Here is a 53,450-nt window from a genome sequence, read left to right as displayed (position 1 = left end):
GTCCACGGTGTGGTGGTCCAGATCACGGCATAGGTGTTGTCCAGACCTTCGCCCGCATTCTGCAACGCGAACTTGACCCAGATCGCGTCGGTCTGACGGTCGTGGTATTCGACTTCGGCCTCTGCCAGCGCGGTTTTCTCGACCGGCGACCACATGACGGGCTTCGATCCCTGATAAAGAATGCCGCTCATCAGGAATTTCTGGAATTCTTCAGCGATGATCCGTTCGGCGCGGAAATCCATCGTCAGATAGGGATTGTCCCACGTGCCGGTGATGCCAAGGCGTTTGAATTCTTCGCGCTGGATGTCGATCCAGCCTTCGGCGAACTTGCGGCATTCCTGACGAAAGTCGACGACAGGCACGTCGTCCTTGTCTTTGCCTTTGGCGCGGTACTTTTCCTCGATCTTCCATTCAATCGGAAGGCCGTGGCAGTCCCAGCCGGGGATATAGCGCGCATCGCGGCCCATCATCTGCTGCGAGCGAACAACCATATCCTTCAGGATCTTGTTCAGCGCGTGGCCGATGTGCAGGTGACCGTTCGCATACGGAGGGCCATCGTGAAGGGTGAAAGGCTTGCGGTCAGACGATTTCGCCTTTTCGCGCAGTTGTTCATAGATGCCGATCTTGGCCCAACGGTCCAACCATGCGGGTTCGCGTTTGGGCAGGCCCGCGCGCATCGGGAAGTCGGTCTGCGGCAGGTTCAGGGTGTTTTTATAGTCCGGCGAGGTGGCTTCGGCGCACATCTTGAGTGTCCTTGACGTCAGTAAAATTCACAGATGATGGGGCGGCGCGGCAGTCCATACGCCTTTGTCCCGGCGGCTCGTGTCAGAGCGCCGGGCATGTAATTCGAATGATGATCGCAAACATCTTCGTCATGGGCGCGGTTATAGGCCTGTGGGCAAGGGGCGTCCAGTGGGATATCCGGCCTATATGGCAACAGTTTTGCCGCAGGCGGTTGTGCCTCATGGACAGTCGATGGGCGATGGGGTTTCTTCGGCCCGAATTGGTCAAAGGTTTTGAAATGCGTCCTCTGGATATCGCTGTTGCTGGCGCGGGTGTTGGTGGATTGGCCGTGGGCGCGCTGCTGCGTCGGGCAGGGCATGAGGTCACCGTTTTCGATAAATTCGCAGAACCCGCGCCCGTGGGTTCGGGGCTGGTTGTTCAGCCGGTCGGCCTGTCGGTTCTAAAGGCTTTGGGCGCAGACCAGCGGGCGCTTGAACTGGGCAATGCCATCACCGCCATGCGGGGCCACGAGGCGGATCAGGGCAAGCGGGTTCTTGAGGTGTCTTACGTCACTCCGAAGTCCAGCCGGTTTGGTCTGGCGATCCACCGCGCAGCATTGTTCGATGCGCTTTATGGCGCGGCCCAAGCGGCTGGAGTAGCTTTGGTGTCTGCGTCGCAGGTCACGGGCCGTAGTGGGGCGCATTTGCTGTTCACGGATCGCCGCGAAGGGCCTTTTGATCTGATCATCGATGCTTCGGGCGCAGGATCGGTCCTGTCGCCTTTGAAAGCCAATCCGCTGGGCTATGGCGCGCTTTGGGCGACGGTGGATTGGCCTTCTGACACGCCGCTTCCACGCGATGAGCTGCGGCAGATGTATCGCCGCGCCAACCGCATGATGGGCGTGCTGCCGATCGGGTCCTTGCCGGATGCGACGGGGTTCAAGGCGGCGATCTTCTGGTCTTTGCCTGCCGATGGCGTCGCGGCGTGGCGCAAGGCGGGGCTACAGGCATGGAAGGACGAGGCCGTTTCGCTATGGCCCGAATTCGCACCCTTCGTGGATCAGATCACCGATCCCGACCAGATGACTGCCGCCAGTTATACACACGGCACGCTGGTGCGCCCCTATGGCGACGGCATCGCCTATATCGGTGACGCAGCCCACCGCGCCAGCCCGCAACTGGGGCAGGGTGCGAACATGGCCTTGCTGGATGCCTGGGCGCTGTCGCAGGCGATTGCCGAGGCGAGGGACGATGTGCCGCTTGCACTGCTGTATTACGCGCGGTCGCGGCGGTGGCATGTGTGGTCCTACCAGACCATGAGCCGCCTGTTCACGCCGCAATATCAATCGGATAGCCGTGTGCTGCCAGTGCTGCGCGACAGTCTTCTGTTCCCGCTTAGTCAGGTTCAGCCGGTGCCGCGCATCCTGACGCGGCTGGTCTGTGGCGACATGCTGCCCCCGACAGGAAGCCTGCCGGACCCCGATTAATCCGCTTGGGGCTTTGCACTATCGCGCTTGAACAAACCGGCCATGGAACTGGCCACAATCGAGCGGACCGATGGCTTGGATTTCGGACCAAAGGGGATCGGGCGGCAGACCTCCATCGCGGCCACGCCCACGCGGGCCGTCAACGCGCCGTTCACCACACCTTCGCCAAAGCGGCGCGATACGCGGGATAGCACACCGCCGCCCAAAACGGGTTCGATCAGGTCGTCGCCCACGGCCACGGCGCCCGTTGCCACAAGGTGCGAAAACACCGCGCGGGTCAGTCGCCAGCTGCCCAATGTGCCTGACCGCCCGCCATAGATCGTGGCAATCCGCCGGATCATCCGCAGGTTCGATGTCAGCGCCGCGGCCACATCCGCCAGCGCCAAGGGCACCAGCGCGGTGACACCGGCCACCTGACGTGCCGCTGCCTCAACCTCGGCCCGTGCGGCGTGGTCCAGCGGCGTCAGCAATTCGCGTTCGGTCAGCGCCAGCAATGCCTCGGCGTCGAACACCTCTTCCTTGCGTTCATTCAGGCGCTCTAGCCCCCACTTTGTGTCCTCGCGCCCTTTATAAAGCGCCTCGACCGAGCCCACCAATTTGCGCGCCTCGGACAGATCGCCAGAGGCAAGGACATGCCCCGCCTGCCGGTGCAGATCGTCCAGCTTTTTCAGGCGTGAAAACGCGGCCAGCTCCTTGATCGCGATCAACGCCAGAACCGCGATGAACAGGGCAAAGAGGCCCGTCACCAGCCAGCCAAGGATCGCATTCTGTGCCACAAGACTGGCGGCAAAGTTCCATGCGGTGACAGACATCACCGTGACGATGATTGCCGACAGAAGCGACCAGAACCATTTCGCCAGTTTGGACGCCGGACCGGCGGCCAAGGTTGCCGCCGTTGTCATCGCGCGTCCCTGCGGCACTTCGACGTCCGGCACCGGCGGTGCGCGGTCGGGCGTGTCGTGCGGCGTGTCCGCATCCAGTTCGATCAGCACGGGGCCTTTGTTCTGGGTCATTGGGCTGTCCTTTCGGCGCGCCATTGGAAATGGATATCCGGCAGGCCTTCGTCGTTGTCGCCCTCGGTGCGGGCGACTTCGGTAAAGTTGTGGGATGTATAGAGCTTTCGGGCCGCTGCATTGGCCTGAAATGTCCAAAGCGTCAGCTGCTCGCAGGTTGATTTCGCAGTCTTCAATAGCGCAGAGGCTATCCCTGAACGACGCCAGTCGCGGGCCACAAACAGGCTGTGAATATAGCCGTCTTCCCTTGCCAGAAAGCCCGCGGTCTCGCCCTCGATCTCGGCCACCGTGACCCAACCTCGGTCGATCATCTGTCCGGCGTGGGCGATATCTTCGGCCCCGCTGTGCAGCGTTGGTTTCCACGGGGTGTCGTGAACCGCCTCGGTCATCATCGCGCCCAAGGCGCCGGCGTCCAGCGCGCGAGCAGGGCGCAGGGTGATTGCGGGGCTGCTCACAACTTATCCCCGAACAGAAACTCTGCCGCGCGGTCCAGCCGGATGTGCGGCGGGCCTTCGCCCGGACGCAGGCGCAGGACCGACGGGGCAAAGGCCATATTGCCGTAATCCCCATCCAGCCACGCCTCTGCACCCTGTCGAGCAGGGGCAAGAAGCCGCGCGGGATCTTCGGGCAGTTCGCCCGCATAAAACGCCGCTTCCTTGCCGGTCATCAGCGTGCCGCGCACACAGTCCAGTTCGCCGCCGTTGTGCGGCACTGTTGTCTCTGTCGTCGCCCGCAGCGATGCCAACGACAGCGCCTTGGTCTTGGCTCCGGCAAAGTTCGCGCGGTCTTCGGCATCCCGCAACAGTGCTTTGGTGATTTGCGTCAACTGACGGTGCTGGGTGTGGTGCAGATGATCAGCCTTCGTCGCGGCAAACAGGATGCGCTCCACCCGTTTGCCCAGCAAAAGCTTCGTCAGAAAGGCGTTCGGGCCCGGGCGGAAGGCGCCCATCACCTCGGACAACACGCGACGCATGTCCTCAACCGCTTTGGGCCCTTGGTGGATGGCATTCAGCACATCAACCAGCACGACCTGACGGTCGATCTTGGAAAAGTGGTCGCGGAAGAACGGTTTCACGACGCGGGACTTATAGGCCTCAAACCGCCGCTCCATTTCACGCCACAGGCTTTTGCGCAGGGCATTCGGTTGTTCAGGCAGGGGCGCAAACGTCAGCACAGGGCTACCCGCCAGATCGCCGGGCAACAGGAATCGCCCCGGCGTACAGTCGGAAAAGCCCGCCTTGCGCGCGGCGTTCAGGTAGTCGGTAAAGGCATCGGCCAATGCGCGTGCGCGGGGTTCGGCCAGATCGGCGGTGCCGTCTTCGGCGTTTGCGAGCGCCAGAAATTCGGAGCCTTCGGGGCGCTCGGACAGGCGGGCCAGCGTTTCCTGGCTCCATTCCACATAAGATTTGTCCAGCAACGCCAGATCCAGCAGCCATTCGCCGGGATAATCGACGATATCCAGATGCACTGTGCGCGGCCCTTGGATGCCGCCCAGAATGCCCGTCGGTTGCACCTTCAGCGACAGACGCAGTTCAGACACCGCGCGGGTGCTGTCGGGCCAATGCGGGCTGGTCGAGGTCAGCGCAGCAAGGTGTTCTTCGTAATCAAAGCGTGGCAGCGTGTCGTCGGGCTGGGGTTGCAGATAGGCGGCGACAATCCGGCCCTCTGCCTCGGCCAAAAGCTGCCCCATGCGGGCGCGGTCCATCAGGTTGGCGACCAGCGACGTGATGAAAACCGTCTTGCCCGCCCGCGCAAGGCCGGTCACGCCCAAGCGGATTGTGGTGTCCGTAAAGGGGCTTGCCAATGTGCTGGCCACATTTTCCACGCCGCGCGTGAGGTTGTCGGCGAGGCTTCCGATTACCAAGATGCTGTCCTTCCAACTCGTATCCAACCCCAAGATAAGGGCGCGCATGGGCAGTTGCCAGAGGGGACAAAGACTTGCCCGTTCCCATGCCATTCGCTAAGGCGCATTTTATGCCCAGATTTGCGCTACAGGTAGAATATGATGGCCGCCCCTTTGCGGGCTGGCAGCGTCAGGCGGATCAGCCCTCGGTTCAGGGGGCGATCGAGGATGCTTTGGCCAAACTGGAACCGGGCCCGCACACGATTGCGGCGGCGGGGCGGACGGATGCGGGCGTGCATGCGCGCGCGCAGGTCTGCCATTGCGATCTGCAAAAGCCGTGGGATGCGTTCAAGCTGATGTCGGCGTTGAACCACCACCTGAAGCCTTTGCCCGTCGCCATAGTCGGATCTTCCGAAGTGGACGAGGACTGGCACGCCCGTTTTTCGGCGCATGAGCGCCGGTATTTATTCCGTATACTCAACCGCCGATCCCGCCCGACTTTGGAAGAAGGTCAGGTCTGGCACGTGGCGCATCCTTTGGATGTCGAGGCGATGCGTGAAGGGGCCAAGCATCTGATTGGCCTGCATGACTTCACAACCTTCCGATCCACGATGTGTCAGGCCGCAAGTCCGGTTAAGACACTGGATGAGCTGAGCATTTCCGAGGTGCCGACGACAGCCGGTCTGGAAATCCAATTCTATCTGCGCGCGCGGTCGTTCCTGCACAATCAGGTGCGCAGCTTTGTCGGCACGCTGGAACGTGTGGGCGCGGGCGGGTGGCATCCGGACAAGGTGCGCGAGGCGCTGGAAGCCAAGGATCGCGCGGCCTGCGGGCCTGTGTGTCCGCCCCATGGGCTGTATCTGGTAGGTGTCGGCTATCCGGACGATCCTTTTGCTTGAAGCATGACGCGACCCGCCTAGGTCGCATCCCATGGAAAACGCACTCATCATCGGCGCGTCAGGCGGCATCGGGGCTGCCGTGGCGCAAGAACTGACCGCACGTGGCGTGCAAGTCACCGGCCTGTCGCGGTCTGTCGACGGTTTGGATGTGACCAATGAGGCATCGATCCAGGAACATCTGTCGCGGCTGGATGGCCCGTTCGATCTGATTTTTGTCGCGACGGGCGCGTTAGAGATCAACGGCGCTGCGCCTGAAAAGTCGATCAAGCGGTTGGACCCGCAGGCCATGATGGACCAGTTCCGTCTGAACACGATTGGCCCAGCGATGGTTCTGAAACACGCCATCGGGCTGGTTCCACGCAAGAAGCGCGCGGTCATGGCGCTTCTGTCAGCGCGGGTCGGGTCGATTGGCGACAACGGTCTGGGCGGCTGGTATTCCTATCGCACCGCCAAGGCGGCTGTGAACCAGATCGTGCATTCGGCCGCTATCGAATTCGCCCGAACGCACAAGGAACTTGCCTGCGTTGCTCTGCATCCCGGTACGGTCGAAACGAACTTCACCGCGAAATATGCCGACAGCCATCCAACCGTCACACCCGAGGTCGCGGCCAAGCGGCTCTGCGATGTGATGGCCAGCCTGACGCCCGAGGAGACGGGGCGCTTTTACGATTATGCCAAGAAGGAAATTCAGTGGTGAGCCGTCTTGTTCTGGTGCTTGGGGATCAACTGGCTGAAAATCTGTCTGCGCTGCAAAACGCGGATAAGGACAGCGATATCGTCGTGATGGCCGAGGTCGCGGATGAGGCGACTTATGTGCAGCATCACCCAAAGAAAATCGCCGTGATCTTTGCTGCCATGCGCAAGTTTGCGGCGCGGCTTCGGGGTGATGGTTGGGATGTCCGCTATACCGAACTGGACGACACCGACAATTGCGGTTCGATCCCCGGTGAATTGCTGCGCCGTGCGGACGAGATCGGCGCGAAAGAGGTGATCGCCACCCAATGCGGTGAATGGCGGCTGATCAACGCGCTTGAGGATATGCCGTTGAAGCTAACCATGCATCCGGACACGCGGTTTGTGGCGTCGTTGGATGAATTCAACGATTGGGCGGATGGGCGCAAATCGCTTCGGATGGAGTATTTCTATCGCGAGATGCGGCGCAAAACCGGTCTGTTGATGGAGGATGATGAACCTGCGGGCGGGAAGTGGAATTTCGACCATGACAACCGCAAACCCGCGCCGGATGCCGTCGATTTTAACGGCCCAATGGAGTTCACGCCGGACGACACAGTGGAAGAGGTGCTTGATCTGATCGAGGCGCGGTTTGGCAACAGTTTCGGCACCTTGCGCCCGTTCTGGTATGCCACCGATCAGGGGCAGGCGCGCCGCGCGCTGTCGCATTTTATCAAACACGCGCTGCCGAAGTTTGGAGATTTTCAGGATGCCATGCTGGACGACAATCGTTTTCTCTATCACTCGGTGATTTCGGCCTACATCAACATTGGTCTTCTGGACCCGCTTGAGGTGTGTCAGGCCGCCGAACAGGCGTGGAAAGATGGCGATGCGCCGATCAATGCGGTCGAGGGGTTCATCCGCCAGATCATCGGCTGGCGCGAATACGTGCGGGGCATCTATTTCCGCGAAGGTCCGGAGTATCCGCGCCGCAATGCGCTGAACCATCAGCGCAAACTGCCCGAGTTCTTCTGGACCGCCGACACGAAAATGCGCTGTGTTGCGAAGGCCGTTGAGCAAACGCGGGACGAGGCCTATGCCCACCACATCCAGCGGCTGATGGTGACGGGAAACTTCGCGCTGCTTGCGGGGATCAACCCGCATGAGGTTCATGAATGGTATCTGCGCGTTTACATTGACGCCTTCGAATGGGTCGAAGCGCCGAATGTCGTGGGGATGAGCCAGTTTGCCGATGACGGGATCATCGCCTCAAAACCCTATGTGTCGTCGGGCAGTTACATCGACAAGATGTCAGATCACTGCAAAGCCTGCGACTACAAGGTCAAAGACAAGACCGGCGAAAATGCCTGTCCGTTCAATCTGCTCTACTGGCATTTCATGGATCGCCACCGCGACAAATTCGGGGGCAATCCGCGCATGGGGCAGATGTATGCAACATGGGACAGGATGAAGGATGATCGCAAGGAAACCGTTCTGCGCGAGGCAGATCAGTTCCTTGATAAGCTGTCCAAAGGCGAGCGCGTCTAGCGCTTATTCGGTGGCTGCCGGTTCGTCGGCCGGTGCCTCTTCCGCGGGTTCTTCGGCGGTGGGGGCGTTCGGGCCTGTCAGGGCGCCGTTGATCCATGTGCCGCTGGCTTCCTCGCCCGTGGCATAGCGCATGGTGCCGTCGCCGCTGCGTTTGCCATCCTCGAAGTTGCCTTCATAGATGTCGCCGCTGGCGTAGGTGGCAATGCCGGTGCCGTGGATTTTGCCGTTCTGCCAGCCGCCTTCATAGGTAAAGCCGTCGGGCATCACGATTTTGCCGATGCCATCGCGTTTGCCGTCCTTGAACATGCCGGTATAGATCGTGCCATCGGGGTAGGTGGCGGTGCCTTCGCCTTCGCGACGGCCCTGCACCCAGTTGCCTTCATAGCGGTAGCCGTCGGGGTAGGTCATCATGCCGAAGCCATCGTTCTTGGCGTTCACAAAGCCGCCTTCATAGGTCAGGCCATTGGCGTAGGTCGCGATGCCCTTGCCCTGGATCACGCCATCAACCCAATCGCCTTCATAGGTCGCGCCATCGGGATAGGTGATTTTGCCCTGACCATTGGCCAGATCACCACGAAACTGGCCCTCATAGATCGACCCGTCGGGGTAGGTCACGCGGCCTGTGCCGTCGATCTGCCCTGCCACCCATTCGCCGGTGTAGGTATAGCCGTCCTGTCCACGGAAGGTGCCGATGCCCTGACGCTGGTCATTCTCAAACGCGCCTTCGTAGACGTCACCTGACTTATAAGTAACCTTGCCCTGACCTTCGCGACGGCCCGCCACGAATTCGCCTTCGTAGACATCGCCATTGGCCTGATAAAGCGTGCCGACGCCGTGGATCTGGTCGTCTTGCCACATGCCCTCATAGCGCAGGCCATCGGCCATCGTGATCTCGCCCTTGCCTTCGCGCGATCCGCCGGACACGCGGCCATCGTATTTCGATCCGTCGGCATAAGTGATCTTGGCGTTGCCTTCCTTGACGCCGTTCACCCAGTCACCTTCGTAGATATAGCCGGTGGGGGCGGTCATCGTGCCGCGCCCGTGATGCAGCGCGTTGCGGAACGATCCTTCGTAAACCATGCCGTTGGCGTATTTCATCACGCCCTGACCGGTGATCTTGCCGTCCAGCCATGTGCCTTCGTAGATCGAGCCATCGGCAAAGACGATTTTGCCTGTGCCTTCGGGTTTGCCCTTGGCAAAGCTGCCTTCATAGACCGATCCGTTGGGGAACCGCGCGACGCCTTGGCCACGGATTTCGCCTTCGACCCAGTCACCGCTGTATTCATAGCCGTTGGGCAGGCGATAGGTGCCCTGACCGTGCTGCAACCCGTTCTTAAAGCCGCCCTCATAGACGCCACCGTCATCGTATTGCTTGGTCTGGACGTTGCCGGATTGCGCAAGGGCCATCATCGGCAGGGTTGCCAGTGCACATCCCAGAACGACCGTTTTCACCTTGCCCATTTGCTTTGCTCCGCCCTTGCCGTCGTCACGGGGCATTTGGCCCCGACTGTTCAGGGGAAAACTAGTGGACGGGCCGCTTTGGCACAACGTCTTTTGCCGGTTGGACTTTTACTCCGGCGTGCTTCTGCTATGTGGATTGCGACGAAAGGTGAAAGGTACAACCCATGGCAGACCGTTTTCGCATCACGCTGGCCCAGCTGAACCCCACTGTGGGCGATTTGCAGGGCAATGCCGCCAAAGCGCGTGAGGCATGGGAGGCAGGCAAAGCCGCCGGTTCCGATCTGGTTGCCTTTCCCGAACTGTTCATCACCGGCTACAACGCGCAGGATCTGATGCGCAAACCTGCGTTCTACACCGAAGCGATCGAAGTGCTGCGCCAGTTGGCCAAGGATTGTGCCGATGGTCCTGCCGTTGCCATCGGTGCGCCGTGGATCGAAGGGACGGACCTGTATAACGCCTATCACGTGCTGCAAAACGGCGAGGTGACGGCGACGGTGCTGAAGCATCATTTGCCCAACAACAACGTCTTTGACGAAGTGCGCGTGTTCACGTCTGGTCCTGTCGCGGGTCCGTTTAGCGTGGGACCTGTGCGCATCGGCAGCCCGATCTGCGAAGATGCGTGGCACGAAGATGTGGCTGAAACGCTGGCCGAAACCGGCGCGGAAATCCTGCTGGTGCCGAACGGGTCGCCTTATTATCGCGATAAGATGGAAGTGCGCCTTAACCACATGGTCAGCCGTGTTGTCGAAACCGATCTGCCGCTGGTTTACCTGAATATGGTTGGCGGTCAGGATGATCAGGTGTTCGACGGTGGGTCGTTCGTGCTGAACCGCAAGGGCGAGATCGCGGTCAAGCTGGCGGTCTTTGATGAGGTGATTTCCCACGTCGATTTCGAACAAGGCCCCGAAGGCTGGGTCGCGCTGCCCGGTGAGTTCGTAGCGCATCCCGACAATATGGAGCAGGACTATCACGTGATGGTTCTGTCCTTGCGCGATTACATGCGCAAGACAGGGTTCAAAAAGGTGCTGCTGGGTCTGTCCGGTGGTGTGGACTCGGCGCTGGTGGCGACGATTGCGGCGGATGCGCTGGGCGCGGACAATGTGCGCTGTGTGATGCTGCCGTCGGAATATACGTCGGAACACAGCCTTGAGGACGCCAAGGAAATGGCGACCAATCTGGGCTGCTGCTATGACTTTGTGCCGATCAAGCAGGGCCGCGATGCGATAACCGCCACGCTGGCCCCATTGTTTGAAGGCACCCAACCGGACCTGACCGAAGAAAACATCCAGTCCCGCCTGCGCGGTCTGTTGTTGATGGCGCTGTCCAACAAGTTTGGCGAGATGCTGCTGACCACGGGCAATAAATCCGAGGTCGCGGTGGGCTATGCCACGATCTATGGTGACATGGCGGGTGGCTATAACCCGATCAAGGACCTGTACAAAACGCGGGTGTTCGACATCTGCCGCTGGCGGAACGAAAACCACCGCGACTGGATGATGGCGCCTGCCGGCGCTGTGATCCCTGACCGGATCATCACCAAACCGCCGTCGGCGGAGCTGCGTGAAGATCAGAAAGACAGCGATTCACTGCCCGACTATCCGGTGCTGGATGGCATCCTGAAAATCCTTGTGGATCAGGATGGCTCGATCACGGACTGTGTTGCAGCGGGCTATTCGCGCGAGGATGCCAAGCGGGTCGAACATCTGCTGTATATCAGCGAATACAAACGCTTCCAATCCGCGCCGGGTGCACGTCTGTCGCCACGCGCGTTCTGGCTGGATCGTCGCTATCCCATTGCCAACCGTTGGCGCGATAACGGCTAAGTCGCGGGGTAGGGCGTGTTTTCGGACTGAAGTTCGTAATCCTCAAGCGGGATGTAATACGCCCCCGTTTTGGTCAGCACGGATTCATAAAGCGTGAACTGGGTGGCGGGGATGTCCGGCAGGCTCATGGTGCCTTCGCGCTTCAGAAACTCGCCCAGCCGCGCCTGTTCGTCGCTGTTCATCTTGCCGGGCAGGCGGGCAAAGGTGACATGCGGGCGGAACCTGCGGCGTTCCAGAACCACACCGGCACCGTGAATGCGCGACAGGATTCTGTCGTGCAGTTGGGTCAGAGCCGCTCCGCCATCTGCGCCCAAGGCCAAGGCATGGCCGCCGTGCCCTCCGAGGCTTTCAATTCCGGACAGGGAAAAGCTGAACGCCTGTTGTTTGATCGTGCCCATGGCGTCGTGGATTTCAGACAGATCGGCTTTGGACATATCCCCCAGAAACGCCAGTGTCAGATGAATGTTTTCTTCGGCCACAGCGCGCCCCACGGGGCACCGGTCGCCCATAGCCGCGATCACCTCGGCGTCTGACGGGGGAAGGGGAAGGGCAAGAAAGGCGCGCATTGATTAGTCCTTGGGTCTTTGTCCCCAAGACTTGGCAAATGCAAAGGCGGGGAACAAGGGGAAGCCGCTAGTCCGATGTGTCGCCCATCAGATAGCGCGGGCCATCGCCCTTTTGGGCGGCACTGTCATCGCGATTGTAAAGCGCGCAGCGATCAAGGCTGAGGCAGCCGCACCCGATGCATCCATCAAGATCGTCGCGCAGTTTGGTCAGGGTCGCGATTTTCTGGTCCAGTTCCTGTTTGAAGCCTTCGCTGATAGCCCGCCAATCCTTGGCCGTCGGTGTGCGTGCCTCGGGCAGGTCCGCCAACAGTTCGGCGATGCGGGGCAGAGTAAAGCCGAACCCTTGGGCAATGCGCACGAAGCTAAGCCTGCGAATGTCCGCGCGTCGAAACCGACGGTTCCCACCGGGGGCGCGCATCGGGGTGATCAGGCCCATATCCTCGTAATAGCGGATTGCGGATACGGCGAGGCCGGTGCGGGTCGCGACCTGACCAATGCTGAGAATATCGTCCGCACGCATGAAAAATCCTCTTGATCTAAAGTTAACTTGAGATCGTAGAGTGCGATTCAGGCCGGATCAAGCCGGTGATTTTCGAAAAGGACGACGTAATGAAAATCGGATTGGAACATGTGAACGTGACTGTGGCCGACATTGATGCATCGGCTGCTTTGCTGGGGCGTTTGTTCGACTGGAAGGTGCGCTGGGAAGGTGCCAGCATTCATGGTGGCCGGTCTGTCCATGTGGGGACAGAAGACAGCTATGTGGCGCTTTATCAGCCGACCCATCAAGCCCGCGCCGAGGCGGAAACCTATTTCACCACCGGTGGTATGAACCACATCGGTGTGATGGTCGATGATCTGGATGCCGCCGAAAAGCGCGTCGCGTCAGAAGGGCTGATCCCGCACAGCCACGCCGATTACGAGCCGGGCAAACGGTTCTATTTCGACACCCCTGACGGGATCGAGATTGAGGTCGTCAGCTATGCCTGATTGTTCGGGCGGCGTTAAGCCGACCTAGACAATTTGACCAGTATATGGGAAGGGCACTGCGAACAGGAGACTCGCATGACAACCACCCGTTTCGCACCTTCCCCCACTGGCCACATTCATGTGGGCAATTTGCGCACCGCTTTGATGAACTGGCTGATCTCGCGCAAGGCGGGCGGCACGTTCATTCTGCGTATCGACGATACCGACCCTGAACGGTCGAAAGAAGAGTATGTCGACGGCATCAAACGCGATCTGGAATGGCTGGGTCTGCATTGGGACCGGACCGAGCGTCAGTCCGAACGTCTGGACCTTTACGCGGATGCCGCTGACAAGCTGCGCGGGATCGGTCGTTTCTATGAGGCGTTCGAAACGCCTACCGAACTGGACCTGAAACGCAAGAAGCAGCTGAACATGGGCAAGCCGCCGGTCTATGACCGTGCGGCGCTGGCGTTGTCCGACGATGAAAAGGCCGCATTGCGGGCTGAGCGCGGTGACGGCGTATGGCGGTTCAAGCTGGATCACGAGCGGATCGAGTGGACCGATGGTATCCTTGGCGATATCTCGATCGATGCTGCCTCTGTATCTGACCCTGTCCTGATCCGTGGCGACAAGCAGGTTCTGTATACATTGGCCTCTGTTGTTGATGACACCGATATGGGCGTAACCCATGTTGTGCGCGGCTCGGACCACGTGACGAATACAGCGACACAAATCCAGATCATGGCGGCACTTGGTTTTGACCATCCGTCCTTTGCGCACCATTCGCTGCTGACCGGCCCGCAAGGCGAAGGTCTGTCCAAGCGTCTTGGATCGCTGGCGCTGAAAGACCTGCGTGAAAGCGGGATCGAACCGGAGGCACTGCTGAGCATGATGGCGCGTCTGGGGTCGTCGCAGCCTGTTGAGCTGCGCATGACGCTGGATGAAATCGCGGAAGGGTTCGAACTGTCGCAATTCGGCGCATCGCCGACCAAGTTTGACGTAAACGACCTTTACCCGCTGACAGCACGCAAACTGCACGGTTTGTCTGCAGATGCGGTTTCCGCCGATCTGGACGCGCTGGGCATCCCTGCTGACAAACAAGAGGCGTTCTGGAACGTCGCGCGTGAAAACATCACCACACGCAAGGACATCGCCGGTTGGTGGGACCTGTTCACCAATGGTGCAGAGCCGCTTGTTGCGGACGAAGATCAGGACTTTATCGCAGAAGCGATGACCCTGCTGCCGGAACCGCCCTATGACGCCGAGACATGGAAGAACTGGACGCAGGCGGTCAAGGATCAGACAGGTCGTAAGGGCAAAGGTCTGTTCATGCCGCTGCGCAAGGCCGTCACAGGCATGGAGCGTGGCCCCGAGATGGGGGACGTGATGCCGCTGATGCAGGTGGTCAAGGCGCGCGGTCTGGCCAAGGCATAACTTTGCTATAGTCATTTTGAAAGCTATGGCGCAAAATGGCCTCGCAGACCCTGCGGGGCCATTTTCTTTTGGCATTTGCTAAGTGCGTTTTAGTATCAATTACAGGCGTTTATTTTACATCAATAAAGGGAGTTTAATATACATTTAATTTACAGGATATAGGAAGGTCGGCTCAGAGCTTGGTGTTTGTGCATTTCCTTGCGTGACCCGGGATACCTTTTGTCGAACCCATAAATACGACATTGGATCGATTGATTTCGCATTTTGATACTGTGATGCGATCGCAATTCCCTTTTTCGGTATCCAGCCATCTTTTTTAATTGGAGATGGCGTGAAGGGTGCGGCTTCGAAATAATGTATTTTAAATGAATATTAATCATTTCTGATTAAATGGCGCATTCATTTTTCAGTTTTACCCTGCGTTAATTATTTTAATTCGGCGTGATGCCAATTGTTCGTCAATCCAATCAGTTTCTTCCGCACTCAACTTTTGCGATCTTGGATAGAGCGGCGCGGAACGATCATTGATGATCGGAGCATGCCACCCTGTGGTTGACTCGAAGAACTTCAGCGCGCCTTCAACGCCGTAAACCTCAAGATAACCCTGCAAAACTACATCAAGGTAGGACAGGATGATGGGGTGATCATCGCTTGCGATGGTCGAATTGGCAGGGGGGATTGCGTAAATTGCGATATCAAGCGGCTCATTTACTGCGTGATCGGTGCAATCATTGGCATTTAGACGTTCATAGAATTCTTCACGCTCGTCGAGCGCCGCCCAATCCTGATTTGGGACCTCGGCAATTAGGCCTTCAATTTCGCTGCTTGAATCCGGAATTGCCGTTAGGAAAGCCAACTCTCTTCCGGGGACCCAGCGCCACTCTCTTCGCCATCCTTTTGCGCAAGCCTGAGTTGCACGCTTGTATAAATGCGTTTTCGTGTTTACTAGGGATCCATATCCAAAGAAAAACGATTTAGGCATAGCGGTTATTTTCCATTTCAACTAATAAGAGTAGCAAGCAGTCTATTCTTCAAGTTTATTGCTGAATTGAGGCGACGGTAATGCGGGTAACAAAGCGAACTGATATTGCGCTTAGGGTTTTGATGTTTTGTGCTATCAAGCGCGGCGAACGCATTACTAAGTCCTCCATTGCTCAGGTGTGCAATGTTTCCGAGCATCACCTTGGCCAGATCGTGAATCAACTTGCCCAGCTTGGGTACTTGCGAACCCAGCGGGGACGCAAGGGGGGGCTCGCTCTTGCCCTAGCGGAAGAGGATATCACTGTGGGTGCCGTGTTCCGGTCTTTCGAATCCAAAGTGCCGATTGTCGAATGTCATGACATGGTGACAAACACCTGTCCGCTGGCTACGGCCTGTCGTTTGCGCACCGCGCTCGATTCCGCCGAAGAAGAATTTTACAAAAGTCTGGATGACGTCAATCTTGCGTCCCTCGTCGGCGGAAACACCGAACTTTCGCGCATTTTTTCAGCAAGTTAACCCCTGCGACCTTCTTTCCGAATGGAACACTTGCCAGAGGCGGAAGCTTCGTCTAGCGTCTTGGCATCACAGTGGGAGAACCGACTTTAGTCGGTGCCGAAGGAGCAACCGCCCCGGAAACTCTCAGGCTCAAGGACCGCTGCGATATTATGCTCTGGAGAGTGGTTCGTTCATCGCGGACCCGCCGAAGGGATAACGATCTCAGGCGCGATGCAGGCCTTGGTCTGCTGCAAGGACAGAGGGGGCGTTCCAGGCACGGGGAGGGTCCGTGTCGTGAATGCCCGAGAGCAGCACGTGGCTATCCTATGTGCGACGCGACCCGGGCGGCTAAACAGACGGGGTGCCGCATGGCCAACGGGGACGACAATCGTTTCAAGGAATTTGAAACACAGGATATTTGCGGCTGTGGCGTGCCGCATGGTCCTGGCGAACATCATCGCCACCACCATCACGACCATAGTCACGTCGAAGAAACGGGGCCAAAGCGCACGCCGCTTTATGATCTGCACGTCGAATTGGGCGCAAAGATCGTCGAGTTCGCGGGCTACGACATGCCGGTCAGCTATCCGCTGGGGGTGATGAAAGAACATCTGCATACACGCGAAAAGGCCGGGTTCTTTGATGTGAGCCACATGGGGCAGGTCGTTCTGATCGGTCGCCGTCGAGATGCTGCCGAGGCGCTTGAGGCATTGGTGCCAGTGAATGTGCAGGGGTTGGCCGAAAACCGTCAGCGTTATGGCTTTTTCACCAATGACGCGGGCGGGATCGAAGATGACCTGATGATCGCCAATCGCGGGGATCATTTGTTTCTGGTCGTGAACGCGGCCTGCAAGGATGCTGATATTGCGCGTCTGCGGGACGGGCTTGAACCGGATGTCGTTGTCAAACACATCGAAAACCGCGCGCTGTTTGCTATTCAGGGGCCCGCGTCCGAAGCCGTCATGGCGGAACTGGCACCGGCCTTGAAAGACATGCGCTTTATGGATGTCGCGACCGTTGAAATCGAAGGCGTTGAATGCTGGGTGTCCCGTTCGGGCTATACCGGTGAAGACGGATACGAGATTTCGGTGCCCGAAGCCGCCGCTGTGATGCTAGCGCGCAAAATTCTGGACCATGACGATGTTGAACCCATCGGCCTTGGTGCGCGGGATTCCCTGCGCCTTGAGGCAGGTTTGTGTCTTTATGGGCATGACATCGGAACCGAAACTTCGCCGGTTGAGGCGGGGCTGACATGGGCCATTCAGAAAGTGCGCCGCAATGGTGGCGACCGCGCAGGTGGGTTCCCGGGGGCGGAGCGCATCTTGGAAGAACTCGACAACGGCGCAAGCTGCCGCCGCGTGGGCCTGTTGCCGGGGACACGCGCGCCGATGCGCGAGGGTGTCATGCTTTTTGCCGATGAAACCGCGACCGATCCGGTCGGGAAGGTCACATCGGGTGGTTTCGGGCCATCGGTCGAAGGGCCGGTTGCCATGGGATACGTGCCTGCCTCAATGGCCGAGACAGGGACGACTTTGTTCGGGGAAGTGCGTGGAAAACGGTTGCCGGTAACGGTGGCTGATCTTCCGTTCGTACCGGCCCGCTTTAAACGCTGACTTGTGTAGGGAGTATATACACATGAAATTCACAGAAGAGCACGAATGGCTGCGCGTAGAAGATGACGGCATCGTTGTAGTCGGTATCACCGAACACGCGGCTGAACAGCTTGGCGACGTTGTGTTTGTCGAACTGCCCGAGGTTGGCGCCACCATTTCCAAAGACGACGAAGTGGTCGTCATCGAAAGCGTCAAGGCGGCCTCGGATATTCTTGCCCCCGTCGATGGCGAGATCGTCGAAGTGAACGAAGCGATCGTGGATGAACCCGGCAAGGTCAACGAAGACGCCGAAGGTGAATCCTGGTTCTTCAAGGTCAAAGTCGAAGACATGTCGCAGTTGGACGACATGATGGACGAAGCCGCCTACAAGGCCTTCATTTCCTAATTTCCGACGGGTGGGCGCATCGATGCGCGGCCTGCCTGTCCTGAAAGACAAACGTAAAAACAAGATCCGTCGCGGCCATCCCGTCGCGGCAGGCAACTGATATATTCAAGCGCTAGGGCCTTGGTCCGACCCGCGTTAGCAAGGAGCCTGAGATGCCCTTTCAACCAACCGAATATCTGCCGTACGATTTTGCCAACCGTCGCCACATCGGCCCGTCGCCGTCTGAAATGGCCGACATGTTCAGCGCCCTCGGCGTGGCTGACCTTGATCAACTGATCGAGGAAACGGTTCCCGCCTCAATCCGCCAGAAAGCGCCGCTGGAATTCGGCAAGCCGATGTCCGAGCGCGAATTGCTGTGGCACATGCGGCAGGTGGCCAAGAAAAACAACGTGGTCACATCGCTGATCGGGCAGGGGTATCACGGCACCGTGACGCCGCCTGCGATCCAGCGGAACATTCTGGAAAATCCGGCATGGTACACGGCCTACACGCCCTACCAGCCCGAAATTTCGCAGGGCCGTCTTGAGGCGCTGCTGAACTACCAGACGATGATCACCGATCTGACCGGTCTGGAAATTGCCAACGCGTCCTTGCTGGATGAATCCACGGCCTGTGCCGAGGCGATGACCATGGCGCAGCGCGTGGCCAAGTCGAAGGCCACGGGCTTTTTCATCGATGAAAACTGCCACCCGCAGAACATCGCTGTCATGCGTACCCGCGCCGAGCCTTTGGGGATCGAAATCATCGTCGGCAAACCCGAGGATATGGACCCCGCACAGGTGTTCGGCGCGATCTTCCAGTATCCCGGCACCTATGGCGGCTTGCAGGATTTCTCGGCCCCGATCGAGGCGCTGCACGAGGCCAAGGCGCTGGGTATCATCGCCGCTGATCCGATGGCGCTGTGTCTGCTGAAAGAACCGGGCGCGATGGGGGCCGATATCGCAGTTGGCTCGACCCAGCGGTTTGGCGTGCCCATGGGCTTTGGTGGCCCGCACGCGGCCTATATGGCCTGTCGTGATGCCTACAAACGCGCCATGCCAGGCCGGATTGTTGGTGTGTCTATCGACGCCCACGGCAACCGTGCTTACCGTCTGTCGCTGCAAACCCGCGAACAGCACATCCGCCGCGAAAAGGCGACGTCGAACGTCTGTACGGCTCAGGCTCTGCTGGCTGTGATGGCGGGTTTCTACGCAGTCTTCCACGGCCCTGAAGGTTTGAAGGCCATCGCGCAACGCATCCACCGCAAAACCGTGCGTCTGGCCAAGGGTCTGGAAGAAGCAGGCTTTGCCATTGATCAGGCCGATTTCTTTGACACGATCACGGTTGATGTTGGTCTCTTCCAGAAAGGCGTGATGGAGGCGGGCATCCAGAACGGTGTGAACTTCCGTAAGGTGGGAAAAACCAAGATCGGGATCACGCTGGATGAAACCACACGTCCTGCCACAATCGAACGTATCTGGCGGGCCTTTGGCATCGAACGTCAGGATTTCGATCTGATGCCGACGTACCGTTTGCCGAACAACCTGATCCGCCAGAGCGCCTATCTTCAGCACGACGTGTTCCACATGAACCGCGCCGAAACCGAGATGATGCGCTATATGCGTCGTCTGGCCGACCGCGATCTGGCACTGGACCGTGCGATGATCCCGCTGGGGTCCTGTACGATGAAGCTGAACTCTGCCGCGGAAATGATGCCGATCAGCTGGCCCGAGTTTTCGAACCTGCATCCCTATTGCCCCGCCGATCAGGCGGAAGGCTATGAAGAGATGATCACCGATCTGAACGCCAAGCTGTGCCAGATCACAGGCTATGACGCGATTTCGATGCAGCCGAATTCGGGCGCGCAGGGTGAGTATGCGGGTCTTTTGACTATCGCGGCTTACCATCGTGCGAACGGGCAGGGGCACCGCAATGTTTGCCTGATTCCTGTGAACGCGCATGGTACCAACCCCGCGTCGGCGCAGATGGTGGGTTGGAAAGTGGTTGTCGTGAAATGCGATGATCAGGGGTCAATCGATCTGGACGACTTCCGCACCAAGGCCGAACAGCACGGTGATAACCTTGCAGGCTGCATGATCACGTACCCCTCGACCCACGGCGTGTTCGAAGAAACCGTGCAAGAGGTCTGCGAGATCACACATAAGTATGGCGGTCAGGTGTATATCGACGGTGCCAACATGAACGCGATGGTCGGTCTGTCCCGTCCCGGCGATCTGGGCGGCGATGTCAGCCACCTGAACCTGCACAAGACGTTCTGCATCCCGCATGGTGGTGGCGGCCCCGGCATGGGTCCGATTGGTGTGAAATCGCACCTGACGCCGCACCTGCCCTCGCATCCGCTGGATGTGACCGGTGCTGGTCCGGTGTCAGCCGCGCCCTTCGGGTCGCCGTCGCTGTTGCCGATCAGCTGGGCGTATTGCCTGATGATGGGTGGCGACGGTCTGACCCAAGCGACAAAGGCCGCGATCCTGAACGCGAACTACATCGCGACGCGTCTGTCCGGTGCGTATGACATTCTGTACCGTGGCAAGTCTGGCCGCGTGGCACATGAATGCATCGTCGACGTGCGCCCGTTCGAGAAATCGGCAGGTGTCACGGTTGAAGATATCGCAAAACGCCTGATCGACTGTGGTTTCCACGCCCCGACCATGAGCTGGCCGGTTGCAGGCACGTTGATGGTCGAGCCGACAGAGTCCGAGACCAAGGCCGAACTGGATCGTTTCTGCGATGCGATGCTGGCGATCCGCGAGGAAATTCGCGCGATTGAAGAGGGCAAGATCGATGCGGAAAACAACCCGCTGAAAAACGCGCCCCACACGACCGAAGACTTGGTCGGCGATTGGGACCGTCCCTATAGCCGCGAACAGGGCTGCTTCCCTCCGGGTGCGTTCCGCGTGGACAAATACTGGCCGCCGGTCAACCGCGTGGACAACGCCTATGGCGACCGCCATCTGATCTGCACATGTCCCCCGATGGAAGACTACGTAGACGCGGAATAAGCGTTCAAATCCAAACAAAAAGCCCCGTCTGAGCGATCAGGCGGGGCTTTTCTTTGTCGCGCGGGTAAGAGATCACTCGGCCGCGATTGCTTTTTCTTCGGGTGTCTCAAGCAGGAAGGCAAAGACATCGCGCAGCTTGTCCCACGTTTCCTTATTGGGCGCGCACAGCAGATAGCCTTCGGTCATGTCACCGCGATAGTCGCTGCCGTCCAGCATGGCCGCATAACCACCGGCCTGACGCAGAACCGCGACGCCCGCGGGCTGATCCCACGGGGTCATTTTGCCGAACAGGACAAAGTCGATGTTGCCCTGAACCAGCAGGCGGAATTCGTGGCAGGCGCAGCGGAACATGGTGCAGCGCTGGAATTTTGTCAGCGTAACAGCGGCCTGTTCACGCTTGTCTTCGGGCAGCAGGTACAGCGGCACGCTTCCGGTCAGATCGGCGATATCGCCACCGTCCGAGACTTTGACTTCGCGACGGATGCGGCGGGGCAGAACCATTTCGGCGGGGCTTGTGTGATCAGCCATGATCACATCGTTCATCACCGGATCATACAGCAGGCCGAACACAGGCTGACCATAGCGCAGGATCGCCACCATCACGCCAAAGACGGTCAGGCCATTGGCATAGTTCCACGTTCCGTCCACCGGATCGATGGTAAAGCACAGCTCGGCGCCCGCGATGTCCTTGATCACGTCAGGATTGTCCGAGGCATGTTCTTCGCCTACGATCAGGGCGTGGGGGAACATGATCTGAAGGCCGCGCGCGATCATCGCCTCGGCGGCTTTATCTGCCTCTGTCACCAAATCCTGTGGGCCGGATTTCTGGTCAATCTGATGGGTTCCCAGATTGCGGAACCGCGGCAGGATTTCGGCCTTGGCCGCACGGCGCACGAGGTTCAGGATCTGTGTCTTTTGCGCGTTGGACAGCGGCGCTGTGACAGTGGCGGGTAAAGTTTCACTCATCGAATCGTCTCCTGACGGGAAGTGCCTGTTGGGTAGGCCCCTCTGTCTTTGTGTTCAAGTTATTCGCGGGCACGCAAGACCTGCGCAGGCCGTGCGGCCAATGGACGCCACGCAAAGAACAGACCTGCCAACAAAGTGGTCAAAAGACCGCCCAGCACGATGCCAAAGGCGGATGGCCAGACGACGGCAAAGCTGGTTTCCATCAGGAAGGTCGACACAGCCCAGCCGCCCAGAACGCCTGCGACAATGGCCACGGCACCGGCCGCTGCGCCCAGCAGAGCAGAGCGCAAAGTGAAGCTGATCAGGATGCGTTTCCGGCTGGCCCCGAGGGTTTTCAGAATGGCGGCCTCATAGGTGCGGGCCTGTTCGCCTGCGGCTGCCGCCCCGATCAGAACAAGGAAACCGGTGAACAGCGTTGCCGCCGCGCCCCAGCGCACCGCGCCTGCGACACCGTCCAGAAGAACCGACACGCGGTCGATGGCATCGCGCACGCTGATCGCGGTGATGTTCGGGAAGGCGCTGGCCACTTCGCGCAGAACGCGGGCCTCTTCTGCTGGGTCTGCGTAGACGGTCGAGATGAAAGTATGCGGTGCAGCCTGAAGCGCGTTTGCGTTCAGCGTCATCACAAAGCCCATGCCCGCGTTGGAAAAGTCGACCTCGCGGAACGATGTGATCGTTGCTGTGATGTCGCGGCCAAGGATGTTGACGGTGATCTTGTCGCCCAGTTCCAGTCCGATCTCGGCGGCTTCTTCTGCGGCAAAGCTGACCTGCGGATCACCGGCGTAATCCAAGGGCCACCATTCGCCCGCGACGATGTCCGTGTTGTCGGGCAGTGCGTTGGCATAGGTCACGCCACGGTCACCGCGGATCACCCAGTGATCGCCAGCAACTTCGGTCGCGGGGATGCCGTTGATCTCGGTCACGACACCACGCAGCATGGGCGCGCTTTCGATGCGGGACACGGCGCTGTCGGCGTTCAGGATCGCCAGATAGTCATCCATCTGGTCTTTCTGGATATCCACAAAGAAATAGGACGGCGCGACATCCGGCAGATCGCGGTTGATCGCGGATCGCAGGTTGCCGTCGATCTGGCCGATGGCGGCCAGAACCGACAGGCCAAGACCCAGTGACAGTACAACCGATGCGGCCTCTTCCCGTGGGCCGCCGATTGATCCCATCGCCCACCGCCACGCGGGGCGGCCGCGCATGGCCTTGACCGATTTGCGGGCGACGAAGCGGATAAGGGTTGCGGCAAGCGCGAGGATGATTAGTGCACCCAACAGTCCGCCCGCGGTCCAGAGCGTGATCAGCGCGTCGCCTGAAAACAGGATCGCGGTGCCCACAAGGATCGCGAGCAGGACACCCGTGGCTAAGATGTAGCGCGGGGCGGGCAGCAGGCTGGCGCCCGCCATGGCATCGCGGAACAGGGTGGCGGCGCGGACCTCATCGGTGCGGGCCAGTGGCCAGAGTGTAAACAGAAGCGCGGCTAGCACGCCGTAAATCGCTGCCTCGAACAGCGGCGCGGGGTGGATGCCGAACATGGCAGGCACCGGCAGCGATGCTGTGATCAGCGGCGAGAATAGCACAGGGATCAACCCACCAAGGATCAGGCCCAGTACGATCCCCACCAAAGACAGCGCGCCGATTTGCAGAAAATACGTCTGAAAGATCGTCGCGCGGCTGGCCCCCAAGGTGCGCAGCGTCGCAATGACAGATGTTTTGCGTGATAGGTAAGCGCGGACCGCAGCGGACACGCCGATGCCGCCAACGGCCAGACCAGACAGGCCGACAAGCACCAGAAACGCGCCCATACGGTCGACAAAGCGCGCCGTTCCGGGCGCACCATTCCGGCTGTCGCGCCAGCGGATGCCGGTGTCGCGGTAGCGATCCTCGGCCTCGGCCTTGATCGCGTCCAGATCGGTGCCTTCGGGCAGCAGCATGCGGTATTCGGTTTCAAACAGCGTACCCGGTTCCAAAAGGCCCGTGCCGATAAGATCGGTCGTACGCACCATGGTGCGGGGGCCAAGACTGAACCCGCCGCCGGTGTCATCCGGTTCGGTTTCGATGACAGCGCTTAGGTAAAAGTCCCTATCGGCCAGCTTGAACGTATCGCCGGGCGCGATGCCCAGTCTGTCTGCCAACAGCGGGGCCATAACCGCGCCGGGAAGCGCGTCGGTTCCGTCCAGGGCTTGGGGCAGGGGAATGTCCGGCGATAGCACCATGTCCCCCAGCAGGGGATAGGCGTCATCGACGGATTTCACTTGGGTCAGGCCGCGTTCGGCGGTGTCGCCTTCGCCGACAACGACCATCGACCGGAAGTCGGTCACCTCGGACAGGGCAGTGGACCGGCTTTCCAGCCAAGCGCGCTCTTCGTCGGTGGCAAAGCGGTAGGTAAACTGTGCCTCGGCATCGCCGCCCAGCAGAACGGCGCCCTGATCGGACAGACCCGCCTGAATGGCGGATTTGACCGATCCGACACCAGCAATTGCGGCCACGCCCAGCGTCAGGCAGGCCAGAAAAATCCGGAAGCCCTTAATCCCGCCCCGCAATTCACGGCGGGCAAATTTTGCGGCTGTCTTCAGGCTCATTCGGCGGCCTGCAGGGCTGCCCGGTCAATCGCGCCGTCGGTCAGGCGAATGACGCGGTCGCATTTATCGGCCAACTCGCGCGAGTGTGTGACCATGACCAAAGTCGCCCCGTGTCGGTCGCGCAGACCGAACAGCAGGTCCATGATCGCTTCGCCGTTTGTGCCGTCCAGATTGCCGGTGGGTTCGTCGGCCAGCAGGATTTCAGGGCGCGGCGCAGATGCGCGGGCTAGGGCGACGCGCTGTTGTTCGCCGCCGGACATCTGCGAAGGGTAGTGATCGGCACGGGAGGCAAGGCCCACGGCCTTCAGTTCTTCTGCCGCGCGGTCGAACGCATCGTCGACACCTGCCAGTTCCAAGGGCGTCGCCACGTTTTCCAAGGCCGTCATCGTCGGGATCAGGTGGAAGGACTGGAACACAACGCCCATGTGATCGCGGCGGAACCGCGCCAGTGCGTCTTCGTCCATGGCTGTCAGATCGCAGCCAAGTGCGCTGACGGTGCCCGAGGTCGCGCGTTCAAGCCCGCCCATGATCATCAGAAGCGAGGATTTGCCAGAACCGGACGGCCCGATCAGACCCAGAGTTTCCCCTTTTGTGACGTCCAGAGAGATGCCGTGCAAAATCTCGACAAGTCCGGCATTGCTTCTGAGCGACAAGGTCACATCTTTAAGGGTAAGAACGGTATCGGGCATAAAATGAGGATCCGGCAGATGTTACGTTTATTCACATATGGGGCTTCAAATCGCCTGAGCAAGACGGCGCTGGCCCTGATTTTTTGCACAAGCGCCGTTGCAGCGGAACCGGTCGAGGTTGTGGCGTTGGGGGATTCCCTGACTGCGGGCTATGGTTTGCCGCAAGGTCAGGGCCTTGTGCCCAAATTGCAGGCATGGCTGGACGAACAGGGTGTTGATGCCAAGGTCGTGAACGCGGGCGTATCGGGTGACACGACGCGCGGGGGGCTGTCGCGGGTGGAATGGTCTTTGTCGGATCAGTCCGATGCGATGATCGTGGCGCTGGGTGGCAATGATCTGCTGCGCGGCATTGATCCGACCAGTTCGCGCGAAAACCTAGCTGCCATTCTGGACATAGCGGCCGCGCGCGACTTGCCTGTGTTGCTGGTCGGGCTTGAGGCGCCGTCGAATTATGGGGCCGGCTTTAAAGAGGCTTTCGACAGTATGTATGCAGAGCTGTCGCAGGAATATGACACGCTGTTCATGCCCGATTTCTTTGAAGGGCTTCGTGTGAACGGCGGAACCAACCTGCAAGATGTTCGGGAGTTCATGCAGGCGGACGGTATTCACCCCAATGCCGAAGGGGTCGAGCGGATCGTATCCGTGCTTGGGCCGCGCGTCGAAGAACTGGTTGAGCGGACGCAGTAACCCGTCACTTGCTTTGCATTAATTGGTGCGCGGTTGGTTTGGCCAGGTTGCTTGTTTGGTAACGTTGATGTGCAAAAAAGCCCGCACGATGGCGGGCTGATGTAAGTAGGCTTTGCGCAAATTCCTTAGGGCTTCGCTAGGCCCACCATTCCGTGGCAATCTTCATCGGAATTTGTCGACAGGGACAGCATCGCGCCCAGAACGCCAAATCCAAGGCTGATGGCTAGGTAAACACCAAAGCTTTGCAAAAATCCCAGATCAAACGCGGTCCAGCCAGCCAGAGCCGAAAGAGAACCTACGATGGAACCTGCCATGATCATTACCAATGCCATTTGTCGTGCACCTTTGCATTAACCGCTTGTCTCCATCTCTAACGGTCATTGGGGCGGGAATGTGACAGGGGCTAGGCAAATAAATGAATTAAAATTTTGGAACGCCGATCGGGGTTGCCGCCCGCATCAGAAGTTTTGGCATTTTAGTCAGTATCTTACGGGATATTTCGCCGTATTCGGTCTGGCCAGAAAGTAGCTGCATGTAGGCCTTTTTCATGGTGGAAGACCGTTGAAACCCGTTCAGAAACGGCGCTCGAAGCGTTGGATTGAACAAAAGGTGCCGCAACTGTCGTGCTTGCCACATCGCCAGATGCAAGGGGCGCAGTTGGGCGCGATAGATCGAAAGCGCTGCCTCGGGGCGTCCTTCGTGTAGCGCTGTCTGTGCGGCATCCGCAGCCATCTTGCCGCTTTGCAGCGCAAAGGCGATGCCTTCGCCGGTGATTGGATCAACCAGCCCCGCGGCATCCCCAGCCAGCAGAATGTGCGCCTTGCCGGGTTTTGCACGGGCGAAGCCGAAAGGCAGATATTGCCCCTTAACCTTTGGGGCGTCAGCGATGCCAAGGGTTTTCAGATAGCGCAGCATGTCGCGCCGCATATCAGGGTTACGGGCATGGATGCCGCCAATCCCGATTGTGGTGCTGTCTGCCTTGGGAAACTGCCAGCCATAGCCCCAGTTGGCCGCGCCGAAATCAATGCGCAGCGGCAGATCGGGGGAAAGGCCAGCCGCTTCAACCTCAAGCGCGAAACCTATTTGGTCTGACTCGAAGGCCCGGCCAAACAGACGCCGCGCGACAAAGCTATTCACCCCATCGGCGCCGATCAGCACAGGTGCGGTCAGAACGCTGTGACCCAGATTGACGCTGACCGGTTCCGTCGAGAGATCAATGATGCGAGAGCCGGTAAAATCCTGCGCGCCTGCCTTTATGACCAATTCAAACAGATGCGCGTCCAGTGACCGGCGCATAGTCAGGCGGAGGGGGGCAGGGCTGTGCAATTGCCCCAGCGGCGATCCGAAGGCGTAGAATTCCACGGCATCACGCGCGACGTGGGGCGCGCCCAGATCGCATTGATCAAATATCTGACGGTAAAGCCCCATGGCGCGCTCGGTAAACGCGCCGCCACACAGTTTGTCGCGGGGGAAGAGATGTTTGTCGATCAGCGCGACCTTCAGTCCGGATCGCGCCGCCCAACATGCAGCCGCAGAGCCCGAAGGCCCTGCGCCAATCACGATAAGGTCGAAATGTAAGGTCCGGTTCACCCGTCCGTCAGACGACGGTCACTTTGGTACCGCGCGGAACACGGTCGTACAGGTCGATCACATGGTCGTTGATCATCCGGATACAGCCGTTGGACACAGACAGACCGATGGTCGACGGCTGCGTCGTGCCGTGGATACGGAAGTAGGTGTCACGACCGTTCTGGAACAAATACAGCGCGCGCGCACCCAGCGGGTTGCCGGGGCCACCGGGCTGGACATAGTCGTTGTCGACGAACTCGGTGTACTTATGCGGATCGCGTTCAATCATGTCGTTTGTCGGGCGCCATGTCGGCCATTCTTTTTTGACCTGAATGGTCGCGGTTCCGGTAAATTCCAGACCGGCCTTGCCCACGCCAACGCCATAGCGACGGGCCTGCCCCGGGGCTTCGACGAAGTACAGGAAGTGCGCCTTGGGCGCGACAATGATCTGGCCCGCTTCAAGATCAGAGCGCACCTTGACGGTTTGCGGCATGAAGCGGGGTTTGACGGTGAATGCCAGCGCCGGTGATGCCAGTGTCACCGAAGCTGCGGCAGATGTAGCAAGAAAAGAGCGTCGGGAAAACATAGCGAGTCTCATGTAATTTAGCAGCGGTCCTATTTTGCCGAGGTCACCTCGGGAATCAATGCACAGTCATGTCAACTGCTGTTGAGTTGTTACTGAGCAACATATACGGATGCTGTGGTTTGTTTGCGGTTAAGGCGGTTATTTGCACAACGCGCCCCCATCCACTATGGTTCCCGCATCTGCGTGAGCACCCGTCCGAGATACGGCCTCACTGAACCCATCCCCTGACTTGATTGGATATTTCATGACCGACGTCAAAAGCGGTGACACCGTACGCATTCACTACACAGGCACGCTGGCTGACGGCACGACCTTTGACAGCAGCGCAGGCCGCGACCCGCTGGAATTCACCGTAGGCTCGGGCCAGATCATCCCCGGTCTGGACAAGGCTCTGCCCGGCATGACCGTTGGTGAAAAGAAAAAGGTTGAGATTCCCGCAGACGAAGCTTACGGCCAGCCCAACCCCGATGCGATGCAGAAAGTCCCGCGCGAACACGTGCCCGCGGACATCCCGCTTGAGGTTGGTGGCCAGCTGCAGGTGCAGACACCCACAGGTCAGGTTATGCCCGTGACCGTGGCAGAAGTGACCGAAACCGAAGTCACGCTTGACGCCAACCACCCGCTGGCAGGCAAAGACCTGACCTTCGACTTCGAGGTCGTCGAGATCGTCTGATCTGTCTGGCCCATGTGGTGTGAGTTTGAACCAGTCCCGTTTGGGGCTGGTTTTTTTGTTTGACAGGAGAGTGCGGCTGCGCTTCCTAGGGTTGTATTAATGCATCATTGTCTTGATGTGCGGCAGTTGTTGTAGAGAGCTTCTTGACCATAGACAGCGCCCTGTACCTATTCGCCAATAGGTTTCGCTCGGTTACGAGTGGTCTGTGCAACTATTTAATGAAGCTAGTTTATAGTAGGGAGTTTTACATTGAAGCGTGCATCAGTTTTGAGCGTCTTTCTTTTCGGATTCTATAGCCAAGCCTATGCATCAGACATAGCTGAAGACTTTTATGATAAATCCTATCTTCAGGTGGAGGCGTGTTTCGAAATTGATCCGGTCCAGCGTGAGCAATGCGTAATTTCCGGAATTCAACGATGCGAGAAAGCTCTGGAAAAAGTGCTTTTTCGTAATGGATTGGGGAGTCCGGGGGGAGTCGCTGTGTCCCCGCGTGAATACTGTAACTTTATTGGTCTTGAGCGCGCAGACGAGCACCTGAATGCGGTTTATAACAGGATTTTGAAGCAAGGGCCGCTTATTGCGCACGACGAAACGGCTTTGCCGAATTTGCGCAGCGCTCAGAGGCTCTGGCTTCAGTTTTCCAGCGAATTGTGTTCCGAAGATAATATCGTTGGTTGGCATGCGGGGGGCTCTGGCTGGGGAGCAGTTACCGCTGAGTGCACTACGCGCCTCTCGATTCAGCAAGCCGGTCATTTGGAGCGTTACTTCACAATCTCTGATTGAAGTGCTGCGGGCGAGGTCAGTGGCCGATACCTGATACCGAAGAAGGTTGATGAGCAAGCATGGACGGCGCGCGCGGTGGCGATCCGGACCTATAAACTCCTCGATTTATCCCAGCCAAATCCGAAGGAGTTCAGCGCTGTGCGCCAAGCCCGACAAATCGCCGCCGCGTGGGCGCGCGTCGTCGATGCGCGGCGGCCTTCAGCCTTGATTCCGCGCTTTGGTCCTTAGTCGATTAAGACTTAGTCTCGCTTGCCCGAGAACCGTTCCTGCCATTCCGCACGCTCATCATCTGTGATCTTGCGGAACAGGTTTTCTGGCACGGTAAAGGCGTGGCCGGCCTCTAGGGCTGTGGTCGCAGCGGCGATATCGGACGGCCAGTCGGTGCCCTCGGCGCCCATGGCTTCCAGCATCACAGCGGCGGCGTCGGGGATGAAGGGGGCGGACAAAACGCCATAGAGCGGGATCAGGTTCAGCGCCGTGCGGATCTGCATTGCGGCCTGATCGGGGTCTTCCTTGAACGTGGCCCAAGGGGCGACCTCTTGCAGGTATTCGTTGCCCAGAACCCAGATCGCGCGCAGCGATGCGGCGGCCTTGCGGACCTCGATCGTGTCCATATGTGTCTGGTATTCCGCCAGTTTCGCCGCCAGATCGGCGCGCAGCTGTTCTTCGCGCGCGGTCTCAGTCCCGCCCGCGGGGACAGCCTCGGAGAATTTCGAACGGCAGAATTTGGTGACGCGGCTGACAAAGTTGCCCAGCACGTCGGCAAGGTCTTTGTTCACAGCGGTCTGGAAGTTTTCCCAGGTGAATTCGGCGTCCGAGCTTTCGGGCGCGTGGCTCAGCAGCCACCAGCGCCAGTAGTCGGACGGCAGGATCGCCAGCGCCTGATCCATGAACACACCGCGCCCGCGTGACGTGCTGAACTGGCCGCCTTCATAGTTCAGGTAGTTGAAGGATTTGATGTAATCCACCAGCTTCCACGGCTCTTCCGAGCCAAGGATCGTCGCGGGGAAGGACAGGGTGTGGAAGGGGACGTTATCCTTGCCCATGAACTGGGTGTAGGTCACGTCATCCGCGCCCTTGTCGGTGCGCCACCAGCGTTCCCAATCGGAGCCTTTGCCCGCATCGACCCATTCCTGAGCACAGGCGATGTATTCGATGGGCGCGTCGAACCAGACGTAGAACACTTTGCCTTCCATACCGGGCCAGTCTTCGTCACCTTTTTTGACGGGCACGCCCCAATCCAGATCGCGGGTGATGCCGCGGTCTTGCAGGCCGTCACCGTCATGCAGCCATTTTTTGGCAATCGAGGTGGTCAGAATGGGCCAGTCGGTTTTGCTGTCGATCCATGCGTCCAGCGTATCTTTCATCTTGGACTGGCAAAGATACAGGTGCTTGGTGTCGCGCATTTCCAGGTCGGTCGAACCCGAGATTGTGGAATGCGGGTTGATCAGGTCAACGGGGTCCAGCTGTTTGGTGCAGTTGTCACACTGGTCGCCGCGCGCACTTTCAAAGCCGCAGTTGGGGCAGGTGCCCTCGATATAGCGGTCGGGCAGGAAACGGCCGTCGGCGTGGGAATACATCTGTGTTTCAGACACTTCGCGGATCAGGCCGCGTTCGGCCAGAACTCCTGCGAAATGCTGGGTCAGCTTCTGGTTCTGTTCCGAAGACGAGCGACCGAAATGGTCAAAAGACAGGCGGAAGCCTTTGGCGATCTCGGCCTGAACCTCGTGCATTTCGGCGCAGTATTCCGCGACGGGCTGGCCTGCTTTGGCGGCTGCCAGTTCGGCGGGGGTGCCGTGTTCGTCGGTGGCGCAGATGAACATCACCTCGTTACCGCGGGCGCGTTGGTAGCGGGCAAACAGATCGGCGGGCAACTGAGAGCCCACAAGGTTCCCGAGGTGTTTGATCCCGTTGATGTAGGGAATTGCCGAGGTGATAAGATGCCGTGCCATATGCCTGTCCCTAAGCGAAAGTCGCGTTTGATCTGTCCCTTAACTTATGTCGCGGGCGGGGGAAAGTGTGCGTCACGGCTGTTGTGGCTTTGCAGGCCCGTTGGGGCCTAATTGCCAGCTTTTGGGCGGGGCCATTCGGGCGCGCAGGCGGTCCAGTCGCCAGCGGGGGCTGTCGGGCGTGTGCGCCGGATCGATACGGTAGCGCGTTTCCACACCCGCCGCGCCGCCATCGCCCGGCGTCAGCAGCAGACCAAGGGGGCGGCATTTGCCCAGCTCGGCCCCGCTTTGCGCGGCAAGGTGCAGTCGACGCACTGGTGTCAGGGGCGGCGGGCCGGGCAGATCGCAGATCACAACGGGGGCCACGCCGGACCGCAACGCCTCTTCCATGGACCAGAGCAGGTCTTCGGGGCGGCGGGGGGTGACAAAGACCAGATTGCGCGGGGGCACGATATCGGCCATCGCCACAGGGTTTAACGGATCAGCGCCCCACGCAGGGGCGATCCACAGCACAGGTCCGCCCGTTTTGGCCGCAATACGCAAAGCCAAAGTACGCCGCGCCCGTCCGCACAGTTCATGCACCCGCGAGACCGGCAAGGCGATATCGTCCCACAGCGTCAGGGCTGGTGGCGGTTTGTGTGTGGTCCGTTTCAGCAGGGCATGAGTCATGTGGGTGAATATAAACGTTCGCTAAATGTTCTCAAGGCTGTTCAGCGGCGGTTTTGGTGGCGCACAATCTGACGCCCTATCCGCGTTCGCAGCCGATACCGTCGCCGTCGCCATCCAGACGGTAGATGTCGCGACCGATCACACGCACCGGTCCTCTGACATAGGCTGGACCATTGCCGCGTCCGCTTGAGCAGTCGACGTCGCTTGCGATGGGAACACAGGCACCTGCGTAATTTGGGTCGCAACGGGGGCTGGCCTGTTTTTTTACAGTCGCTTTGATTGCTTCTGGCTTCTTTTTGGCCTCGGTTCCAAAGGCTCTCAGGTAATCCCCATGCATCCATCCAACGCGGCCGTCGGCTGAGACTTTCACCCAGCCATTGGATCGCGTTATTTCGCGGACGGTTTCGCCGTTTTTCAACTGGAACAACCTTTGGTAGCTGGTTTTGGGCCCTTCCCGAACGTTCACGACAGAGCCAGAAACGTAAAGGATTCGCGTTGTCGCGGATGGTTTCTGCAAAGGGGTGACTTGGGATCTAGAAACCTCAGATTCGACAGCTTTCAACTCATATGGGCGGGGCGTTACGGTGTGAGCGGACGATGGCGTGTAGCTCAAATCGTCCTTTGCGATAGCCGCAATAAATACACCAGCAGAGCCGAGAAGGGATAAAAACTTAATATTCATTTAATTTTTCCAGAAATATGGAAAAATGTGCGCCTCTGTGGCGAAAAGGTCAAGCGTGAACGACGTTCGTCACGCCTGCATTGTGACCGCAGAGAGGAGGTCACGCAGCATTTCTGGGTATCACAGTTAGAGTTGTTTTGACTGTTGTTGGGGCTGCGAAATTGCGTTTCCAAAATGCGTAAATTGTCGGTTTTATTGGACCTTTCAGCGCAATCCCGTTAGGGTTGATTCCAATTTTTATTAGTCATTTGGAGCTTGAGAATTATGGCGAAGCCCAGCGGTAAAGGTAAAGGCGGCAACGATGGTGGGGACGGTACCACCGACAGTGGCGGCGGCAAGGTTCGCGGGACGAACGGCAATGACGTGTTCACTTCGACATCCGGCAACGAGCTGTTTCAAGGCCGCGAAGGTACTGACACGCTGATCCTAAACGGGTCGGTCTGGGATTATGACTGGAACATCGAACTGCACGAACGCGGCGTCGACTGGACCATTCTGGATACCACTGGCGCCGATGGCGAGGATTCCCTCAGCAGTGTTGAAATCCTGCAGTTCGACGACGCAACGATTGTTCTGGGCCAGGACACGCCGATGGAAATCATCGCGGATGCGCCGGAACGGTTTGTTGTCTATGAAGATGAGACCGACAGCTTTGATCTGATCATTCAGGATCTTGATGACACCGACGTTGACGTAAAATTCGAGACAGGTCTCTGGTCGCAGGATCGCGACTATGCGGACCTGACCATTTTGCAGAACCTCGACAGTGATCAAAACCGCTACGGCGCACATTCGGTGCAGCGCGTGTACGAGTTCACTTATGATTACGTCGAAGGCGACGTATCGCTGGCCGAAGGCGAAGAATACGTTCAGACGGTCACGTTGCTGGCGACCACAACGTCGTCGGAAGATTTCTTTGGCTACACCGAAGAGGAAACCCGCGCGATCACCTTTGATCTGGTCATCATCGGCCAGAACGATGCGCCGACCATCGGATCATGGGCCAGCTTCAGGACCGATCAGGTCGATGGCGACGTGTTCGATCTGTCCAGCCTTGGTGACGATATCGACAGCGACGATGACGGCACGACGCTGGACTATGAAATCGTCTCGGTCACCCAGAACTACACGTACCACAGTTTTCCTCTGGAATTCACGACCGAGGGCACAAACTTGGTCATGTCAGGGGCGCAACTTCCTCTTGCAATGACAACAGACGAAGAAGCGTGGGCAATCGTGGAAGTGCAGGCCGTGGACAGCCATGGAGCGACATCTGCCACAACTGCTGATATTGACGTTTATGTATCGGGCACCGCGACCGAGCGGGTCCGTGCATCGGTTCTGGATGAAAATGGCAACATTGATCTGTCGTCGGTCACCTTTGCTCCTGAGGATATTGTCGACTACGGCACAGAGATTTTGGACGTCCCGGCAGGCTTTGATCCAAATCTAGTTGAGCCGATGTGGCAATACACGCTGGGTGATGACGCACGCTATATCTCTGCCGGTAGTATCAATGGTTTTGTAATCGATACCGATAGCGTCAGTTCGATTTACGGGGGCTATTCAGCATCTGGCGGAATTGGTGCAGACACGCTTGTCTTCGAACTACAAGGGGCGACTCAACAGTACTTCATGCTGAACGACATTGAGACCGGATACGGTGAAGATGTTGTGATTATTGACATGACAGGAGCGGAGGAGACCGTCCTGTTGGGAACCATGATCGATACCGGTGCGCAGAGCGATCAGGTCGTGATCCGTCAGGACGCATCGATCATCGGATGGCATTCGCCGGAAGTGGATACTGGGTCCGGCCATGATGTGGTTGATATCGAATTTATCTGGGACGGAACGGTCGACTATACGCAGCTGTTGTTGCAGCCGAACGTTTACCTAGGCACAGGCAACGACACTTTCCGCTTTGTCGCGACGTCCAGTACAGGAAATGCCGCTGGATATGATGTTAACTTAGGTGTGGATGCGGGTGATGGTGACGACTATCTAATCATAGATACGTCTGGTTTGCCTGCTGGTGCACCGATCCCAAGTGATCTGGGAGAGGAACTCGACATCTACTACGAACAATATCCGGGCGGTGCGGGCGGCTATATCTCGCTTGGCGCTGGCAGCGACACGCTTGAATTGGCGCTTAGCGATCCGTTTCACGGCGAGCGCACTTTGGTTGTCACTGGCAACGCGTTCTATGAGGAGGGAGCCGACTGGGATCACGTCATTCTGACAGAGTGGACCCAAGCCGATCTTAATATCAACATGTTCACCGATGATTACGGCCGAACTGGGTTCCGCCTATCGACCGATGGCGGTCAGCATGTTGAACTGATCGGGATCCAACAAGTGACCTTTGCCGACGGCACGGATTGGGTTCTGTAAGCTTTTGGATCAACCAGCAGGGCGGGCGCCGGTCCAGTGGCCGTCCTCTAGCAGTTTCTGAATAACCGAATGCAGCACATCCCTGACGGCTGTCTGTGCGCGGGTGGCGGGGCGGTTGCTTTGTGCGACCAGATGCACACGGCGCCACAGTCCGGGGGTGGTGACATGCACGGCTTTCAGGCGGCCATGGGACACGTCACGCGCGACGGCGTGGTAAGGCAGGATTGATGCGCCGTAGCCCGAAGACACAAGGCTTTTGATACTTGCGTAGGCGTCGATTTCGACGGCGATTTGTGGCGTGACGTCGATTTCCCCCAAGGCCAGATCGATCAACGCCCGCAGGCCGTGGGCGGGGCTGGGCAGAACCATTTTCATGGCGTCCAAATCCGGCAAGGCGATTTCGGTCGGGCTGTCTGCGTCGGCGGCAAGGATCAGTACTAGTTCTTCATCCAGTAGCGGCTGCGATGTTACATCCGATCCCTTCGGGGCGCTGTAAAGCACGCCGATGTCCACGCGGCCTTCGGTCAGCCAGTCGGACACAAAGCCGCTCATCCCCTCAAGGATATTCAATGTCACCCCGGGGTACTGGGCGTGGACCGCCTCGATCAACGGGAGGGCGACAAGTTCTGCGATCGTGCCGGGAAGACCGATGCGCACGGTGCCTGTCGGGGCGGCCTCTAACGTGCGGATGTCATCGGTCATGCGGGCGACGTCATCCAGAATGCTGCGGGCGCGCGAGGCCAGCAGGCGACCGGCTTCGGTCGGGGTGACGCCAGCCGCGTGCCGCTCAAGCAACTTGGTGCCCAGTTCGGCCTCCATATTCTTCAGGTGCAAAGACAGGGCAGGTTGCGCCACGCCCAACACCTCGGCCGCGCCGGTGATCGAACCGCGGTCGGTAATAGCAAGGAAGTAGCGAAGCTGGCGCAGGTCCACAGGCGATCCATATCAATTTGTTATGGAGCGTATATGCATCATATATTTGATAAATGATAGCCTGTAGTCCTATCTGGTCTGAACCTGCAAAAGGACCGGACCTGAATGACCCTGATCCAAGACGATTACCAAGACATCCGCGATGGCGTGCGTGCGCTCTGTGCCCAGTTCCCCGCCGAATATCACCGCAAGGTCGATGAACAGCGCGGATACCCCGAAGATTTCGTCGATGCGCTGACCAAAGAGGGCTGGATGGCGGCGCTGATCCCCGAGGAATACGGCGGCTCGGGTCTTGGGCTGGCCGAGGCCTGCGTGATCATGGAAGAGATCAACCGCGCCGGCGGAAACTCGGGCGCGTGCCATGGCCAGATGTACAACATGAACACGCTGGTGCGACACGGGTCCGAAGAACAGCGTCAGCGTATTCTGCCGAAACTGGCGACCGGCGAATTGCGTCTGCAATCCATGGGCGTGACCGAACCCACGACGGGCACGGACACCACCAAGATCAAGACGACCGCCGTCAAGAAAGGCGATAAATACGTCATCAATGGCCAGAAAGTCTGGATCAGCCGCGTCCAGCATTCCGATCTTATGATCCTTCTGGCGCGGACCACACCATTAGCTGAGGTCAAAAAGAAGTCCGAAGGTCTGTCGATCTTTCTGGTCGATATCAAAGAGGCGATTAAAAACGGGATGGAGGTCAAACCGATCCCGAACATGGTCAACCACGAAACCAATGAGCTTTTCTTCGACAATCTGGAAATTCCGGAAGAAAACCTGATCGGGGAAGAGGGTAAGGGGTTCAAATACATCCTGACCGGTCTGAACGCCGAACGGACCCTGATCGCCGCGGAATGTATCGGGGATGGCTATTGGTTCACTGATAAGGTCACGGCCTATGTGAACGAACGCGAGGTTTTTGGTCGTCCCATCGGGATGAACCAAGGCGTGCAGTTCCCGATTGCCGAGGCGTTCATCGAGGTCGAGGCAGCAAACCTGATGTGCCGCAAGGCCGCCGCACTGTTCGATGCGGGCCAACCCTGCGGGTCAGAGGCGAACATGGCCAAGTATCTAGCCGCCAAAGCCAGCTGGGAAGCGGCCAACGCCTGCATCCAGTTCCACGGCGGGTTCGGCTTTGCCAATGAATACGATGTCGAACGCAAGTTCCGCGAAACGCGTTTGTACCAAGTGGCCCCGATTTCGACGAACCTGATCCTGTCCTATGTGGCCGAGCACGTGCTTGGCATGCCGAGGTCCTTCTGATGCGGGCGCTTGAGGGCGTCAATGTTGTTGCTATCGAGCAGGCCGTCGCGGCGCCCTTCGCCTCGTCCCGTCTGGCGGATGCAGGTGCCAAGGTCACCAAGGTCGAACGGCCCGAGGGCGATTTTGCGCGCGGCTATGATGCCGCGGTCAAAGGGCAATCCAGCTATTTCGTCTGGCTGAACCGTGGCAAGGACACCGTCACGCTGGATTTGCGTCAGGACGCCGATAAGGGCGTTCTGGCCGATCTGATCGGACAGGCGGATGTTTTGCTGCAAAACCTGAAGCCTGGGGCGCTGGATCGTTTGGGCTTTGCGCCTGCCGCCTTGCGTGAAGCAAACCCCCGCCTGATCACCTGTTCCATCAGCGGTTATGGCGAAAGCGGGCCAATGGCCGATCGCAAGGCTTATGACCTGTTGATTCAGGCCGAGGTTGGCTTGTGTTCCGTCACGGGTGGCCCGACCGAGCCGTCTCGTGTGGGTGTCTCTGTTGTCGACATCGCCACAGGTGCTGCCGCCTATTCCGCGATCCTTGAGGCGCTGATCCGTCGTGGCATCACAGGGCAGGGGGCCGAAATTCAGGTGTCGATGTTTGACGTCATCGCCGAATGGATGGCGGTGCCGCTGTTGAACCACGAAGGCGGCAATAGCCCGAAACGCATGGGGTTGGCGCATCCGTCCATTGCGCCATACGGGGTGTTCTCGCCCAAATCCGGCGCGGATATCCTGATCTCGATTCAGAGCGACCGCGAATGGCAGGTTCTGTGTGACCGATTTATCGGTCAGCCTGATCTGGCGACAGACCCCCGTTTTGCCACCAATGTGGTGCGGGTACAGAACCGCGATCAGACGGATGCGATCGTAGCCGAGGCGTTCGCGCGGTACGATGCCACCGAGGCGGTCCGTCTGTTGTCCGAGGCCAAAATCGCCTTGGCATCGGTGAATGACATGGCCGCGCTCAGCGATCATCCCCATTTGCGCCGTATCTGTTTTGACAGCCCGAATGGCCCCGTATCAGTGCCCGCACCGGGCGTGCGGTTCGCTGGTGAAGACCGTGATTATGGCCCCGTGCCCGCCTTGAAACCTACCGGAGCTTCCACATGACCGACGTCGATATCGACCACCTGCGCAGCTGGATCGGGCGTGAAGAAACCGCCTCTGAAGGTCTGTCGCCGACGCTGGTCAAGCAATTCTGCACGACTTTGGGTGCCGAGGTGTCCGACGGTGACATCGCCCCGCAGGTGATCCATTTCTGCCTGACCCAGCCCGCCGCGCCGATGGATGCGCTGGGCCGCGACGGCCATCCGGCGCGCGGTGGCTTTCTGCCTCCAGTGCCTTTGCCCCGCCGCATGTGGGCCGGTGGCGCGCTGGAATTCCACGCGCCTTTGCGGGTTGGGCAAGAGGTTACGCGCAAGTCCGTGATCAAGGACGTGGTGATGAAACAAGGGCGCAGCGGGCCTTTGTGTTTCGTCACCGTCGAACATGAAATCCGTGGCGCCGGAGAGTTGGCCGTGATGGAGCGGCAGGATCTAGTTTACCGCGAAGACGGCTCTGGCGGGGCCGCGCCGAAGCCGGTCGGGGACGTCCCGCAGGGCGATCACACAACCAGCTTTATGCCCACCCCAACGCTGCTATTCCGCTACTCGGCCATGACATTCAACGGCCACCGCATCCACTATGACCGCGACTATGCGCAACAGGTCGAAGGGTACCCCGGCTTGGTCGTGCACGGTCCGATGAAGGCGACGTTGATGTGCCACTTCGCGGGAAAGATCGCAGGGAAACCGCCCAAAACCTTCCGCTTCCGCGGCTTGGCACCGGCCTTTGATGGTACGGAAATTACCCTGCACGCCCGTAAGGGGGGGGACGGGATGAAGCTATGGACCGTGCCGGAAGGTGGCCCCGTGTCGATGGAGGCCTGGGCGGGGTGGTGAGCCGGTCAGGATGCCAGAATTTTTTGCGTCGCATCCATAACCCGTTGCAAGACTGCGCGCGGGCCTTCGGCCTCGAGTAGGCCGGTCATCGGTACTTCCAGACCTAAAGGCAAATCATCCGGCAAAGCGCCAACGAAATCGTGCAGGGGGATGGCCCCTTCACCCGGCGCCAATCGTTCGGCGCGGCCTGCGAAGAGCAGGTCGTCGGTTGTATAGCTCGGCATGACGGGTGCATCGCAGAGGTGCGCAAAGCGTAGTCTGTCGCGCGGGATGGCCCGTAGCTGTTCCAGCGTGCTGCCTGATCGGTTGAAGTGCAAGCTATCGACGAGAATGCCCACTTCAGGCCCCGCGCGTTCGACCAAAGCCAAGGCGGACGTCAGGTCGGGCACAACTGTCCACGGAAAGAACTCGAACGACACGTTCAATCCGCGTTCCTGTGCCAAATCGGATAACTGGCCCAAGCGGTCTGCAAGGCGGTTGAGGTCGGGGTCATAGGGCGCGGTGATCACTTCGCGAGCGCCCAATTCGACACCTGCGTCGAGGAAGGGGATCAGGGACTTAACATCGGTGTCAGGTTCGATTTTGACGAACTCGATGTCATGTACCTTCAGCCCAGTGTCTTTCAGCGCGGCCTTGGTGGCGCGCATCATGGCGGGATCGTCCATCAGCGGATAGCCGGGGCTGGCGTCGGTCACGCGGATCAGACGCAGGCCCACGGCGTCAAAACCCACGTCCGCGGCCGCGTGGATCAAGTCCGGCGGGGGAAGGGTGATCGCGGTCAGATGGGCGAGGGAAAGAAGCCGTGTCATGATGAGCTTTCTGCTGCGTGGCGGCCTGCAATAAATCCGAAAGTCAGGGCGGGGCCCAGATTGATGCCGCCGGCGGGGTAGTGCCCGCCCATGACGCTGGCCATGTCCGTGCCTGCCGCATAAAGGCCCGGGACGGGCGTGCCGGTGTCATCCAGAACGCGGGCTGAACCGTCTGTTTGCAGGCCCGCAAAGGTGCCGAAACTGCCGGGGATGACTTTGACCGCGTAGAACGGCGCTTTGAGGATCGGGGCGACGTTGGGGTTGGGTGTGACGTCGGGATCGCCCTGAAGGCGCATGTAGGCCGTCGTGCCACGGCCAAAGGCGGGGTCTTCGCCATTTTCGGCGTGGTCGTTGTAGGCCGTGACAGTGTCGGAAAGACCGGCGGGATCAATGCCGCAAGCATGGGCCAGATCGGCGACGGTTTTGCCGGTTTTCAGATAGCCGGACTTGATCCAACTTTGGTGCGGCACAGGTGCAGGGCGCACGATGCCAAGACCATAACGGCGCAAGAACCGGTGATCGCAGATCAGCCAAGAGGAAGCTTGGGCGCCTACGGGCAGCGCCGTCAGCATGTCGCGGACGTAGTCGTGATAGCCCAGCCCTTCGTTGCAGAACCGTTTCCCGTCCGCCAGCACCCCAATCACGCCGGGTTTGCCGCGGTCGATGATGTGGGGGAAAACGCCTGTTTTGCCATCCGGCCAAGTCACCTCGGACACTGGGCACCACGCACCATAGGACGCCAGATCATCGGCCTGATGGCCGCCTGCATCTTCGCCCAGTCGCAACCCGTCGCCTGTGGAGGCTTCGGTCGCAAGGGCGCGATGGGTTTCGGGGTGCGGGAAGGTTCGGTTGCGGCGGGGCAGGTCGTGGGAATAGCCACCGCTGGCCAGCACGACGCCACGTCCGGCAAGGATATCGATTTCACCATCTGGCGTGTGCAGCGTGGCCCCTTCGACCTTGCCGTCGTTTTTGATCAGACGGGCGACGGCGTGTTCAGGGCGGATATCGACACCGGCATCCAGCGCGCTGCGCAGCAGCCGCCCGACCAGCGCGTTGCCGTTTCGAAGCTGCATGCCCCGCCCGTAAAGGGCCAGATCCATCAGATGGCGGGTCACGCGACGGGTGACATAAGCCAGCGATTTCACCGACCGCATCACCGTCATAAAGGCGCGCAGATCGGGGCCTGCCTGAATGGTCATCCCCCAAAAGGTGGTTTCGCGCATGGGCTTGCGCAGCAGGCCCAAATCCTTGCCCAGCTTCCGCGCGTCATAGGGTTGCGCGATAACAGACCGCCCGCCAAATCCTGCGCCGGGTTGGTGGCTGTAGGTGTCAGGGATCACGGCGCCGCAGTCGAAAGTCAGGTCGGTTTTGTCTTCGAAGAAACCAACCATTTCGGGGGCGGCCTGCAGAAAGGCGTCGACCAGTTCAGGATTGAAATTGTTGCCTAAAACGGCCTCGAGGTATGTGCGCGGTCCGCTGGTGTCTTCGTCGATGCCGTGGCGTTTTGCGACCGGATTGCAGGGGGCCCAAATCCAGCCGCCTGACCATGCCGTGGTGCCGCCGATCACGGGTTCTTTTTCGGCAAGGATCACATGCAGACCCGATTTTGCCGCCGTGACCGCCGCAGCAAGACCTGCAGCGCCCGAGCCGACCACCAAGAGGTCGCATGTTTCAGAAGTGGATGATGAATGCGTTTGCACAGAAAGCTTCCCGATTTTGCGCCAAAATCAGGGGCGGTGGCCTGTAACGTCAAATGCTTTTCTTTGCACCTTTTTAACATCGTGTTAAGTCGCGGCGAGGAGGTGCAGTCATGCCCGAAATGACGCTTAGACAAATCGAAGTGATCCGTGCCGTGATGATGACCGGCACGATCAGCGGGGCGGCCGACATGCTGAACGTGTCTGCGCCGGGCATCAGCCGATTGGTCAAACATACCGAAGAGTCGCTGGGCATCCGCCTGTTCGAACGCAAGGCTGGGCTGTTCGTGCCATCGATCGAGGCCAGCAAGGTCTTTGATCAGGTGCGCGAGGTCTATAAAGGCGTGGCCAACCTGCAAAGCGCGGTGGGCGCGCTGCAGCAGGGCGATGATGTTGTGCTGGCCTTCGCCTCGGCCCCGTCTATCGCCCAGTTCATCGCGGCGCGGGTGCTGAAACGGGTCAGGTCGCGGTATTCCGATCTGTTTATCGATCTGAACATCCTGAAAATCGAAGAAACGGTGGATTATCTGCTGCTGGAACGGGGCGAGTTCGTGATCATGAGTTCGCCGGTGCAGAACGCAGCGGTCGAGAATGACCATATTGCCGAAGGGCGGTTGGTGGTGATTCTGCCCGAAGGTCATCGACTGGCCGAGAAGCAGGCGATTTCGGTTCATGATCTGGCCAAAGAAGACATGATCGGGATCGATCCGAACGATCCCTATGGCCGTTTGATCAGTCAGCCCTTTGCCGAGGCGGGGCTGGAGTTGAAGCACTCGATGCGCGGCAGGTTCGCGCAAACGGTGGTCAGCCTTGTGCGCCACGGGTTGGGCGTGGCCGTTATCGACGAATTTTCCGTGGCCGAGGTCTATATGCCGGGTGTGGTTCGTAAACCTTTGGAACAGCACATCCCGATTTCCACGTTCGTGGTGCGCAAAAAGGGGCGGGTGCTGTCCAACTTTGCCGAATTCACTATCCAGCAATTTCGGCGTGAATTGGCCAAAGCGGTCGAAGATGGGCCGTGGTACCGCTCACATTATTAACATCTTGTTAATCTCAGCTAATAATTGATATTTGCAGTTATTTTCCATCAGGCTCATGACACTAGGGTCATTCGCTGGAATTGCCGGCGAAAGTGAACGTGACTTGATGGGAGGACATCCATGAAACGTTATCTTATCGGCGCCATCAGTGCGCTGGCTTTGACCGCGACAACCGTTGCTGCCGAATACCCCGAAAAAGAAATTCAGGGCATCATCCAGTGGGGTGCTGGTGGTTCGACTGACACTGTTATGCGTTCGGTCACCCCGCACGCCGAAGCCGCGCTTGGCGGTACAGTTGTCATGCAGAACATGACAGGCGCTGTTGGTGCGATCGCGCTGAACTACGTCGCTGACGCCGATGCAGACGGTTACACCGTTCTGATGGGCGCAGAAAACCCGATGCTCTATAAGATCATGGGTCTGGGCGACAAAGACTATGGCGAATTCGTTCCGATCAACATCCTGGCACGCGGCACGCCGCTCTTGGTTGCGAACAACGACGCGCCCTTCAACTCGTACTCCGAGATGATCGCCTACGTAAAAGAAAACCCCGGCACAGTGCGCTTTGGTTCCACTGGCCCCGGTGGTCTGCCGTCTGTTGTGACAGCGATGATCAACGCGGTTGAAGGTGAACTGGACGTTATCGCGGTTCCTTACGACGGTGACGGCCCGGCCCTGACAGGTCTGCAAGGCGGCGCAATCGACGTGATGCCTGCGGTTCTGGGTGCGGCGATCGAAAGCGTTCGCGCTGGCAACATGAAGGCACTGGCCGTTTTCGACACAGCCGAAAACGATAAGCTGCCGGGCGTTGAGGCCGTTGCAGAGGTAAACGACGGTTACAACACATACCTGCCGTGGGGCCCGTTCTTTGGCGTATTCGTACCCAAAGGCACACCTGACGACGCGGTTGCCAAACTGTCTGCTGCTTATGCCGAAGGCGCGAAGAACCCCGAGTTCATCGAGCTGATGGAAGGCCGCGGCTTTACCCTGATGGGTATCTCCGGTGACGAAGCAGATGCGTTCCTGTCCAAGTGGCAGCAAGGCACAGCATGGCTTCTGCAGGACGCAGGTCTGACCAAAGCGTCGCCCGAGGAATTCGGCATCGCGCGTCCGGGCGAATAAGCACCATCCCCGTCGCAGGTCCCTGTGACCTGCCGGACCTTGGACGTCGCATTTCATAAAAGAGGTGCGGCGTCCTTTGACTTTAAGACGACAACACTGGGGGAGGCCCATGCAACACATCGATCCGGAACACCACGATGGCACGTCCGATGCCACACCCGGCGGAGAGCCGGACAAGCGCAGACCGGGAGAGCTGGTTTTTGCCCTTGTGATGTTGCTGGCCAGCCTTTTCCTTTTGAACAGCGCCTACGGCATTGCGGGCTTTGACGCCCTGTCTTCACCAGGGGCCATCCCGATGGCCACAACGGCGGCCATGGTGCTGAGTGCGGCTGTCATTCTGTGGAACACGGCGAATTTACCGTTGGATCGCACAGAAAGCCTGATCAAAGACATCCTGCCGCTGACTGTTGTGATGTTCGCGCTGTTTCTGGTGGCCTTCGGTTTTCTGCTGAAACCCTTGGGCTTTCTGCCCACATCGGCGCTGTTCCTGATCGCCGCGATCAAGATCCTTGGCAAGCGAAGTTGGGTCTGGACCGTGGGCATCGCGGTGTTCAGCCTTGTGGTGGTCTGGCTGATCTTCCGCATCGTGTTCACCGTTCTGATGCCCGCAGGCATCGTGCCCGAGGCCGAGTTGATCCAGTTTTTCCGTAACGTCTTTGCAGGGGGGGCGCAGTGATGGAAACGTTGATGCACTTCCTGACCGTTTTTTCGGACCCGCAGTTGTTGCTGCTGGTTGGTCTTGGCACCTTTGCCGGTGTCTATGTCGGTGCGATCCCCGGCCTGTCGGTGACGATGGCCGTGTCGATCCTGATTTCCTTTACCTTCTCGTGGGATGTCTATCCGGCGATCTCGCTGATGATCGGCATCTATATGGGTGGCGTTTACGGCGGCTCGCGGACGGCGATCCTGCTGAATATCCCCGGTGCACCTTCGGCGATTGCAACGGCTTTGGATGGCTATCCCATGGCCAAACGCGGCGAGGCGGGTACAGCCATTGGCGTGACGACTGTTATGTCCTTCATCGGTGGTTTTATCGGTATCGGCGTTCTGGCGCTGGCGGCACCCTTCGTGTCGGACTTCGCGCTGAAATTTCAGCCGCGTGACTACATGCTGCTGGCGATCCTAGGCATTCTGCTTGTGGGCTCGCTCAGCCAAGGCAGCCTTGTGAAGGGCATCTTTGCCGGTGCTTTGGGCATCGCCATTGGCGCTGTGGGCCGTGACCCGCTGACATTTGCGGAACGCTTCACCTTTGACTTCCGTCTGATGGAGGGTGGCATTTCCTTCATCGCGGTGATGATCGGTATGTTCGGCGTGTCCGAGGCGCTGCTGCAACTTCACCACGTCGATAAAGACGCTGTGCGCCAAAGGATCACCCGTATTGTGCCGTCGCTGGCGACGGTCAAGAAACACCTGCCGCTGTCTGTACAGACCTCGGCCATCGGGGTGACCATTGGCGCACTGCCGGGCACTGGTGGCGATATCGCGGCGCTGATGGCCTATGACCACGCCAAGCGTGTCACCAAGAACCCTGATCGTGAATTCGGCGATGGCGCGATGGAGGGGCTTGTGGCACCCGAAACCGCCAACAACGCCGCCGTGGGCGGGGCCTTTATCCCGATGATGACACTGGGCATCCCCGGTGATGCGGTCACCGCAATCATGATCGGTGCGCTGTTCATTCACGGCCTGAACCCCGGCCCGATGCTGATGATCGACCAGCCGGATATGTTCTGGTTCATCGTTGGCTGTCTGGTCATGGCGAACTGCTTTATGCTGTTGTTCGGCCTGACAGGGATCAAGCTGTTCACCAAGATCGTCGAAATGCCCCGCAGCGTGCTGATCCCGTTGATCATGCTGCTGTCAATCGTGGGTGCGTTTGCGGTGAACAACTCGATCACCGATGTCTACTGGATGCTGGGCTTTGGTGTCTTTGGCTACTTCATGCGCCACTACGGCTATCCGCTGGGGCCGGTCATTCTGGGCGTGATCCTGTCGCGCCTTCTGGACGACAACTGGCGACGCGCGATCATTTCGGAGCGTGAAGATCTGGGCAACTTCTTTGCCGGTGTCTTCGGCAGCCCGCTGTCCACCGTTCTTCTGATCGCAGTGGTTCTGATTTTTGTCAGCCAGACACCGGTCTGGGCATGGGGCAAATCCCGCATCTTCGCTAAAAAGGAAAACACCTGATGACGGCCAAGCCGGATCTTAAACTGGGTCTGATCGGCGACAATATCGCGCGGTCCCGCTCTCCCTTGCTGCACCGGCTGGCTGGCCAGCAGAATGGCATGGAGGTGCAGTATGACCGTCTGATCCCGAAGGATATGAACGAAGATTTCGATACTGTGTTCGGCAAATGCGTCGAGCGCGGCTATCGCGGGATCAACGTGACCTATCCCTACAAAGAACGCGCGGCCAAGGTTGTGACCATCGACGATCCGATGGTCCGCGCCATCGGTGCTGTGAACACTGTTCTGTTCGAGGCCGACGGTCCGAAAGGCCAGAACACCGATTACAGCGGCTTTATCGCGGCCTATCGTCAGGCCCGTTTTGACAAAGCGCCGGGCGTTTGCTGTCTGATTGGCACCGGCGGTGTGGGACGTGCGCTTGCCTTTGGTCTGGTCGAACTGGGCGCGTCGGAACTGCGGCTGGTGGACCGTGAAGCAGACAAGGCCAAGGCGCTGGCGGATGAGCTGGCAGCTTTGGGCAGCAACACCAAGATCGTTGTGGAAACAGACGCGGTCGTTGCTGCAACCGGTGCAACAGGTCTGCTGAACGGCACACCTGTTGGCATGGTCGGCTATGGCGGCACACCGCTGGTGGCGTCGGCAATGGACGGCGCGGAATGGGCCTTTGACGCGGTCTATACGCCCGTTGATACGCAATTCCTGACCGATGCCGAGGCTGCCGGTCTGGACGTGATTTCCGGTTACGAGTTGTTTTTCTTCCAAGGCGTTCATGCATGGGCTCATTTCTCTGGCACGCCGCTGGATCAGGACGGGCTGCGCACAGCGCTGCTTGAATCGGTCGAGCCAGAGCTGAAGTCCGCTTAACGCGGCGATCAAGGCGCGGGGATGCCGGCGCTGGTGTGACAGAGAAGGACAAAAGATGAAGACTTCAATCGCGACCGTCTCGATTTCCGGAAACCTTCGGGAAAAATTGCATGCCATTGCCAAGGCTGGCTTTGACGGCATCGAAATCTTTGAACAGGATTTCATCGCCGACGAAGGCACCCCGCGTGAAATCGGCCAGATGATCCGTGATCATGGGCTCGAGATTACCTTGTTCCAGCCATTCCGCGATTTTGAAGGCCTGACAGGCGATCTGCGTCAGCGGGCCTTTGACCGCGCAAAGGCCAAGTTCGACACGATGGCCGAACTGGGCACAGACCGTATTCTGGTTTGTTCCACGGTGCATCCTGCCTCGGTCGGCGGGATCGATCGTGCAGCAGATGATTTTGCGGAACTGGGTGAAATCGCAAAGCCTTACGGCATTCAGGTCGGGTATGAGGCGCTGGCATGGGGCCGTCACATCCATGATCACCGCGATGCATGGGAAATCGTGCGCCGTGCCGATCATCCCAATGTGGGTATCATTCTGGACAGCTTCCACACGCTGTCGCGCAAGATTGATCCGAACTCGATCCGCAGCATCCCGTCGGACAAGATCGTGTTCGTGCAGTTGGCCGATGCGCCGCTGATCGACATGGATCTGCTCTATTGGTCGCGCCACTTCCGCAACATGCCGGGCGAAGGCGATCTGCCCGTGACCGATTTTATGCGTGCGGTGGCCGCCACCGGTTATGACGACTGGATTAGTCTTGAGATTTTCAACGACCAGTTCCGCGGCGGACGCCCCGTCGGGTTGGCGCGGGATGGCTATCGGTCGTTGATCGCCCTGATGGACGACGTGCGCCGATCCGAGCCCGATATCGCGGCCACTGTTCCGGATATTCCGGCGCGTCTGACCGTTGATGGCGTGGCGTTTGTAGAATTCACCACGCGCGGGTCCGAGGCTGAAGCTCTGGGCAAATTGCTGTCCTCGATGGGCTTTACACACGTGGGCAACCACGTGTCGAAAAAGGTGGCGCTTTGGCAGCAGGGCGATATCCGTATCGTGCTGAACCAGGAAGGAACCGGCTTTGCCGGATCGGCGTACACGATGCACGGCACCTCGGTTTGCGACGTAGGGCTGCGCGTGTCCAATGCGACTGATACGACCATCCGCGCCAAAGCATTGGGCGAGGACCTGTTCAGCCAGCCAGTTGGCCCCGGTGAATTGGAAATCCCTGCAATCCGCAGTGTCGGCGGCAGTGTGCTGCACTTTATCGACGACGCCAGCGGTCTGAGCGATGTGTGGGACGTGGAATTCCGGCCATTCGGGCAAGGGCCCGAGAATAAAGTGGGCCTGTCACTGATCGACCATGTGGCCGAGACGATGAACTATGATGAAATGCTCAGCTGGTCGCTGTTCTACACCTCGATTTTCGACATGAAGCGCGCGCCGATGAATGACGTGATCGACCCTGACGGGTTGGTACGCAGTCAGGCGATTGAAACGCCGGACGGACAGGTGCGGATCACGCTGAACGGCGCGGAAACGCACCGGACGCTGGCGGGCAGCTTCTTGGCCGAAAGCTTTGGTGGCGCGGTACAGCATCTGGCATTCCAAGCGGACGATATCTTTGCCACGGCTGAGGAAATGGCGGGCCTTGGGTTCGAACCGCTGCCGATGACAGGCAACTACTACCGCGATCTGAAGGCGCGGTTCGCGATTGATGATGCTCATTTGGAGAAACTTAAAGCCTATCACATCCTGTACGATGAAGACGGGCAGGGCGGGTTTTATCAGTTCTATTCGAAACCTTTTGCGGGCGGCTTCTTTTTCGAGATCGTGCAACGCGTCGATCAATACGACGGATATGGCGCGCCGAACGCACCGTTCCGCATCGCGGCGCAGAAACGCCTGATGCGCCCAAAGGGCATGCCCAAGTCGTAAGGCGTCGGGTCGGGCCTAGATGTTTTCCGGTGTGAAAATGTCAAAGCCCAAGGCTACCCGTTGCGCCCCTGCGGCTGGGCCAAGGTCTTTGGACTTGATCATGGTGGCGATGGCTTCGCGGGCGAAGGCCTCCATCGGGTGGGCGATCAGCATGGTCAGTGTCCCGTCAGCCAGCGCGCTGCGGGTGACATCGAACAGCTCATAGCCGACAGCCACGAAATCATCGCGACGCGGATTGTCACGCAGGGCACCGATGGCCCCCGTGATCCCGCCACCCGAGATGAAAAGGCCGCACAGGTCAGGGTGATCGCGCAGCATCTGCTCAACGATATCACGGGCTGCAGCGGCGGACTCGTAGGTCGCCTGAGGTTCCAGCAGGGTGAAGTTGGGATTGTATTCCCGCATATAGGACCGGAAGCCGCTTTCGTTCATTTCCTGATTGCGGAAGCGGTGGTTGCCCACAAGGATGCCGATCTTGCCGGGATTGCGGACCATTTTGTCAAAGGCCCACGCGGCGGTGCGGCCGATCTTCCAGTTATCAAGCCCGACAAAGCTGACATTCCCGCGCGCTGACAGGGGGCCGATCAGGGCCGCGACTGGCACGCCGTTGTCCAGAACCGTGTCGATGGCATTGGCGACGATAGGATGCTGTGCCGCGACAACGGCAATCGATTCGCATCTTTCACCCAATGAGATGATCTGTTGGGCCACGTTTTCAGGTGAAAGGTTGCTGACGAACTCGAGCGTCAGTTTGATCCGGCAATTCGGATGCATCTCAGCTGCGCTGCGGATCGCATTCCCGAGTTCGTCGTAAAACGTCCTGCCGCTTTGCTGGAGCAGAACACCCAGATGATAGGTTTTTCGTTGTGCCATAACGGATTGCGTCATGGCACCAAGGCCATAGAAGCCGATTTCTTCAGCCGTTCTAAGCACCGATTCCCGCGTCGATTCGCGCACGTTTTGGGCGCCGTTGATGATTCTGTTCACTGTCGAAACCGAAACCCCAGCGGCTTCGGCGAGATCGGGAATGGTGGGGCGTTTCATTGTGCCTCTTTCGTATCATTTTATCTCATTCAGGAAATGATCTGACATGTTTTGAAACGAAATTGCAACGAAATGTATCAGACTATTGATCGAAAATGTGTCGTTCTGGCAGAACCCAGGTCCAGCAAATCTTAGCGCTAACAAGTGGCGCTTGATTGCGGATGGGAGGGAATGAATGGACGATCTGCTTTACGGCACACGCGACAAACGCGGCAATTGGGCCCCGAATGAACAAGCCAAGCCAGCTCCTATCTGGCAGCGCCCATTCAGCCTTCGGAAGGTTCTTGCCTGGGTGCCGGAGTATTTGTGGCCGTGGAATGCGTTCCATCTGGCGACAGCGATCATTTGGGTCACGCTGCTGATCCCGAGCTGGGAAAGCCTCGCGACGCTTTCCATCACGAATTACTTTTGGCTGTATGGCCTGAACGCGGCTGGACTGTTTGTCTTTCTGGGCAGCTTCGAGCTGATCTACTACGTCAAGCGCAAGCAGGGGAACCGGTTCAAGTACAACGGCAAGTTCCCGTCGGAAAACCCGTCAGACGTCTTCTGGTTCAAAAGCCAGAACATCGACAACTTCCTGCGGTCGTTCTTTATCACCGTGCCGCTGTGGACGGTCGTCGAGATTGTGATGCTATGGGCCTATGCCAATAGCTGGGCCGTCTGGCTGCCATGGACGACGCATTGGGTCTGGCTGACGGTGGTGATCCTTTTGGCACCGGCCGTACATGAGATCTATTTCTTCTGTCTCCACCGCCTGATCCATACGCCGTTCTTGTACAAACACATCCATTCCGTTCACCACAACTCGATCAACCCGAGCCCATGGTCGTCGCTGTCGATGCACCCCGGTGAAGGTTTTCCTTACATGGCCGAGGCGTGGCTGCACCTGCTGATCCCGTCCAACCCGATCTGCGCGTATTTCACGCTGCACGCGGCTGGCTTCGGGGCGATCAACGGTCACCTTGGCTTCGAGAAACTCGAACTGACCGAAGACACCACTTTGGATAGCCACGCCTACGTTCACTACCTGCACCACAAGTACTTTGAGGTGAACTACGGCGGCGACGGTGTTGTGCCCCTCGATATGCTGTTCGGCACTTGGCACGACGGCTCGAAAGAGGCGGACGAGAAGATGAAGGCGCGTTTCCGCAAGAAAAAGGAAAAGCAGAATTCAAGAAAACCAACGGCAACGCCTGCGGAATAGGTCGACTGACCTGAAGAGCTGCGCTGGGAGGCGCAAAACGGCCCCACGGCCACAACCAATGTCACCCGTAAGAGGAACGGGACCACTAGGGAGGAAATGACATGAAACTGAAGGCAATCATCACGGCGGCTGCGACCGCCACGCTGATGGCAACGGGCGCATATGCGCAGGACATCGCGGTTATCGCGGGCTCTGTCGAAGATGCGTTCATGGACAAGATCAAAAAAGGTGTCGATGACGCGACACACATGGTCGAAGCCAACGGCGGTACAGTTCAGTACCTGCGTACACAGAACTATGAAAACTTCGGTCCCGATCTGGTGACACTGATCAACCAGGCGGTTGCACAGGGCGTTGACGGCATCGCGATCCCCGTCTGGGTTCCGGACGCACAGATCCCCGCGCTGCAAGCAGCAAGTGAGCAGGGCATCAAGATCATGCAGTACAACTCGGGTCTGCCGGTTAAAGCTGACATCAACGCGATCAACTACTTCGGTTCCGACGAATACGAAGCGGGCTTCGGCGGTGGTAAGTACCTTGCTGAAAAGGGCGCGAAGCACATCCTTTGCCACATCCAGGTTCCGGGTGCGATCAACCTTGAAGAGCGTTGCCGCGGTGTAACCGACGGTGCCGCAGCGGCTGGCGCGAAAGTGACTGTTCTGAACACACCTGCGAACCTTGACGGTGACGTCACAGGTACAGCCGAGGCGCTGAAAGCGGAATTCATCGGCGACAGCTCGATCGACGCGATGGTATCCTGCGCGGACTTCGGTGCGGCAGCGGGTGCAAACGCAGTTGAGCAGACCGGTCTGGACATCATGGTTTCCGCCTTCGACTTCTCGCCCGCATCGCTCGAGCGTATCTCGGCCGGTACCCAGACAATGGCTATCGACCAGCAGCCTTATCTCCAGGGCTTCCTTGCAACGTCCATGCTGTTCGCCAACCTGAAGTTTGGCACAGAGATTTCGACAGATCCGGTTCTGACCGGTCCGGCGATTATCGACGCAGCTAACGTTGACGCTGTCAAAGCAGGCGCAGCACTCGGCGCACGCTAATCAGCACATTCGCCCGGCCGGCCCATGCTGGCCGGGCAACTCATTGCGCCCGTAACATCGGATATGCGCAAAAGGCAAAAGTTCACCTTGGGGAATAAAATGGCGGACACACAATCAACAAAGAACGAGTCTTCAGAAGGAGGGTTTTCACTCCTCAGCTTGTTCAGACGCCCAGAAGCGGGCGCGGCAGCCGGTTTCGTACTGATCTTTCTTTTCTTCAGCTTCTTCGGTTGGGATAAGAACTTTCTGACACCGCTCGGCGCATCGACCTGGCTCAACTTCGCCTCCAAGGTGGGTATTATCGCTATTCCGATCGGATTTCTCATGATCGCGGGCGAGCTGGATATTTCGGTCGGGGCGGTTATCCCTGCCGGTGGTATCGTGCTGGCCATGGCGGTCGAGATCTTCGGTTTCAATTTCTGGGTCGCAGTCCTGTTCAGCTTTGCTGTCGCCGCCGCCATCGGCTGGATCAACGGGATGCTTGTGACCCGCACGCAGGTGCCGTCGCTGATCGTAACCCTTGCCACGCTCTTCGTTGTGGCCGGTCTGAACGCCTATATCTCCAAGCAGATCGCGGGCACCACGCAGCACAGCCTGCCCGACGCGGGTGTCATCTCTGAATTCCTGATGGGTGATTACCATTCGCTGGTGATCGGTGAGGGCGAAAGCGCGTTCACGATTTTCCGCAGCCTGCAAAGCTCGTTCTTTATCTGGATCGTTGTGGCGATCATGTGCTTCTACATCCTGCACGTCTCGCCTTGGGGCAACTGGATCTTTGCCATGGGCGGTGATCAGGAAAGCGCCCGCAACGCAGGTATCCCGACCAACCGTCTGAAGATCGCATTGTTTATGTTGTCAGCCATGGCCGCCGCACTGGTCGGCATGACCGAAGCGGTTCTGGCGAACACGGCAAGTACGACAACCCAGTTCGGTATGATCTTTAACACCATCATCTGTGTGGTTGTTGGCGGCGTGCTTCTGACCGGCGGTTTCGGGACAGTGACAGGGGTTGTGTTCGGCACGCTGACATTCGGCATCGTGTTCCAGGGCATCAACTTCACCACCTTCGACAAAGACCTGAACATGCTGTTCATCGGCGCGCTTCTTCTGATCGCGGTTCTGATGAATGACACCTTCCGTAACCTCGCGACCAGCGCGTCGACGTCCAAGAAGAAGTGAGGTCTTAACGATGTCTGATAAAGCTCCTGTA

General features: G+C 58.8%; 48 protein-coding genes and 1 riboswitch. Of the genes, 27 read left to right on the top strand and 21 right to left on the bottom strand.

What is annotated here, in order from left to right:
* On the bottom strand, positions 1-743 hold a 743-nt coding region (locus AC4FIA_RS16680; RefSeq protein ID WP_490366778.1), incomplete at its 3' end, for a class I tRNA ligase family protein.
* A 221-nt stretch (positions 744-964) separates the two neighbouring features.
* On the opposite strand from AC4FIA_RS16680, the gene AC4FIA_RS16675 reads away from it, so the two are divergent.
* The gene (locus AC4FIA_RS16675; protein ID WP_490366777.1) at positions 965-2,209 is read left to right on the top strand and encodes an FAD-dependent oxidoreductase; all 1,245 of its coding nucleotides are present in this window, start codon (positions 965-967) and stop codon (positions 2,207-2,209) included.
* Here AC4FIA_RS16675 and AC4FIA_RS16670 read toward each other — a convergent pair.
* The 3 genes from AC4FIA_RS16670 to AC4FIA_RS16660 are packed head-to-tail and all read right to left on the bottom strand — an operon-like array spanning position 2,206 to position 5,086.
* Positions 2,206-3,222, bottom strand: coding sequence for a YcjF family protein (locus AC4FIA_RS16670; protein ID WP_490366776.1), 1,017 nt, complete (start codon positions 3,220-3,222; stop codon positions 2,206-2,208). The two genes, AC4FIA_RS16675 and AC4FIA_RS16670, sit on opposite strands and share 4 nt — an antisense overlap.
* Complete coding sequence (locus AC4FIA_RS16665; protein ID WP_490366775.1) at positions 3,219-3,677, bottom strand: GNAT family N-acetyltransferase; 459 nt, start codon at positions 3,675-3,677, stop codon at positions 3,219-3,221. Before AC4FIA_RS16665 ends, AC4FIA_RS16670 begins: the two co-directional genes overlap by 4 nt.
* On the bottom strand, positions 3,674-5,086 hold the full coding sequence (locus AC4FIA_RS16660; protein WP_490366780.1) for a YcjX family GTP-binding protein: 1,413 nt from the start codon (positions 5,084-5,086) through the stop codon (positions 3,674-3,676). The genes AC4FIA_RS16665 and AC4FIA_RS16660 overlap by 4 nt, the downstream gene beginning before the upstream one ends.
* 110 nt (positions 5,087-5,196) lie before the next feature.
* Here AC4FIA_RS16660 and truA point away from each other — a divergent pair, with 110 nt between their 5' ends.
* Genes truA through AC4FIA_RS16645 form a run of 3 tightly spaced genes read left to right on the top strand, consistent with a single transcriptional unit; the run spans position 5,197 to position 8,184 of the window.
* Positions 5,197-5,964 carry a tRNA pseudouridine(38-40) synthase TruA gene (gene truA / locus AC4FIA_RS16655; protein ID WP_490366774.1) on the top strand — a complete coding sequence of 256 codons (768 nt, stop codon included), beginning with the start codon at positions 5,197-5,199 and terminating at the stop codon, positions 5,962-5,964.
* 31 nt (positions 5,965-5,995) lie between these two features.
* Positions 5,996-6,661, top strand: coding sequence for an SDR family NAD(P)-dependent oxidoreductase (locus AC4FIA_RS16650; protein WP_490366773.1), 666 nt, complete (start codon positions 5,996-5,998; stop codon positions 6,659-6,661).
* A complete protein-coding gene (locus tag AC4FIA_RS16645; RefSeq protein WP_490366772.1) occupies positions 6,658-8,184 on the top strand; it encodes a cryptochrome/photolyase family protein in 1,527 nt (508 codons plus the stop codon). Before AC4FIA_RS16650 ends, AC4FIA_RS16645 begins: the two co-directional genes overlap by 4 nt.
* Before the next feature lie 3 nt (positions 8,185-8,187).
* Here the strand turns inward: AC4FIA_RS16645 and AC4FIA_RS16640 are convergent, their stop codons facing one another.
* The gene (locus tag AC4FIA_RS16640; RefSeq protein ID WP_490366779.1) at positions 8,188-9,645 is read right to left on the bottom strand and encodes an MORN repeat-containing protein; all 1,458 of its coding nucleotides are present in this window, start codon (positions 9,643-9,645) and stop codon (positions 8,188-8,190) included.
* Between the two features lie 164 nt (positions 9,646-9,809).
* Between AC4FIA_RS16640 and AC4FIA_RS16635 the strand changes: the two genes are divergently transcribed.
* Positions 9,810-11,468 carry an NAD+ synthase gene (locus AC4FIA_RS16635; protein ID WP_490366771.1) on the top strand — a complete coding sequence of 553 codons (1,659 nt, stop codon included), beginning with the start codon at positions 9,810-9,812 and terminating at the stop codon, positions 11,466-11,468.
* On the opposite strand, the gene thpR is transcribed toward AC4FIA_RS16635, so the two are convergent.
* Entirely contained in the window at positions 11,465-12,034 is a 570-nt protein-coding gene (gene thpR, locus AC4FIA_RS16630) for an RNA 2',3'-cyclic phosphodiesterase (RefSeq protein WP_490366770.1), read from the bottom strand. The genes AC4FIA_RS16635 and thpR overlap by 4 nt on opposite strands.
* A 67-nt stretch (positions 12,035-12,101) precedes the next feature.
* Positions 12,102-12,554 (bottom strand): redox-sensitive transcriptional activator SoxR, encoded by a 453-nt coding sequence (soxR, locus tag AC4FIA_RS16625; RefSeq protein WP_490366769.1) that lies wholly within the window; start codon positions 12,552-12,554, stop codon positions 12,102-12,104.
* 89 nt (positions 12,555-12,643) lie between these two features.
* On the opposite strand from soxR, the gene AC4FIA_RS16620 reads away from it, so the two are divergent.
* A complete protein-coding gene (locus AC4FIA_RS16620) occupies positions 12,644-13,024 on the top strand; it encodes a VOC family protein (RefSeq protein ID WP_490366768.1) in 381 nt (126 codons plus the stop codon).
* Between the two features lie 75 nt (positions 13,025-13,099).
* Positions 13,100-14,437 (top strand): glutamate--tRNA ligase, encoded by a 1,338-nt coding sequence (gene gltX, locus AC4FIA_RS16615; protein ID WP_490366767.1) that lies wholly within the window; start codon positions 13,100-13,102, stop codon positions 14,435-14,437.
* A gap of 412 nt (positions 14,438-14,849) precedes the next feature.
* On the opposite strand, the gene AC4FIA_RS16610 is transcribed toward gltX, so the two are convergent.
* The gene (locus AC4FIA_RS16610) at positions 14,850-15,419 is read right to left on the bottom strand and encodes a gamma-glutamylcyclotransferase family protein (protein WP_490366766.1); all 570 of its coding nucleotides are present in this window, start codon (positions 15,417-15,419) and stop codon (positions 14,850-14,852) included.
* 80 nt (positions 15,420-15,499) lie between these two features.
* Here AC4FIA_RS16610 and AC4FIA_RS16605 point away from each other — a divergent pair, with 80 nt between their 5' ends.
* From AC4FIA_RS16605 to gcvP, 4 genes are all read left to right on the top strand, one after another.
* Positions 15,500-15,934, top strand: coding sequence for an RrF2 family transcriptional regulator (locus AC4FIA_RS16605; protein ID WP_490366765.1), 435 nt, complete (start codon positions 15,500-15,502; stop codon positions 15,932-15,934).
* 62 nt (positions 15,935-15,996) lie between these two features.
* Positions 15,997-16,083, top strand: a riboswitch (glycine riboswitch).
* 198 nt (positions 16,084-16,281) lie between these two features.
* A complete protein-coding gene (gene gcvT / locus AC4FIA_RS16600; RefSeq protein ID WP_490366764.1) occupies positions 16,282-17,526 on the top strand; it encodes a glycine cleavage system aminomethyltransferase GcvT in 1,245 nt (414 codons plus the stop codon).
* 22 nt (positions 17,527-17,548) lie between these two features.
* Entirely contained in the window at positions 17,549-17,911 is a 363-nt protein-coding gene (gcvH, locus tag AC4FIA_RS16595; protein ID WP_490366763.1) for a glycine cleavage system protein GcvH, read from the top strand.
* Between the two features lie 152 nt (positions 17,912-18,063).
* Positions 18,064-20,910 carry an aminomethyl-transferring glycine dehydrogenase gene (gene gcvP, locus AC4FIA_RS16590; RefSeq protein WP_490366762.1) on the top strand — a complete coding sequence of 949 codons (2,847 nt, stop codon included), beginning with the start codon at positions 18,064-18,066 and terminating at the stop codon, positions 20,908-20,910.
* A 72-nt stretch (positions 20,911-20,982) separates the two neighbouring features.
* Here the strand turns inward: gcvP and AC4FIA_RS16585 are convergent, their stop codons facing one another.
* Genes AC4FIA_RS16585 through AC4FIA_RS16575 form a run of 3 tightly spaced genes read right to left on the bottom strand, consistent with a single transcriptional unit; the run spans position 20,983 to position 25,153 of the window.
* The gene (locus tag AC4FIA_RS16585; protein ID WP_490366761.1) at positions 20,983-21,876 is read right to left on the bottom strand and encodes an inositol monophosphatase family protein; all 894 of its coding nucleotides are present in this window, start codon (positions 21,874-21,876) and stop codon (positions 20,983-20,985) included.
* A 59-nt stretch (positions 21,877-21,935) separates the two neighbouring features.
* The gene (locus AC4FIA_RS16580) at positions 21,936-24,464 is read right to left on the bottom strand and encodes an ABC transporter permease (protein ID WP_490366760.1); all 2,529 of its coding nucleotides are present in this window, start codon (positions 24,462-24,464) and stop codon (positions 21,936-21,938) included.
* Positions 24,461-25,153, bottom strand: coding sequence for an ABC transporter ATP-binding protein (locus AC4FIA_RS16575; RefSeq protein WP_490366759.1), 693 nt, complete (start codon positions 25,151-25,153; stop codon positions 24,461-24,463). The genes AC4FIA_RS16580 and AC4FIA_RS16575 overlap by 4 nt, the downstream gene beginning before the upstream one ends.
* 18 nt (positions 25,154-25,171) lie before the next feature.
* Here AC4FIA_RS16575 and AC4FIA_RS16570 point away from each other — a divergent pair, with 18 nt between their 5' ends.
* On the top strand, positions 25,172-25,840 hold the full coding sequence (locus AC4FIA_RS16570) for an arylesterase (protein WP_490366758.1): 669 nt from the start codon (positions 25,172-25,174) through the stop codon (positions 25,838-25,840).
* Positions 25,841-25,965: 125 nt separating this feature from the next.
* Here the strand turns inward: AC4FIA_RS16570 and AC4FIA_RS16565 are convergent, their stop codons facing one another.
* From AC4FIA_RS16565 to AC4FIA_RS16555, 3 genes are all read right to left on the bottom strand, one after another.
* Positions 25,966-26,172 (bottom strand): hypothetical protein, encoded by a 207-nt coding sequence (locus tag AC4FIA_RS16565; protein ID WP_103911030.1) that lies wholly within the window; start codon positions 26,170-26,172, stop codon positions 25,966-25,968.
* Between the two features lie 88 nt (positions 26,173-26,260).
* A complete protein-coding gene (locus AC4FIA_RS16560; protein WP_490366757.1) occupies positions 26,261-27,430 on the bottom strand; it encodes a geranylgeranyl reductase family protein in 1,170 nt (389 codons plus the stop codon).
* A gap of 7 nt (positions 27,431-27,437) precedes the next feature.
* Positions 27,438-27,995, bottom strand: a complete 558-nt coding sequence (locus tag AC4FIA_RS16555; protein ID WP_103911031.1) for a L,D-transpeptidase — start codon at positions 27,993-27,995, stop codon at positions 27,438-27,440.
* A gap of 244 nt (positions 27,996-28,239) precedes the next feature.
* Between AC4FIA_RS16555 and AC4FIA_RS16550 the strand changes: the two genes are divergently transcribed.
* The gene (locus AC4FIA_RS16550) at positions 28,240-28,668 is read left to right on the top strand and encodes an FKBP-type peptidyl-prolyl cis-trans isomerase (protein ID WP_103911032.1); all 429 of its coding nucleotides are present in this window, start codon (positions 28,240-28,242) and stop codon (positions 28,666-28,668) included.
* A 249-nt stretch (positions 28,669-28,917) separates the two neighbouring features.
* On the top strand, positions 28,918-29,451 hold the full coding sequence (locus AC4FIA_RS16545; protein ID WP_490366756.1) for a lysozyme inhibitor LprI family protein: 534 nt from the start codon (positions 28,918-28,920) through the stop codon (positions 29,449-29,451).
* Positions 29,452-29,690: 239 nt separating this feature from the next.
* On the opposite strand, the gene metG is transcribed toward AC4FIA_RS16545, so the two are convergent.
* The 3 genes from metG to AC4FIA_RS16530 all read right to left on the bottom strand — a co-directional run bounded on the left by metG (position 29,691) and on the right by AC4FIA_RS16530 (position 32,535).
* Complete coding sequence (gene metG / locus AC4FIA_RS16540) at positions 29,691-31,403, bottom strand: methionine--tRNA ligase (protein WP_490366755.1); 1,713 nt, start codon at positions 31,401-31,403, stop codon at positions 29,691-29,693.
* Positions 31,404-31,475: 72 nt separating this feature from the next.
* Positions 31,476-32,069, bottom strand: a complete 594-nt coding sequence (locus tag AC4FIA_RS16535; protein ID WP_490366754.1) for an ImuA family protein — start codon at positions 32,067-32,069, stop codon at positions 31,476-31,478.
* A gap of 76 nt (positions 32,070-32,145) precedes the next feature.
* Complete coding sequence (locus tag AC4FIA_RS16530) at positions 32,146-32,535, bottom strand: SH3 domain-containing protein (protein WP_287474411.1); 390 nt, start codon at positions 32,533-32,535, stop codon at positions 32,146-32,148.
* A 480-nt stretch (positions 32,536-33,015) separates the two neighbouring features.
* Here AC4FIA_RS16530 and AC4FIA_RS16525 point away from each other — a divergent pair, with 480 nt between their 5' ends.
* Positions 33,016-35,145 carry a hypothetical protein gene (locus tag AC4FIA_RS16525; protein ID WP_490366753.1) on the top strand — a complete coding sequence of 710 codons (2,130 nt, stop codon included), beginning with the start codon at positions 33,016-33,018 and terminating at the stop codon, positions 35,143-35,145.
* 9 nt (positions 35,146-35,154) lie between these two features.
* Here the strand turns inward: AC4FIA_RS16525 and AC4FIA_RS16520 are convergent, their stop codons facing one another.
* Entirely contained in the window at positions 35,155-36,078 is a 924-nt protein-coding gene (locus AC4FIA_RS16520) for a LysR family transcriptional regulator (RefSeq protein WP_490366752.1), read from the bottom strand.
* Between the two features lie 105 nt (positions 36,079-36,183).
* On the opposite strand from AC4FIA_RS16520, the gene AC4FIA_RS16515 reads away from it, so the two are divergent.
* From AC4FIA_RS16515 to AC4FIA_RS16505, 3 genes are read left to right on the top strand one after another with little or no spacing between them, the layout of a single operon-like run.
* The gene (locus AC4FIA_RS16515) at positions 36,184-37,344 is read left to right on the top strand and encodes an acyl-CoA dehydrogenase family protein (RefSeq protein WP_490366751.1); all 1,161 of its coding nucleotides are present in this window, start codon (positions 36,184-36,186) and stop codon (positions 37,342-37,344) included.
* Complete coding sequence (locus tag AC4FIA_RS16510; protein WP_490366750.1) at positions 37,344-38,444, top strand: CaiB/BaiF CoA transferase family protein; 1,101 nt, start codon at positions 37,344-37,346, stop codon at positions 38,442-38,444. The genes AC4FIA_RS16515 and AC4FIA_RS16510 overlap by 1 nt, the downstream gene beginning before the upstream one ends.
* Positions 38,441-39,274, top strand: a complete 834-nt coding sequence (locus AC4FIA_RS16505) for an HTD2 family dehydratase (RefSeq protein WP_490366749.1) — start codon at positions 38,441-38,443, stop codon at positions 39,272-39,274. Before AC4FIA_RS16510 ends, AC4FIA_RS16505 begins: the two co-directional genes overlap by 4 nt.
* Positions 39,275-39,279: 5 nt before the next feature.
* Here the strand turns inward: AC4FIA_RS16505 and AC4FIA_RS16500 are convergent, their stop codons facing one another.
* Positions 39,280-40,083 (bottom strand): sugar phosphate isomerase/epimerase family protein, encoded by an 804-nt coding sequence (locus AC4FIA_RS16500; protein WP_490366748.1) that lies wholly within the window; start codon positions 40,081-40,083, stop codon positions 39,280-39,282.
* Entirely contained in the window at positions 40,080-41,783 is a 1,704-nt protein-coding gene (locus AC4FIA_RS16495) for an FAD-dependent oxidoreductase (RefSeq protein WP_490366747.1), read from the bottom strand. The genes AC4FIA_RS16500 and AC4FIA_RS16495 overlap by 4 nt, the downstream gene beginning before the upstream one ends.
* Positions 41,784-41,893: 110 nt before the next feature.
* Between AC4FIA_RS16495 and AC4FIA_RS16490 the strand changes: the two genes are divergently transcribed.
* The 6 genes from AC4FIA_RS16490 (at position 41,894) to AC4FIA_RS16465 (ending at position 48,937) form a co-directional block, all read left to right on the top strand.
* Entirely contained in the window at positions 41,894-42,820 is a 927-nt protein-coding gene (locus AC4FIA_RS16490) for a LysR family transcriptional regulator (RefSeq protein ID WP_490366746.1), read from the top strand.
* 120 nt (positions 42,821-42,940) lie between these two features.
* Entirely contained in the window at positions 42,941-43,942 is a 1,002-nt protein-coding gene (locus tag AC4FIA_RS16485) for a Bug family tripartite tricarboxylate transporter substrate binding protein (RefSeq protein ID WP_490366745.1), read from the top strand.
* A gap of 109 nt (positions 43,943-44,051) precedes the next feature.
* Entirely contained in the window at positions 44,052-44,618 is a 567-nt protein-coding gene (locus tag AC4FIA_RS16480; protein ID WP_490366744.1) for a tripartite tricarboxylate transporter TctB family protein, read from the top strand.
* A complete protein-coding gene (locus AC4FIA_RS16475; protein ID WP_490366743.1) occupies positions 44,618-46,129 on the top strand; it encodes a tripartite tricarboxylate transporter permease in 1,512 nt (503 codons plus the stop codon). Before AC4FIA_RS16480 ends, AC4FIA_RS16475 begins: the two co-directional genes overlap by 1 nt.
* Positions 46,129-46,992, top strand: a complete 864-nt coding sequence (locus AC4FIA_RS16470; protein WP_490366742.1) for a shikimate dehydrogenase family protein — start codon at positions 46,129-46,131, stop codon at positions 46,990-46,992. The genes AC4FIA_RS16475 and AC4FIA_RS16470 overlap by 1 nt, the downstream gene beginning before the upstream one ends.
* Positions 46,993-47,047: 55 nt before the next feature.
* Complete coding sequence (locus AC4FIA_RS16465) at positions 47,048-48,937, top strand: bifunctional sugar phosphate isomerase/epimerase/4-hydroxyphenylpyruvate dioxygenase family protein (protein ID WP_490366741.1); 1,890 nt, start codon at positions 47,048-47,050, stop codon at positions 48,935-48,937.
* 15 nt (positions 48,938-48,952) lie between these two features.
* Here AC4FIA_RS16465 and AC4FIA_RS16460 read toward each other — a convergent pair whose 3' ends face one another.
* A complete protein-coding gene (locus AC4FIA_RS16460; RefSeq protein ID WP_490366740.1) occupies positions 48,953-49,981 on the bottom strand; it encodes a LacI family DNA-binding transcriptional regulator in 1,029 nt (342 codons plus the stop codon).
* Between the two features lie 175 nt (positions 49,982-50,156).
* Between AC4FIA_RS16460 and AC4FIA_RS16455 the strand changes: the two genes are divergently transcribed.
* The 3 genes from AC4FIA_RS16455 to AC4FIA_RS16445 all read left to right on the top strand — a co-directional run bounded on the left by AC4FIA_RS16455 (position 50,157) and on the right by AC4FIA_RS16445 (position 53,419).
* Positions 50,157-51,185, top strand: coding sequence for a sterol desaturase family protein (locus AC4FIA_RS16455; RefSeq protein ID WP_490366739.1), 1,029 nt, complete (start codon positions 50,157-50,159; stop codon positions 51,183-51,185).
* A 101-nt stretch (positions 51,186-51,286) separates the two neighbouring features.
* A complete protein-coding gene (locus tag AC4FIA_RS16450; RefSeq protein ID WP_490366738.1) occupies positions 51,287-52,240 on the top strand; it encodes a substrate-binding domain-containing protein in 954 nt (317 codons plus the stop codon).
* Between the two features lie 159 nt (positions 52,241-52,399).
* Positions 52,400-53,419 (top strand): ABC transporter permease, encoded by a 1,020-nt coding sequence (locus AC4FIA_RS16445; RefSeq protein WP_490366737.1) that lies wholly within the window; start codon positions 52,400-52,402, stop codon positions 53,417-53,419.
* Positions 53,420-53,450 lie beyond the last annotated feature (31 nt).

The organism is Thalassococcus sp., assembly GCF_982780845.1.
Note: the sequence above shows the minus strand (reverse complement) of the source record. Positions and strands in the feature narration are given on the sequence as shown.

Coding starts and splice junctions, on each gene's coding strand:
- AC4FIA_RS16675 (WP_490366777.1), top strand. CDS start 965: ATGGACAGTCGATGGGCGATGGGGTTTCTTCGGCCCGAATTGGTCAAA.
- AC4FIA_RS16670 (WP_490366776.1), bottom strand. CDS start 3,222: ATGACCCAGAACAAAGGCCCCGTGCTGATCGAACTGGATGCGGACACG.
- truA (WP_490366774.1), top strand. CDS start 5,197: ATGCCCAGATTTGCGCTACAGGTAGAATATGATGGCCGCCCCTTTGCG.
- AC4FIA_RS16650 (WP_490366773.1), top strand. CDS start 5,996: ATGGAAAACGCACTCATCATCGGCGCGTCAGGCGGCATCGGGGCTGCC.
- AC4FIA_RS16640 (WP_490366779.1), bottom strand. CDS start 9,645: ATGGGCAAGGTGAAAACGGTCGTTCTGGGATGTGCACTGGCAACCCTG.
- AC4FIA_RS16635 (WP_490366771.1), top strand. CDS start 9,810: ATGGCAGACCGTTTTCGCATCACGCTGGCCCAGCTGAACCCCACTGTG.
- thpR (WP_490366770.1), bottom strand. CDS start 12,034: ATGCGCGCCTTTCTTGCCCTTCCCCTTCCCCCGTCAGACGCCGAGGTG.
- soxR (WP_490366769.1), bottom strand. CDS start 12,554: ATGCGTGCGGACGATATTCTCAGCATTGGTCAGGTCGCGACCCGCACC.
- AC4FIA_RS16620 (WP_490366768.1), top strand. CDS start 12,644: ATGAAAATCGGATTGGAACATGTGAACGTGACTGTGGCCGACATTGAT.
- gltX (WP_490366767.1), top strand. CDS start 13,100: ATGACAACCACCCGTTTCGCACCTTCCCCCACTGGCCACATTCATGTG.
- AC4FIA_RS16610 (WP_490366766.1), bottom strand. CDS start 15,419: ATGCCTAAATCGTTTTTCTTTGGATATGGATCCCTAGTAAACACGAAA.
- AC4FIA_RS16605 (WP_490366765.1), top strand. CDS start 15,500: ATGCGGGTAACAAAGCGAACTGATATTGCGCTTAGGGTTTTGATGTTT.
- gcvT (WP_490366764.1), top strand. CDS start 16,282: ATGGCCAACGGGGACGACAATCGTTTCAAGGAATTTGAAACACAGGAT.
- gcvH (WP_490366763.1), top strand. CDS start 17,549: ATGAAATTCACAGAAGAGCACGAATGGCTGCGCGTAGAAGATGACGGC.
- gcvP (WP_490366762.1), top strand. CDS start 18,064: ATGCCCTTTCAACCAACCGAATATCTGCCGTACGATTTTGCCAACCGT.
- AC4FIA_RS16585 (WP_490366761.1), bottom strand. CDS start 21,876: ATGAGTGAAACTTTACCCGCCACTGTCACAGCGCCGCTGTCCAACGCG.
- AC4FIA_RS16580 (WP_490366760.1), bottom strand. CDS start 24,464: ATGAGCCTGAAGACAGCCGCAAAATTTGCCCGCCGTGAATTGCGGGGC.
- AC4FIA_RS16575 (WP_490366759.1), bottom strand. CDS start 25,153: ATGCCCGATACCGTTCTTACCCTTAAAGATGTGACCTTGTCGCTCAGA.
- AC4FIA_RS16570 (WP_490366758.1), top strand. CDS start 25,172: ATGTTACGTTTATTCACATATGGGGCTTCAAATCGCCTGAGCAAGACG.
- AC4FIA_RS16565 (WP_103911030.1), bottom strand. CDS start 26,172: ATGGCATTGGTAATGATCATGGCAGGTTCCATCGTAGGTTCTCTTTCG.
- AC4FIA_RS16555 (WP_103911031.1), bottom strand. CDS start 27,995: ATGTTTTCCCGACGCTCTTTTCTTGCTACATCTGCCGCAGCTTCGGTG.
- AC4FIA_RS16550 (WP_103911032.1), top strand. CDS start 28,240: ATGACCGACGTCAAAAGCGGTGACACCGTACGCATTCACTACACAGGC.
- metG (WP_490366755.1), bottom strand. CDS start 31,403: ATGGCACGGCATCTTATCACCTCGGCAATTCCCTACATCAACGGGATC.
- AC4FIA_RS16535 (WP_490366754.1), bottom strand. CDS start 32,069: ATGACTCATGCCCTGCTGAAACGGACCACACACAAACCGCCACCAGCC.
- AC4FIA_RS16525 (WP_490366753.1), top strand. CDS start 33,016: ATGGCGAAGCCCAGCGGTAAAGGTAAAGGCGGCAACGATGGTGGGGAC.
- AC4FIA_RS16515 (WP_490366751.1), top strand. CDS start 36,184: ATGACCCTGATCCAAGACGATTACCAAGACATCCGCGATGGCGTGCGT.
- AC4FIA_RS16510 (WP_490366750.1), top strand. CDS start 37,344: ATGCGGGCGCTTGAGGGCGTCAATGTTGTTGCTATCGAGCAGGCCGTC.
- AC4FIA_RS16505 (WP_490366749.1), top strand. CDS start 38,441: ATGACCGACGTCGATATCGACCACCTGCGCAGCTGGATCGGGCGTGAA.
- AC4FIA_RS16500 (WP_490366748.1), bottom strand. CDS start 40,083: ATGACACGGCTTCTTTCCCTCGCCCATCTGACCGCGATCACCCTTCCC.
- AC4FIA_RS16490 (WP_490366746.1), top strand. CDS start 41,894: ATGCCCGAAATGACGCTTAGACAAATCGAAGTGATCCGTGCCGTGATG.
- AC4FIA_RS16485 (WP_490366745.1), top strand. CDS start 42,941: ATGAAACGTTATCTTATCGGCGCCATCAGTGCGCTGGCTTTGACCGCG.
- AC4FIA_RS16480 (WP_490366744.1), top strand. CDS start 44,052: ATGCAACACATCGATCCGGAACACCACGATGGCACGTCCGATGCCACA.
- AC4FIA_RS16475 (WP_490366743.1), top strand. CDS start 44,618: ATGGAAACGTTGATGCACTTCCTGACCGTTTTTTCGGACCCGCAGTTG.
- AC4FIA_RS16470 (WP_490366742.1), top strand. CDS start 46,129: ATGACGGCCAAGCCGGATCTTAAACTGGGTCTGATCGGCGACAATATC.
- AC4FIA_RS16465 (WP_490366741.1), top strand. CDS start 47,048: ATGAAGACTTCAATCGCGACCGTCTCGATTTCCGGAAACCTTCGGGAA.
- AC4FIA_RS16460 (WP_490366740.1), bottom strand. CDS start 49,981: ATGAAACGCCCCACCATTCCCGATCTCGCCGAAGCCGCTGGGGTTTCG.
- AC4FIA_RS16455 (WP_490366739.1), top strand. CDS start 50,157: ATGGACGATCTGCTTTACGGCACACGCGACAAACGCGGCAATTGGGCC.
- AC4FIA_RS16450 (WP_490366738.1), top strand. CDS start 51,287: ATGAAACTGAAGGCAATCATCACGGCGGCTGCGACCGCCACGCTGATG.